Source organism: Streptomyces sp. NPDC006476, assembly GCF_040612015.1.
GTDB lineage: Bacteria > Actinomycetota > Actinomycetes > Streptomycetales > Streptomycetaceae > Streptomyces > Streptomyces griseorubiginosus_B.
This window is the reverse complement of the sequence record NZ_JBEXPK010000010.1, coordinates 1-56,912: the sequence shown is the minus strand read 5'-3', so window position 1 is coordinate 56,912 and position 56,912 is coordinate 1. Positions and strand designations below refer to the sequence as shown.

Below are 56,912 nucleotides of genomic sequence, written 5' to 3'. Positions count from 1 at the left end.
GCCGCTGGTGTTCGCCAGGCTGATCACCGGCGGTCCGCTGCCGCTCGCACTCACGCCCTCCCTGTTCCTGGTGCTGGGCCCCCTCGGGCAGTCCACCACCGCCGCCGGCAGGTTCGCGGACTTCGCACCCGGCGTCGTACCGGACTCGTTGAGCGCGGGGTTCGGGCTCCTCGCCGTGCTGTACGGCGTGCCGGTCATGGGGTTCGCGGTGCTGTGGCTGGTGTTCGCCGGTGCCCAGGTGCTGCGGGCCCGCCGGCAGGGCATGGGGTTCGCGATGACGTGGTGGGCGTTCACCTTCCCGGTCGGCACCTGTGTGACGGGCGCCGAGGCGCTGGCCGGGCGCACCGGGCTGGTCGTGTACGACTGGCTCGCGCTCGGGCTGTACGCCGGGCTCGTGGCCGCCTGGGCGACGGCCGCCGTGCACACCGCGCGCGGTCTGTTCAGCGGCGAGCTGCTCGCAGCGCCTCGCCCAGCGCCCGCGGCGCCTCGCCCAACGACGGCCCGTACCACGTCAGATGCCGTCCGCTGACCAGGGCGCAGGGCACCCCGGCGAAGGCCTCGGGCCCGTCCTCGGCGGTGAAGCGGTAGGGCTCGTCGGGGAGCACTACCACGTCGGGGGCGGCGGCCCGCAGGTCGTCGAGCGGGACGCGGGGGTAGCGGTCGGGGTGGTCCGCGTAGAGGTGGTCGACGCCGAGGCGGGCCAGGACGTCACCGGCGAAGGTGTCCCGGCCCAGCACCATCCAGGGACGGCGCCAGATCGGCACGACGGCCGTCGTACGGGCGTCGGGCGCCGGCAGCGACAACCACGTCTCCTCCGCCTCCTCCAGCCATCGCGGCCGCGATCCGGCGCCGCACGCCTCAAGCACCCTCGCCAGTTCCCGGAAGGCCTGCGGCACGTCCCGCACCTCGGTCACCAGGACCTCGACACCCGCCTCGCGCAGGGCGGCCAGGTCGGGCTCGCGGTTCTCCTCCTCGTTGGCGATCACCAGGTCGGGCGCGAGCGCGAGGATGGGGTCCAGCTTGGGGTTCTTGGTGCCGCCGACGCGGGGGACATCGAGGTGCGCGGGGTGGGTGCACCAGTCCGTGACGCCGACGAGGGCGCCGGGGACGGACACCGCCACCGCCTCGGTCAGCGAGGGCACGAGCGAGACGACACGGGGTGTCACTGGCGCGACCGGTCCCGAACCGCCTCGATGTGCTCGGCCACCGCGACGACGATCACGCGCGTGTCGGACACGGTCGCCCGCCAGCGGTGCCGCACACCGCCCGTCAGGTACAGGGTGTCGCCGCGGCCGAGCCGGTAGGCCCGCCCCTCCGCCTCGATCTCCACGGCGCCGTCGGCGACATACATCAACTGGTCGTTGCGGTACTGGAATTCACGGCCGGCGTCATGGTCGCCGACGAACTCCGAGGCGTGCATCTGGTGGTGACCGCGCACCAGCGAGCGCACCGCGGGTTCGAGCAGGGGCTCGGCGCCCTCGGCGCGGACGACGTCGACGCTGCACGCCGGGTCGGCCGCCGCGAGGAGCTCCACGGCCGTCGTGCGCAGGGCGTCGGCGACCTTCTCCAGGGACGCCCGGCTGGGCCGCGCCCTGTCGTTCTCGATCTGGCTCAGGAAGGGGACGGACAGGCCGCTGCGCTCGGCCACGACGGCGAGGGTCAGCTCGAGCGTGCGACGGCGGCGCCGCACGGCCGCGCCTACGCGCAGGGGCTGCTCTTTGTGGTCGCCCATCGCTCCGGCTCCCTCCTTCGCTCGTCCGCCGGTGTGCCGTACTCCTGATGAGTTCTCTGCACCTTACGCAGGTTCGGCAAACCGTTTCATGCGCCCGTCACACACTGGTAAACAACGCATGCGGTCAATCCGCCAACTCTCGCCAGTAGACCAGTTCCCCACCTTCACCGGGCGGGGATTCCTTCTTCGGGACGAAGACGCTGGCCGGCGGGGGCGCACGGCCGTCCGGGCCGGGCGCCGGGGCGAAGCGCGCGCCCACAGCTCGCGGGAGCGCCCGCCGCGCGGGTACAACGGACACCGCCGCTCCCCGCCCGGCATCGAGGTCGCTCCTCTTCTTTCAATGCGCGACGGCCCGCCTGTGTTCCCGTTCGTGGCCGGGCGTTCACACCGCGATCAAGGCTGTGATCAGGCCTTGCGAGTGAAAGAGCGAACTCCCTTGAAAGGGCGCGCAGTTGGCGATTCAACGGGTGTCTGACGGCTGCTTCCCCGTCGCTGCCGCGCCCTGCGTGCGCACGTTGGCGGGACCTGCTGTGCCGCCTGTGGCACCGACGCCGCGTCCATGCTTGGGTGAGGGCGTAGCGCTATGTGGTTGGCCGGATTCTTTTCGTACCGGAGGGCCGCCGCGGCACTTCACATGGATCATGGGGGAACTGTGGAACGACCGGACGACACCGTCCCGTCCGCGGTGCGCTTCGCGACGGAGCTGGTGGCCTGGGTGGCGACACCCTGGGCGCTGTGGCCGTATTCCTGGGCGCTGTCGGCGCTCTCCCTGGTGGTGCTGATCGGCCTGCCGGCCGTCTTCTCCACGCCGGGTGACAAGGAGAAGGTGGTCGTCGCCGTGCCGGGATGGGTCACGGTCCTGTTCGTGCTGCTGGAGCTGGGTGCCGCCGTGGCGTCGGCGTGGTGGATCTGGCCGGTGTGGGCGGCCGTCCCGGTGACGCTGCTGGCCGCGGCCGCGCTGGTCACCGAGCGGCCCCGCTGGCACTGGCTGCTCGTCGGCGGGTGACTGTCGGTCCCGTGCGGCATGATGCGAGCGTGACCGGACGACTGATGCTTCTCGACACCGCCTCGCTCTACTTCCGCGCCTACTTCGGCGTCCCGGAGTCCGTGAAGGCTCCGGACGGCACGCCGGTGAACGCCGTGCGCGGCCTGCTGGAGTTCATCGACCGCCTGGTCAAGGACCACCGTCCCGACCATCTGGTGGCCTGCATGGACGCCGACTGGCGCCCGCAGTGGCGGGTCGACCTCATTCCCTCCTACAAGGCGCACCGCGTGGCCGAGGAGCACGAGGCGGGCCCGGACGAGGAGGAGGTGCCGGACACGCTGTCGCCGCAGGTGCCCGTCATCGAGGCGGTCCTGGACGCGCTCGGCATCGCGCGCGTGGGCGTGGAGCCGTACGAGGCCGACGACGTCATCGGCACGTTCACCGCGCGGGCGAAGGGCCCGGTCGACATCGTCACCGGCGACCGCGACCTGTACCAGCTCGTCTCCGACGCGCGCGGGGTGCGGGTGCTCTACCCGCTCAAGGGCGTGGGCACGCTGCAACTGACGGACGAGGCGTGGCTGCGCGAGAAGTATGGGGTGGACGGGCCGGGGTACGCGGATCTGGCGCTGCTGCGCGGCGACCCGAGCGACGGCCTGCCGGGCGTGCCCGGCATCGGCGAGAAGACGGCCGCGAAGCTGCTCGCCGAGTTCGGGGACCTGGCCGGGATCATGGCCGCGGTCGACGATCCCAGGGCCAGGCTCACGCCGTCGCAGCGCAAGCGGCTCGACGAGGCACGGCCCTACGTCGCTGTCGCGCCGAAGGTCGTCAAGGTCGCCGACGACGTTCCGCTGCCGGACGTCGACACGGCCCTGCCGCACGCTCCGCGCGACGCGGCGGCACTGCGGGAGCTGGCGGCCCGCTGGGGGCTGGGCGGCTCGTTGCAGCGGCTGCTGACGACCCTGGGCGCGTGAGCGACCTTCTTGTTTTGGTAATGCTCGCCCTCATCGAGGTGTTGCCCAGGGGAGAGGTGCTAACTTAGGTAAGCCTAAGCAAGAAGCATGGGAGGCCGTCATGGCAGAACGTCCGGCCCGCAGGCCGCGCAAGCCGCACTCCGCGCAGGTCGTCCGTACGGAACGGCTGACCCCGCACATGCAGCGCGTGGTCCTCGGCGGCGAGGGTCTCGCCGGTTTCGCGGCCGACACCTGCACCGACCACTATGTGAAGCTGCTGTTCCCGCCGGCCGAGGGCATCACCTATCCCGAGCCCTTCGACATGGAGCGCATCCGCGAGGAACTGCCGCGCGAGCAGTGGCCGGTGACCCGGACGTACACCGTGCGCGCCTTCGACCCGGAGTCCCTCGAGCTGACCCTGGACTTCGTCATCCACGGCGACGAGGGACTGGCCGGTCCCTGGGCGATGCGGGTCCAGCCGGGCGAGACTGTGCGCTTCATGGGCCCCGGCGGCGCCTACGCCCCCGACATGAGCGCCGACTGGCATCTGCTGGTGGGGGACGAGAGCGCCCTGCCGGCGATCGCCCGTGCCCTGGAGTCGCTGCCCGGTGGCGTCACCGCCCACGCCTTCGTCGAGGTCTCCGGTCCCGAGGAGGAGCAGAAGATCGACTCCGACGTGGACGTCGTCTGGCTGCACCGCGGTGACCGGCCGGTCGGCGAGCTGTTGTGCGAGACCGTACGGGCGCTGGAGTTCCCCGAGGGCCGGCCGCACGCGTTCGTGCACGGCGAGGCGCACTTCGTGAAGGAGCTGCGTCAACTGCTGCGGGTCGAGCTGCAGATCCCGCGCGAGGACCTGTCGATCTCCGGTTACTGGCGTCTCGGCCACAACGAGGACGGCTGGCAGGCCTCCAAGCGGGAGTGGAACGCGCGCATAGAGGCGGAGCAGGAGGGCGCGGCGCCGGCCGCGTGAGACGTCCGAAGGGGCGGCACCCGTGCCGGGTGCCGCCCCTTCGCCGTGCTCACACCGATCGCTGGTAGGACCGGAACGTCCGGATCGACAGCCATACGGCCACCACGGCGAGCGCCAGCAGTCCCCCGCCGCGACTGAGCACGTCACCCCAGTCGGGGTGCTTCGACAGGGCGGAACGGCCCGCGACCATGGCCCAGTTGAGCGGGTTGAAGTCGGCGATGTGCCGCATCCAGGCGGGCATCTGCGAGGGCGCCATGAAGGCGCTCGACAGGAACGTCAGCGGCAGCAGCAGGAAGGTGTTGATACCGATGATCGACTCCCGCTCCCGCACCAGCATGCCGAGCGCGTTGGACAGCGCCCCGAAGATCGTGCCGAGCAGCACGGAAGCGAGGACCAGGATCGCCACCCCGCCCACGCCGCCGGGGTAGTCGGCGCCGCCGGCCAGGGCGAGCAGCACGATGACGACCGACTGGAATGCGGTGACCAGGCCGTTGTTGACGACGTTGCCGTTCATCAGCGCGGCCCGGCTGACCGGCGTGGTCAGGAACCGGTTGAGCGTGCCGCGCTGGATCTCCTCCAACGTGCCCATGCCCGCCCACATGTTGGAGCTGAGGGCACTCATCACGACCACACCCGGGACCAGGTAGTCGAGGTAGGTGGTGGTGCCGAAGCCGCCCAGCCCGACGACCTTCTTGAAGAGGCTGCCGAACAGGAACAGCCAGATCACCGGCTGGATCAGCGTGATGATCGCGTAGGCGGGCTGCCTGGTGAACACCATGAGCTGACGCTGCGTCATGTACCAGGTCTGGGACAGGGCCGTGCTCATCGGGCACCTCCGGCGAGGACGAGGCGGTCGGTGGCTTCGGCGTCGGCATCGGAGTAACGGCGGCCGGCGTAACGGAGATAGACGTCGTCGAGGGAGGGCCGGGCGACGGTGGCGGCGGCGACTCCCACACCGGCCCGTTCCAGGGCGGCGAGCAGGGCGGGTACGGCGGCTGCCCCGTCGTCGGCGCGGACGCTGATGCGGCGGCCGTCGACGAGGACCTCGTGCATGCCGGGCAGTCCGCCCAGGGCGCCGTCGAGGAGCGTGCGGCCGGCTTCTCCGACCGTCTCGCGCAGCTCCAGGTGGACGGCGTCGCCGCGCAGTTCGCCCTTCAGGGAGTCCGGGGTGCCCTCGACCACGACCCGTCCGCGGTCGACGATCGCGACCCGCTCGGCGAGCCGGTCGGCCTCGTCGAGGTAGTGCGTGGTGAGCAGGATCGTCAGACCCTCCTCCCCCGCCAGCCGGTCGATCTCGTCCCACATCGCGGTGCGGGCCTCGGGGTCGAGGCCGGTGGTGGGCTCGTCCAGGAAGAGCACCTCGGGCCGGTGCACCAGACCGAGGGCGACGTCCAGGCGGCGCCGCATACCTCCGGAGTAGCCCTTGACCGGGCGCCGCGCGGCGTCGGTCAGGCTGAAGCGCTCCAGCAGCTCGTCCACCCGCTCGTTGAGCGCGGCGCCCCTCAACCCGTAGAGCCTGCCCTGCAGTTGGAGGTTCTCCCGGCCGGTGGCGACCGGGTCGGAGCCGGAGCCCTGGGCGACCACGCCGATCGCGCGGCGCACCCGGTCGGGGTGGCGCAGCACATCGTGCCCGGCGACGGTGGCGGAGCCGGAGTCGGGCCTGGCCAGGGTGGTGAGGATCTTGACGGTGGTGGACTTGCCGGCGCCGTTCGGGCCGAGGAGCCCGAAGACGGTGCCGGGTTCGACGGTGATCTCCATGCCGTTGAGGGCGGTGACCTCGCCGGGGTAGGTCTTGATCAGCTGACGCGCCGCTACCGCGGGCGCACGGGTACTGCTCATGACGACTGCTCTCCTGAGTGAGCGGATGACAACTGATCCGCGTGAGCAGCGCCGGGCTATCCTGGGTGTGCCGCACCTCGATCGCCTGGCCTGCCGCACGGCGGAGTCAGTTCGGGGTTCGCGACCCCGGCGGAGCTGCTGCAACAGCCCTGCCGGGGTCCTTCATCTCTCCTTGCGGTTGGCTATGTGAACTCCGGTGGCAGCTCCCCCGTCTCATGGAAGCGGCGCCACCCGTCGACGCCCGGCAGCGAGCCCTTCTCGATCTCCTCCAGGAAACCGCGGACCCATTCCGTCTGCGCCTCGACCATGTGCACCTGGTACTCGACCTCGACGAGGAAGAGCCTGGGGAGCGTCTCGTACAGCTTCGCCAGCGCCGCCCGCCCGCTCACCGCCTCCACCTCGAGGTTCTTGAGCCGCTCCTTGAGAAGCCGCGCCACCTCGTCGGGAGGCAGCACCGCGAGGAAGGACAGCGCGGTCTCGAAGATCGGGAACTCCTTGGCCGGGACGGCCAGCAGGTCCGACAGCCACTCCGACGCCTCCTGCCGGCCCGCGTCGGTCAGTCCGTAGACCGTGCGCTCCGGCCGGTTGCCCGCCCGCTCGACGTCGGCGACCTCGACGAAGCCGTGCTTCTCCAGGTTCTGCACGACCGTGTACAGCGAGCCGTACTTGATCTTCGTGGTGGCGTCCTTGCCCTGACTGCGCAGGGTCTGGGCGATCTCGTACGGGTGCATCGGCTTCTGCCAGAGGGTGACCAGCACGGCGAGTGCCAGCGGGTTGCTGAGCTTTCGGCGCGGCATCGCCATGACCATCACCTCGTCTCTTCGTCGCCGAATATCCGTGGACGAACATATCGCGACGTCCACCGACCGTCAATACACACGATGTATCGCGTTCGGCGGTGCATAGCAAGGACGTGAGGACTTGGGCCCGCACCGGACACGACGGCGTGACGTGGGCGAAACAGGCCGTCCCTAATTTCTGTCGCCTGACAGGAATCAGCTCGCAGGAACCGCGCCGAAGGCAGGTGCCGCCGTGCCGTCAACCGACCATTCCCTAGCCGAGTTCGGCTACCGCCAGGAACTGCACCGCAGCCTGGGCCGGTACGCCTCCTTCGCGGCCGGGTTCTCCTTCATCTCCGTCCTGACGACGGTCTTCCAGTTCTTCGCCTTCGGGTACGCCTTCGGCGGCCCCGTCTTCTTCTGGGCCTGGCCGGCGGTGCTGGTCGGCCAGTTCCTGGTGGCCGCGTGCTTCGCCGAACTCGCGGCGCGCTACCCCATCTCGGGTGCGATCTACCAGTGGTCCTCACGGCTGTCGAACGTCACCTTCGGCTGGTTCGCCGGCTGGATCATGGTGATCGGGCAGATCGTGGTGGTCGCGGCGGCGGCTCTGGCGCTGCAGCTGGTGCTCCCGGCGATCTGGTCCGGCTTCCAACTCGTCGGCACCGACGCGGCGGTGACGTCGACGGACGGCGCGGCGAACGCGGCGGTGCTGGGCGTGATCCTGCTGGTGCTCACCACGCTGGTGAACATCGTGGACAACCGCGTGATGTCCGTGATCAACCGGGTCGGCGTGACCGCCGAGATCATCGGCGCGGTCCTGATCGTCGTCCTGCTGCTCACCCACTCCAAGCGCTCCCCCGGCATCACCTTCCACACCGGGAACGCGGCGAGCTCCGGCCTGCTGGGCGCGCTGCTGGTCGGCTCGTTCACGGCGGCGTACGTGATGATCGGCTTCGACAGCGCGGGCGAGATGAGCGAGGAGACGCGCAACCCCCGCCGCACCGCGCCCCGTACGATCCTCACCGCGCTCGGCGCCGCGGGGCTGCTGGGCGGTCTGGTCATCCTCGGCGGACTGCTCGCCGCGCCCAGCCTGACCGACGGGCACCTGGGCGTCGACGGCCTCAGCTACGTCCTGACCAGCCGCCTCGGCGACGGTGTCGGCAAGGTGCTGCTCGCCGACGTGGTCGTGGCCATCGCGGTGGCGACCCTGGCCATCCAGACGGCGGCCTGCCGCATGCTCTTCTCCATGGCCCGCGACGGACAGCTCCCCTTCTCGCGCCGCCTGGCGCACGTCAACCCGCGCACCGGGATGCCCAGCGCCCCCGCGGTGGTGGTCGGCGTCCTCTCTGCGGCCCTGCTCCTGCTCAACTTCGCCTCCCCGGACGCCTTCCTGGCCATCGGCACCACCTGCATCGTGATGCTCTATCTGGCGTACGCGATGGTCACCGGCCCGCTGCTGATCCGCCGCCTGCGCGGTGAGTTCAGCTCGCCGGGCACCGACGAGACGGGCGCGAAGCTCTTCTCACTCGGCCGCTGGGGCATCCCGGTCAACGCCCTGGCCCTGCTCTACGGCCTCGCCATGACCGTCAACCTGGCCTGGCCGCGGGCCGCGGTGTACGACCCGGCGGGCGGCCACTGGTACTTCCAGTGGTTCACGGTCCTGTTCCTCGCCGCCACACTGCTGGCGGGCGCCGCCTACCGGGCGTACCGCAGGACGTCGGAGGCGGGAACTCCCGTACCGGAGCCGGCGGTTCAGGAAGCGGCCGCATAGCGGAGCGGAGCGGGGCGGCGCTGGGGGGGCGCTGGGGGGCGTCCCGCACTCGCCCAGCTCGTCTCCGCGAGGCCCGCGCATGTCCTCGCGCAGGCCTCGCACCCGCCTCGCGAGGCAGTGCCGCGCACCGGGAACCGCCGGTCGGTCAGGCGCTGTCCTCGCGCAGGCGGGCGTGCAGGTGCATGTCGTGCCAGCCGTCCTGATGGTAGGCGGCACGGCGCTTGGTGCCCTCCAGGGTGAAGCCGGTCTTGGCGGCGACGCGGCAGGAGGCCCGGTTGGCGGTGGCGTGCAGGAGCTCGAGGCGGTGGAAGCCGATCTCCTCGAAGGCCCAACGGGTCAGGGTGTTGGTCGCGCGGACGGCGACGCCCTGGCCGCGCGCCGCCGCGGTGGTCCAGTACGCGACCTTGCCCAGTCCCTCGACGAGCCGGATGTCCCGCAGCGCTACCCGCCCCGTCAGCCGGTCGGTCTCCGCGTCGACCACGGCCCACTGGGCGTTGCGCTCGCCCTCCCACTCCTTCTGCCACTCGCGGATCCACCCGGCGGCCTCCTCCTCGGAGTCACTGCGCCGGATGTGCCACTGATGCATGAGCGGATCCTGGAACGCCTCATGCACGGCCCCCGCGTCCTCCCCCCGCCAGGGCCGCAGCACCAGCCCGTCACCGGTGGAAAGCACAGGCTGCGCCCCCCGAGCGAGGGCCCCCTCGGGCAACACGACATCGGCAGTGAACGGCATGCACGACATCCTGCCAAGCGGGGGGTGCGGGGGCCCAACGGTTTTTCTACGGAGACACCGATGTGAGGTTCGCGGGATGGAGCTGGCCGGTCACACCCGAGCCCAAGGAGCTGGCCGTGTACGGGGAATACCGGCCGTTGATTCGGCTCCAGTCATAACTGCCGCGTATCCATGTGATCATGGCGCTCGCATAACGCCGGACCTTTTCGGTCTCATCGCTCGTGAGCCCGAGACGGGCGCAGAACAGGGGAATCCGTTTCGCTAGCGCGAAAAGCCTGGCGACCGCCGACTGAACGAGGGCGACGGCCATTTCTATGGCTTCAGGACGGGAGCAGTCGCGTTCTTGTACAAGGCAGTGCACCAGATTCGGATCGCCCCGCGCGTCGTCGTTCTCCAGGGACATCACTTCGTTGATGAGTTTGACCGCGTCGACGGCCGCTCGTCGCATGGATTCCAGATGGCTGCTGTGCCAGATGAGCTGTGGGATCTCGAAGTGTCCCACCCTTTCGGCCAGATCCAGCGACGGCACCAGTCCGAGAGTGCGGTGGCCGATCCTCATCCGGGTGGCGAAGTCCTGCGGGACCCAGGTGCGGCGGTCGATTTCCTCGGTGAGATTTCCCGTGACGTAGTCCACCCAGTTGTGTGCGGCCCGCTGCCGCCATTCCTCGGACATGCCGATCCCGGCTCGGCACCAGATGTCCGCGAAAGCCCTCACGAGTGGTGCGTCGTGCCTGCCCGCCTGCGGCACGGGGTCGCGGAGGAGGGCGATGAGCCGGCGGCCCACGTCGACGGCTTCCTCGGCCCTGTGTCCCGCAGGAACGTCGAAGAGGTCGTCGAACAGGAAGAACCAGCCCATGGTGTCGAAGGCCAGATCGAGGTCGTCGCCCTCGACGTCCGGGTAGCTGTAGGCGGCCAGGTCCGCCACCGCGGAGAACACATAGCGTTGGGCGGCCTTTTCTCCCAGCACCAGTTCCTGGCGGCGCATCCATTGCAGATTACGTTCCCTTGCGGCCGCCAGACCGGAGTTCAGCCGGAAAGGTATGGGCAACTCGATGGTGACGTTCTGGGGCATGAATCTCTCCCAGTTTCTGCTCAAGGTGCTTTTTCTCCGTGGCCAGATCACAACCCTGAATGCGCGGCCGAGGGATGCGCGTCAACCTCATTCGAGTGGGCGCCAAGACGACGGAGGATCCAAGAAGTCGCCCGAAAGTCGGACAGGATATCCCGTCATGGCCTTCTCCGGTCGCTGTTGCGGGCGCACGGATCGAGGCTGAGGTGAGTATGCGGAGTCGCCGACCACAGCCCCACATCAGAGCGCGCGCCTTGCCGTCGGGTGCGGGGGCGTCGGAAGTGACGCCGACGACCTCGCCCAAGTGCTTGGATGGAGCAGTCTCAGCCTGTTGGCGATTTCGCGGCAGAGTAACAGATGTATCTACCAAGCGGCGAGGGCGAGTTGGTCACCGCGGAGTGCGGGCGCCGGTTCGCGCCCCTGCGGTCGGGCGTCAGGTCGGCGGACGCGTCGACGCCAGACCCGTCCCCCGGGCGGTGCCTGCATACGCCACTGGACCACACCGTGCCGACAGCACACGTCCCACAGTCCGTCTCTGGTCCACATACATCACCCCACGCGCCCAGTCCACAGAAGGAGCGGACCGCTCCAAGTCCGCTTGTACGACGTGGGTGAGCCATACAACTGTGCCAGCCGCATGCCGACGCGGGAAGGCGCACGCGCCTACGTGTGGATGCGTACCCGACCTACGGCGTGCGCCCCCGAACAACACCCCACTCAGTACGTGCTACCAAGGGAAGCGCACGTCACGCACCTCGCACCCCCGGTGCGCCCCCAGGGGTCCGCTTTCACGCAACGGGGCCTCCAGGCGTCGCCGTTGGCTCGAATGCCTTCAACTGTTTCGGTCCGCAACCGTTTCGAGTCGCACACATGTTTTTGTCGCAACAAAATTTCCGCGAATCCCGGTCCCGACGGATCACTGACCCGGTATTCCGAATTCGCCCAGGTGCTCGTCCGGACGGGGCGCAGCTGGTTTCCGTCCTTCTGATCACATCGCCGTCCCGTGCCACCTCGTACGCTTGATCATGATGAGACGCCGTACCCCGCCCCCGCCCTCTCCCCTGCCGCAACGCGACGGGGTGGACCCCGTGCGGGTGCGGTTGCCGGCCGAGGGGGCCTGGGCGACCGTACGGGATCATCTCGTGGCGCGACTGGCGGCTGGGGCCGGTGTGATCGACGAGATGCTGGACGCTGGACGAATCGTCGATGCCGCCGGTCGCCCGGTGTCGCGCGAGACGGCGTATCTGCCGGGGATGAACGTGTGGTTCCACCGCGAGCTGCCCGACGAGGAGCGGGTGCCGTTCGCGATCGATGTCGTTTACCAGGACGAGCACGTGGTGGTTGCCGACAAGCCGCACTTCCTGGCCACCACCCCCCGTGGCAGTCATGTCGCCGAGACGGCCCTGGCGCGGCTGCGGCGGCAGCTGGGTGTGCCGACGCTGGGCGCCGCCCACCGGCTGGACCGGCTGACGGCCGGCTTGGTGCTGTTCACGGTACGGCCCGAGGAGCGCGGCGCGTACCAGTCCCTGTTCCGCGACCGGAGGGTGGGCAAGGAGTACGAGGCGGTGGCTGCGTACGCCCCCGGGCTGGACCTGCCGCGCACCGTGCGCAGCAGGATCGTCAAGGAGCGCGGGGTACTGGCCGCTCGTGAGGTCGAGGGCGAGCCCAACGCCGTCAGCCGGATCGAGTTGCTGGAGCACCGTCACGGACTGGCCCGGTACCGGCTGCTGCCGAGTACCGGGCAGACGCACCAACTGCGGGTCCACATGAGCGCCTTGGGAGTGCCGATCCTGGGCGATCCCCTCTATCCGGTGGTGGCCGGCCCCGTGGCGGCCGGTGACTTCCGGCGCCCGCTCCAACTACTGGCGCGGGTGCTGGAGTTCACCGACCCGATCACGGGGTGCGAGCACCGGTTCGTCAGCCCGCGGGTGCTGCGGGCCTGGTCGTCGTACGACGAGTGGGCTGAGTGACCTCCGTAGTCCGGTCGGTCACTCTCCGCGCCACCAGCGCAGGAACCGCTGGAACAAGCTCGGCCGACGGGCCGGTTCCGGCGTGGAGACCGGCGTGGGCGTGGGCGGCATGACCGGGACGGGAGGCTCCGGGACCGTCACCCGGGGCAGGGGTGTGCCGACCTGCCAGTCGCTGGGGCGCTGTTGCGACGCCAGCGGATGCGCGGGGCGCGCCATGACGTCCTGCTGGGGCTTGGGCGCGAACTTCACCGGCAGTTCCACCAGATGCCGGTTCGAGATGGTCTCCCGCCAACTCAACTCATCCTCCTCGCATGCGAGTTGGACATCCGGCAGACGCGTCAGCAGCGCGTCGACGCCGACGTCGGCGATGGCACGGCCGATGTCCTGGCCCGGGCACTCGTGGGGGCCGCCGCCGAAGGCGAGGTGGGAGCGGTTGCCCTGCATGTTCGCCGTGAGGTCGGGCCGGACCCGCGGGTCGACGTTGCCCGGCGCGATGCCGAGGATGAGGGCGTCGCCCTTGCGAATGCGCTGCCCGCCCAACTCGGTGTCCTGCTTGGCGACGTAGGGAAGAACAGTGCTGAACGGCGGCTCGTCCCACAGCGACTGCTCGACCGCCTGGGGCACCGTCATCTGGCCGCCGCTGAGCCGGGCACGGAACCCGGGGTCGGTGAGCACCACCCGCAGTACGTTGGCGAGCAGGTTGGCGGTGGCCTCGTACGACGCGACCAGGATGATGCGCAGGTGCTGGCCGACCTCGTCGTCGGTGAGCCCCGCCGGGTGGTTGATCAGATGGCTGGTGAAGTCGTCCTGGGGATCGGCCCGGCGACGGGCGGTGAGCCGCATCAGGACGTCCATCAGATACGCGTTGCTGGCGATCGCGGTCTCGGTGCCCTTGGGCATGTCACGCGCCGCCTGCACGATGCGGTCGTTGTACTCCTCGGGCATGCCGAGGATGTCGCACATCACCATCATCGGCAGATGCTCGGCGAACTGGCTGACCAGGTCGGCCCTGCCCGTCTCGCAGAACTGGTTGACGAGGTGCTGGGTCGCGTGGTTGATGTGGCGGCGGATACCGCGGTGGTCGATGGTCGACATGGCGCCGGTCACGGCACCACGCAGCCGCTGATGCTCCTCGCCCTCGGCGTGGACGCAGATGGGCTGCCAGGCGAAGTGCGGCATGAGCGGATGGTCGGGCTTGACCGTGCCGTCCTGCAGGGCGGTCCACAGCCGGGTGTTACGGCAGAACTGCGACGGCGTGCGCACCATGTGCATGTTCTCGGTGTGGCCCAGGACGACCCAGATCGGTACGTCCTCGTGCAGCAGCGTGGGTGCCACCGGGCCGTGCTCACTGCGCAGCTTCTCGTACAGGGCCCCCAGGTCCTCCGCCTCAGGCCCATAAAGCCGCCGCAACCCACCCGGCCCGATGCCGTGCGCCGGGCAGCCGGGAGGTGGGGCGGCCGTGGTGGGGGTGTCCGTGGTCGGGGGGAAGAGGGGGTCTGGGGTCACGATGGTCGCTCCGAGAGGGAAGTGATCCGGGGGTACGCCCGAAGTGAAGTGATCCGGGGTACGTCCGAAAGGGAAGTGATCCGGGGTACAGGAAGGTGAGGGCTCACGCCGGGGCCTTGGCCATCGCCAGGGCGTGCAGGAAGCGCAGCAGGGTCATCAGGACGTCCCGGCTGGAGGCCCGGCGGCGGGCGTCGCACTCGATGATGGGGATCTCGTCCGGCAGGTCGAGTGCCGTACGGAGTTCGCCGATGGGGTAACGGGGCGCATCGGGGAAGGTGTTGACGGCGACCACGAAGGGCACCCCGCGTTCCTCCAGCCGCCCTATGACGTCGAAGCTGACCTCCAGACGGCGGGTGTCGACCAGCACCACCGCGCCCAGCGCGCCGTCGAACAGGCCGTTCCACAGGAACCAGAAGCGTTCCTGGCCGGGGGTGCCGAAGAGGTACAGCACCAATTCGTCGGTGATGCTGATGCGGCCGAAGTCCATGGCGACGGTGGTGGCCGTCTTGGTCTCCGAGCCGAAGTTGTCGTCGACGCCGATGCCTGCCTGCGTCATGGTCTCTTCGGTGGTCAGCGGCCTGATCTCGCTGACGGAGCCGACCATGGTGGTCTTGCCGACGCCGAAGCCGCCCACGATCACGATCTTGACCGCTGCCGCGGCCGTGTGCGGCAGCTGGTCCTCGGTGCGTGGGCCGGGGATGGTGTCAGAGCCTTTGAAGTCCATGCATCACCGCTTCGAGGAGGGAACGGTCGGCGACGGACTGGCGCACGATCGGTGCGCGCGCCGTCACCAGGCCGGCCGCCAGCATGTCGGTGAGCAGGACCGTCATCACGCTGAACGGCAGGTTGAGATACGCCGAGAGCTCGGCCACGGACAGGGGGGTGGTGCAGAGCCGGAGCAGCGCCGACTGCTCGGGCGTGGCGGACGGCGGGGGGTCGGCGCGCGCCACGATTAACGTGACGAGGTCGAGGTCCGCGTCGCGCTCGCCGTCGCCGTCCGGCCCGGCCACCACGAAGAGCCGCTCCGGTTGTCTCGGGGTGCCGGGTGGGGCCGGCGGTGGCGACGGTTGTTCCTTGAAGCGGCGCCGCCGGCGTTGCGGAGGAGTCATACGGTCTGCCCGTTGCGTCGGGGCGGACTGGTCAGATGGGCACCGATACGGGCGACGAGGTCGGACATCCGGTTGCTCATCAGTCCGGGTTCGGCGAACGTGTCGGAGAGCACGGCGAGGTAGGCGTTGGCGCCCGCGGCCATCAGGTAGAAGTAGCCGCCGTTGATCTCGATGAGGACCATCTTCATCTTGCCGTCGCTGTTGGGGATCTCCTGGGCGACGGCGCTCGCCAGGCTCTGCAGGCCGGCACAGGCCGCGGCGACGCGGTCGGCGGTGTCCGGGTCGCCGCCGTAGCGGGCGATGCGCAGTCCGTCGGCGGAGAGCACCACGATCATCTCGATGCCCGGTACGCCGTCGTGCAGGTCCTTGAGCAGCCAGTCGAAGTTGGCGCGCTGCTGGATCACTTGAGGTCTCCCTCGTCATCGGCCTCGGCGCGGGCGTCGGCGCGGGCCGGTCGGGTTCGTGGTTGGAGTGTGAGCGGGTCGGGCTTGTCCTTGAGGCCGTTCCAGAACGCCTCGACCCAGGCACCGGGTGCGGGCTCGTCCTTGACCGGTTCGGGCTCGGGCTCGGGCTTCGGCGTCGACCAGACGGTCGGCCGGCCTTCCCGTTCGGCCCGTTCGATGGCCTCCTGCTCGGCGATCCGCTGGCTGAGCGGGGTCTTGACGCGGCTGCGGCGCTGCGGCAGCCCGCCCGCGGTCCACTCGGTGACCACGGGGACGTCGTCCTCCATGGAGACCGCGGCCGGGTACTTCGGGCTGGTGGGGCGCCGCTTCTTGGGCGGGCGCTGGGGGCCTTCGAGCGCGTCGTCGGCCTTGGGCGCCGCGGCGGCGCCAATGCCGTGGGCGAGTCCGGGCGCGGGGTCCTCGGTCATCATGTCGCGCGGCACGATGAGGACGGCGCGGACGCCGCCGTAGGCGGAGGAGCGCAGCGAGACCTGCATGTTGTACGCCGTGCACAGACGGCCGACCACAGCGAGGCCGAGGCGCGGGGACTCGCCGAGGTCCTGGAGGTCGGTGCCCTGCTTGGCGCGCTCGAGCATGCCTTCGGCCCGGGCACGGGCCTCCTCGCTGAGGCTGACGCCGGCGTCCTCGATCTCGATCGCGACCCCGGTCTGCACCTCGCTGGCGGTGACGTGCACCTTGGTCTGCGGCGGCGAGTAGCGGGTGGCGTTGTCGAGGAGTTCGGCGGCCGCGTGGATGACCGGCTCGACGGAGACGCCGTTGATGTTGACCTTGGCGATGGAGTCCAGGCTGATCCGGCGGTACTCCAGGATGCGGGACATGGCGCCGCGCAGCACGCTGTACAGCGGGACGGGTTCGGGCCACTGACGGCCGGGACGGCCGCCGCCCAGCACGGAGATGGAGTCGGCGAGACGGCCGATCAGCATGGTGCCGTGGTCGATGCGCAGCAGGTCGTCGAAGACCTCGGGGTTGCGGCCGTGGTCCTCCTCCATCTCGCGGAGTTCGCTGGCCTGCTGGTGCACGATGGCCTGGACGCGCCGCGCGACGCTGACGAAGGAGCGGGCGGCCGAGTCGCGCAGGGCTTCCTCGTGGTCGACGATGTCGACCATCCGCTGGACCAGGGCCGCCTGCGCCGGGGTGAGGTCGCGGTACGACGGGTCGACGTCGCCCAGGCTGCGAATCACCTCTCTGGGTGAAACGCCGATGCGCAGTTGCTGGATCGCGGCGGGCGTGATCTCCCGGCCCAGGCGCACCAGCTCGCGGTCGTGTGCGGCCACGCGCTGTTCCAGGTACGCGATGTGACGGGTGCTCTCCTCGCGCAGGGCCCGCAGACCGCGGCCGCGTCGTACCGCTTCGGCCGCCGTCGCGATCACCAGGAGGGTGGCGAGGGCGCCGCACCAGCCGACGGCGGCCCTGGCGGGCTCGGTCACCGCGGCGACGGCGGCGCCGGTCGCCGCGGCCATCGCTATCGCGGGGAGCAACAACACGCGCGCGTAGGGAAGTTCTCGGCGCCCGGGCGGGGACTGAACACTCACCATGTAGGCCCTCTGAAACGAATCGACTGGGAGTCGCACATATGGGGAACAAGCGCACGAATATGGTTCAACTCGGTGCGCTGCGGGCGAGCTTAGTCCGACCGGATCATCGCCGTGTCATATTCAGCAAGCACCTGAAACCGGGCACGGGATCGGAGTACTCTCGGCCCCATTTACACGCTCAGCCCCCGATCGCACACGGTGCGTGACGGCGCACGGACGTACGAGACTCACTCACCGCGACGGGTGAAGATCCCCTTCCGGGGCGGCCGTTCAGACCCCGGCGATGCGCAACGCCGCGTCCGCCGTCGCCTCCGCGAACACCGACACCGGCCGCTCGGGCTCGGAGCGGTGCACCAGGATCACGCCCTCGATCAACCCGAACAACAGGTCCGTACGGAGATCGAGCTCACTCTTGGCGAGCATGCCGCCGGCCGGGGTGGCGGCGAGCAACTGCCGGTAGGCGTCCTTGAGTTCGGCGCGCACGGCGTGGAACCCGGCGAACCGCTCGGCGCGCACCTCGGGCAGCAGATACAGGCCGCCGAGGTTGTGCGGGCCGCCGCACAGCAGCTCGACGTCGGTGCGGCACAGGTCCCACAGCCGCTGCTCGGCGGGCCTGGCGTCATCGGCGAGGAGGCGGCGGGCGTACGTCAGCGAGGGCGTGACCGTGGACTCCAGCAGGTCGGCGAGGAGTTCCTCCTTGCCCGAGACGTAGTGGTACATCGAGGCCTGCCGCATACCCGCGCGCTCGGCCACCGCGCGGGTGGTGGTGGCCGCGTAGCCCTGGGTGGTGAACAACTCGGCGGCCGCCACGAGCAGTTCGTCGCGCGGCGAGAGCCCGCTGTCCGGCCGCGGCGCGGCCCGGGGCCTGCCGACCCGGCGTCCACCCGTCGTTCCCATGCGTTCGATCCTCGCACACCACCTGGTACGACGGCCCGTGGGGCGATCTTGGTGAGGGCTCGGTAACCGACCGGCAACGCGCGGGCAATCCCGGCGACCCGACCGCCACCTAATTTCTGTCGAGCGACAGAAATGACCTGAGCAGCACTACCCGGAAGAGACGATCCCGGAGCCGGAGGTCCCGCGATGGCGACAGCGACCACATACGGAGCCCGCGACCACGCGCGCGCCCAGGAGGGCACCCGTGCCGAGACCATGCCCGTCGTCCCGGCCGCCGACTGGCCGAACCCGCCCTGCGAGGCCGGCCATCTGGTGTGGGCCGAGACGGTGGCGGGCGGCAACTACACGCACCGGGTGCTGGCCCGGGGCACCGAGCTGCGCCTGACCGACCTGCGCGGCGACGCCTGCGCGCATCTGCTGCTGTACGTCGCGGACCGCCCCTGGGAGCGGCTGAACGTGGCCGACACGGTGAAGGTGCAGTGGAACGCCTACCTCGGCGAGGGCCGGCTGCTCCTGTCCGACCAGGGCCGGGTGCTCGCGTCGGTGATCGCCGACACCTCCCACCGCCACGACGCCCTGTGCGGAACCTCCACCCTCGCCCGCAACACCGACCGCTACGGCGACGGGACCCCGCAGTCCGATTCCCCCGCCGGCCGCGAGCTGTTCAAACTGGCGGCCGCGAAGAACGGCCTCGAACCCCGCGATCTCCCCCCGTCCCTCTCCTTCTTCCAGGGCGTGGAGATCCGCGACGACGGCACCCTCGACTTCACCGGCTCGACCGGCCCCGGAGGCAGCGTCACCCTGCGCGCCGAGCAGGACCTCACCGTGCTGATCGCCAACGCGCCGCACCCCGCCGACCCCCGGGAGGAGTACGTCAGCACCCCCCTGGAGGTCCTGGCCTGGCGCGCGGCACCGACCGCGCCGGGCGACCCCCTGTGGGAGGCCACTCCCGAGGGCCGCCGCGCCTTCCTGAACACCGCCGAATTCCTCGCCGCGAGGGGGCTCGCATGAGCGCGAACACGACCACCGGCACCGGCACCGGCACCGGCACGCCGACACCCGTACACACGACCGTCGTTCCGGCCCGGGCGGCCTGGTCGTCCGTGATCCGCGCCGGCCAGACGCTGACCATCACCGATCTGCACGGCAACCAGGCCGTCGACTTCCTGGCGTACGACGCCCACGACACCTCGGTCCGCTACAGCGCCCCCGACACCGTTCAGGCCCAGGGCGGCATCTTCCTGACCACCGGCAGCGTGCTCATGAGCAACGAGTACTCCCCGCTGATGACGGTGGTCGAGGACGAGGTGGGCCGGCACGACACGGTCGGCGGCGCCTGCTCCAAGGAGTCCAACACCCTCCGCTACGGCCACCACACCTGGTCGCAGCACGCGTGCGTGGACAACTTCCTCGCCGAGGGATCCAAGCACGGGCTCGGCAAGCGGGACCTGGTCTCCAACATCAACTGGTACATGAACGTGCCGGTCGAGAAGGACGGCACCCTCGGCATCGTCGACGGCATCTCGGCACCGGGCCTGAAGCTGACCCTGCGCGCCGAACGCGACGTCCTGGTCCTCGTCTCCAACTGCCCCCAGATCAACAACCCCTGCAACGGCTTCGAGCCGACCGCGGTGGAGATGACGATCGCCGGAGCCGTCCGATGACCTTCGACACGCTGCTGGTCGCCAACCGCGGCGAGATCGCGGTCCGGATCATCCGCACCGCCCGCGAACTCGGTCTGCGCACCGTCGCCGTGTACTCCGACCCAGACCGCTCGGCACCCCACGTCCGTCTCGCCGACCAGGCGGTGCGGCTCGGCCCGGCGCCCGCGAAGGAGTCCTACCTCGACGCCGACCTGGTGCTGAAGGCGGCCAAGGACAGCGGCGCGGGCGCGATCCACCCCGGCTACGGCTTCCTCTCCGAGGACGCCCTGTTCGCGCGGCGGTGCGAGGAGGCCGGGATCGTCTTCGTCGGCCCGACGCCGGAGCAGCTGGAGCTGTTCGGCGCCAAGCACACCGCCCGGGCGGCCGCCGAAGCGGCGGGAGTGCCGCTGGCACCGGGAACAGGGCTGCTGGGATCGCTGGAGGAGGCGCGGAGCGAGGCGGCCGCAATCGGCTATCCGGTCATGCTCAAGGCGACCGGCGGCGGTGGCGGAATCGGTATGTCGGCATGTCGGTCAGCGGACGAACTGACCGACGCCTGGGACCGGGTGCAGCGCGTGGCCGCCGCCTCCTTCTCCTCGGCCGGCGTCTTCCTGGAGCGCCTGGTGGAGCACGCCCGCCATGTCGAGGTGCAGGTCTTCGGCGACGGCGACGGCAGAGTGGTCACCTTCGGCGACCGCGACTGCTCACTCCAGCGCCGCAACCAGAAGGTCCTGGAGGAGGCACCGGCCCCCGGCCTGCCCCCGCACGTCCGCGCGCAACTCACGTCCTCCGCCCGGGATCTGTGCGCCTCCGTCGGCTACCGCTCCGCCGGAACCGTCGAGTTCGTGTACGACGCCGCCCGTGAGGAGGCCTACTTCCTCGAGGTCAACACCCGCCTCCAGGTGGAACATCCGGTCACCGAGGAGATCTACGGCGTCGACCTGGTCGCCTGGATGCTGCGCCTGGCCCGCGGCGAACGCGACGTCGTGCGCGAACCCGACCCGCCCCGCGGCCACGCCGTCGAGGCCCGCCTCTACGCCGAGGACCCCTCGCGCGAACACCGGCCCAGCGCGGGCCTATTGACCAGGGTCGAGTTCCCTTCGGGGGTACGCGTCGACGGCTGGGTGGAGACCGGTACCGAGGTGACGACGTCGTACGATCCGATGCTCGCCAAGGTGATCGCGTACGGCCCCGATCGCGCCCACGCCCTGCGCCGCCTGGACGAGGCACTGACCCGCACCCGCGTCGACGGCATCGAGACCAACCTGGGACTGGTCCGCGCGGCCCTGGAGGACGAGGACTTCAAGGCGGCCAGGCACTCCACTGCCACGCTCGCCTCGGTGAGCGACCCGACCCCGCGCATCGAGGTGGTCTCCGCCGGCACCCTCACCACCGTGCAGGACTGGCCGGGCCGCACCGGCTACTGGCGGGTCGGCGTGCCGCCGAGCGGCCCCATGGACGACCGTTCCTTCCGACTCGGCAACCGCGCGCTGGGCAACGAGGAGGGCGCGCCCGGCCTCGAATGCACCTTGCAGGGACCGTCGTTGCGGTTCACGCACCCGACGACCATCTGCGTGACCGGCGCCCCGGCCCCCGTCACGGTCGACGGCACCCCGGTCGCGCAGTGGGAGCCGGTGACGGTGCCCGCCGGCGCCGTACTGGAGGTCGGCGCACCCGAACAACACGGCCTGCGGACCTACGTCCTGTTCGCCGGCGGCCTCGACGTCCCGGCCTTCCTGGGCAGCGCGAGCACCTTCACCCTGGGCCGCTTCGGCGGACACGGCGGCAGGGCGCTCAGGACGGGCGACGTCCTGCACGGAGGGACGGTCACGGAGGGAGCCCCGGTCACCGAACGCCCGGACTTCACGGCTCTCTGGCACATCGGCGCCGTCGAAGGCCCGCACGCGGCACCGGAGTTCTTCACCGAGGACGACATCCGCGACTTCTACGCCGCCGACTGGAAGGTCCACTTCAACTCGGCCCGCACCGGCGTCCGTCTGGTCGGCCCCAAGCCCCGCTGGGCCCGCACCGACGGCGGCGAGGCGGGCCTGCACCCGTCCAACATCCACGACACCCCGTACTCGGTCGGCGCCGTCGACTACACCGGCGACATGCCGGTGCTGCTGGGCCCGGACGGCCCGTCCCTGGGCGGGTTCGTGTGCCCGGCGACCGTGCTGAGCGGCGAGCGCTGGAAGCTCGGCCAACTGCGGCCGGGCGACACGGTGCGCTTCATACCGGTGAACGTGGACGGCTCGGCCCGCCCGGAGATTGTGGACGGCGGCATCCTCGCCCGCGACGCAGACGTGACGTACCGCCGCAGCGGCGACGACAACCTGCTGGTCGAGTTCGGCCCCATGCAGTTGGACCTGGCCCTGCGCATGCGGGTGCACGCCCTGATGGAGGCCGTGGCCTCCGACGGCCCCGAGGGCATCACGGACCTCACCCCCGGCATCCGCTCCCTCCAGATCCAGACGGACCCGACCCGCCTGCCCCAACACCAACTCCTCGCAGCCGTACGGGAGATCACGGACACCCTCCCGCCCACCGACGAACTCGTCGTCCCCTCCCGCACCGTCCACCTCCCCCTCTCCTGGGACGACCCCGCCACCCGCGAGGCGATCGCCCGCTACATGGCCGGCGTCCGCGACGACGCCCCCTGGTGCCCCTGGAACATCGAGTTCATCCGCCGCGTCAACGGCCTGGAGTCGGTGAACGACGTCTACGACACGGTCTTCGCCGCCGAATACCTCGTTCTCGGCCTCGGAGACGTCTACTTGGGCGCCCCCGTGGCCACCCCGCTGGACCCCCGGCACCGCCTGGTGACCACGAAGTACAACCCGGCCCGCACCTGGACCGCCGAGAACTCGGTCGGCATCGGCGGCGCCTACTTGTGCATCTACGGCATGGAGGGCCCCGGCGGCTACCAGTTCGTGGGCCGTACGACCCAGGTGTGGTCGGGATGGCAGCAGCGCGGCGCGTTCGAACCCGGGTCGCCCTGGCTGCTGCGCTTCTTCGACCGGATCAAGTGGTATCCGGTGGACGCGGACGAACTCCTCGACCTGCGTGCCGACATCACCTCCGGCCGTTTCGTGCCGCGCATCGAGCAGGGCACGTTCTCGCTGGCCGAGTACCAGACCTTCCTCGCCGACAACGCCGAGTCCATAAGCGAGTTCAGGGACCGGCAGCAGACGGCCTTCGCAGCGGAGCGGGACGCGTGGGAGGCGGCGGGAGAGTTCGCGCGCGCCGAAGCAGCCTCCGCACCCGCGGCTTCCCCGGCCGAGGTGACGGTCCCGGCCGGAGGACGACTCGTGGAGGCCGAATTCGCCGCATCCGTCTGGCAGTTGAACGTGCAGCCCGGCGACCAGGTGACGGCCGGGCAGCCGCTCCTCGCCCTGGAGGCGATGAAGATGGAGTCCAGGGTGCACGCACCGATGGCCGGTGTGGTGGCGGAGATCCTGGCCAGGCCCGGCGACCAGGTGGAGGCGGGGACGGCACTGCTGGTCCTGGCCCCGGCGACGCACTGAACGCCCCGGCCGACGAACCGAAAGAGGCACACACCATGTCCGCTCTCTCCCGAGTCCGCGCCGCCTACGCCCGCATCGAGGCCGTGGACCGCCCCGAGATCTGGATCGATCTGCGCCCGCAGGACGAGGTCGAGGCGGAAGCGCGAGCCATCGACGCACGCGCCGCCTCCGGCGACCGACTCCCGCTCGCCGGGCGCCTGTTCGCGGCCAAGGGCAACATCGACGTGGCCGGCCTGCCCACCACCGCGGGCTGCCCGGCGTACGCCTACCACCCGGAGACCGACGCCCCGGTCGTCGCCCGGCTCCGGGCGGCCGGCGCGATCGTGCTGGGGACGACGAACCTGGACCAGTTCGCGACCGGCCTGGTGGGCACCCGCTCGCCCTACGGCGCCGTACGCAACGCCCACGACCCGTCCCGCATCAGCGGCGGCTCCAGCTCCGGTTCGGCGGTCGCGGTGGCCCTCGGCATCGTGGATCTGGCCCTCGGCACCGACACGGCGGGCTCGGGCCGGGTCCCGGCCGCCTTCAACGGCATCGTCGGCCTCAAGCCGACCCGCGGCCTGGTCCCCACGGAGGGCGTGGTCCCCGCCTGCGCCTCCATCGACTGCGTGACGGTCTTCGCCCGCACCCTCCAGGAGGCCGAACAGGCCCTGTCCTTCATGACCTCCCCACCCGCCCGCGAACTCCCCGCCCTCCCCCAGCGCACCCCGGGCCCCTGGCGCATCGCGGTCCCGGCACCCGGCCAACTCGGCGAGCTGGACGAGGGCTGGGCGCAGGCGTACGAGGCCGCGGTGGAGCGACTGCGCGCCGCGGGCGCCGACGTACGCACCCTGGACCTGACGCCCTTCACCGAGGCCGCCGCGATGCTGTACGAGGGCGCCTTCGTCGCCGAGCGCTACACGGCGGTGGGGAGTTTTGTCGACAAGGCGTCAGCCGACGGCGTCGAGGGCCTCGACCCCACGGTCGCCGGCATCATCACCCGCGCCCGGGACATCCCGGCCCACCAGCTCTACGCCGACCTCGACCGCCTGGCCGCCCTCCGCTCCCGCGCCCTCGCCGAACTCTCCGACGCGGACGCCCTGCTCCTCCCCACGACCCCGGGCCATCCGACCCTCGCCGAGGTCGCCGCAGATCCCCTCGCCTCCAACGCCCGCCTGGGTCGCTTCACCAACTCGACCAACCTCTTCGACCTGGCCGCGGTCGCCGTCCCCGCAGGCTCGGTCAACGGCCTCCCCTTCGGCGTGATGCTGATCGGCCCGGCCTTCACGGACGAACGCCTGACGAAGATCGCCGCGTCGCTCCAGCCGGAAGCCCGGCTGGCCGTGGTGGGCGCCCACCTCACGGGCCAGCCCCTCAACCCCCAACTCCTGTCCCTGGGCGCCTGCTTGGACCGCACCACCACGACGGCCCCGGTCTACCGCCTGCACGCGCTGACGACGGAACCGCCGAAGCCGGGGCTCGTGCATGTGGGCGAGGGCGGGGCCGAGATCGAGACGGAGGTGTGGCGCCTCCCGGCAGAAGGGCTGGGCCAACTGCTGACGACGCTCCCCCGGCCCATGGCGCTGGGAGAGGTGGAATTGGCAGACGGCACCCGAGTTCCCGGCTTTCTCTGCGAACCGGGGGCACTGGCGAGCGCCGAGAACATCACGTCCTACGGAAGCTGGCGGTCCTATCTGAGCAGGCGGGAACAGTAACGCCCTTAGGGGCGCGGGGCTGTGTTGAATGTGCGGCTACCGCCGCGTGGGCGCGACCAGCCACACCCGCACCCGCACCCGCACCCGCCAACGAAACGTCACCCGACCGACGAGTAGGCCACAACCCCCCGCAGCAACAGATCAACAGCCTTACGCGCAGTCTTGGCCACGGTCGAGCCCTCGGCGGAGACGGGCGCCGCCGCCGAGATCTGCCCCAGCACGTCGATCACCTGCTTGCACCACCGCACGAAGTCCCCCGCCGGCATCTCCGCCTCGCGCAGCACCTCGTCCAGTCCCTTCCCGGAGGCCCACATGTACGCGGCCCAGGCGAAGCCGAGATCCGGCTCCCGCTGCCCGACGCCCTCGGTCTGTGTGATCCGGAAGTTCTCCTCGAGCGCGTCCAGCCGCCCCCAGATCCGCACCATCTCGCCGAGCGCGGCCTTGGCCTTGCCCGACGGCAGCTTCGGCGCCATCGCGTCGTCCCCGACCCGCGCCTCGTACACCAGCGCCGAGACACAGGCGGCGAGTTCCGCGGGACCGAGCCCTTCCCAGACGCCCTCCCGCAGGCACTCACTGGCCAGCAGGTCCAACTCGCCGTACAGCCGCGCCAGCCGCTTGCCGTGTTCGGTGACCTCGTCACCGCGCAGATAGTCCAGCTCGGTCAGCAGGGCCACGATGCGGTCGAAGGTCCGGGCGATCGTGTTCGTCCGGCCTTCGATGCGCCGCTCCAGCTGCGAGGTGTCCCGCAGCAGCCGGTGGTACCGCTCGGCCCACCGCGCGTGGTCCTCGCGCTCGCTGCACCCGTGGCAGGGGTGAGCCCTGATGGCGGTGCGCAGGCGCGCGATCTCCCGGTCGTCGGCCGCCTGCGACCGCTTCTTCCGCGCGCGCTCCGGCGGGATGTGCCCGGCCTTGGTGCGCAGCGCGGAGGCGAGGTCGCGGCGCGACTGGGGCGAGCGCGGGTTGAACGACTTGGGGATGCGCATCCGTTCCAGCGCCTCGACCGGCACCGGGAAGTCCATCGACGCCAGTCGCTTGACCTGCCGCTCGGCGGTCAGCACCAGCGGTCGCGGCCCGTCGTGGTGCTCGAAGCCACGGTGTCCGTTGGACCGTCCGGCCGGCAGTCCGGGGTCCAGCACCAGAGCCAGACCGGCGTACTTGCCCGTCGGCACATGGATGACGTCTCCCGGCTTCAGCTTCTCCAGCGCCACCGCGGCCTCGGCGCGCCGCTCCGCGGCTCCCTGCCGGGCCAACTCGGTCTCGCGGTCCTTCAGTTCGCGCCGCAGGCGGGCGTACTCCTCGAAGTCACCGAGGTGGCAGGTCATGGAGGCCTTGTAGCCCTCCAGGCCCTCCTCGTTGCGCTGCACCTGCCGGGAGATCCCGACGACGGACTTGTCGGCCTGGAACTGCGCGAACGACGTCTCCAGCAGTTCGCGGGAGCGGTGCCGCCCGAACTGCTCCACCAGGTTGACCGCCATGTTGTACGACGGCTTGAAGCTGGAGCGCAGCGGATAGGTGCGCGTGCCCGCGAGGCCCGCCAGGTGCTCGGGGCTCATCCCGCGCTGCCACAGAACGACGGCGTGGCCCTCGACGTCGATGCCCCGCCGGCCGGCCCGGCCCGTCAACTGGGTGTACTCGCCGGGTGTGATGTCGGCGTGCTGCTCGCCGTTCCACTTGACGAGCTTCTCCAGCACCACCGAGCGGGCGGGCATGTTGATGCCGAGCGCGAGCGTCTCCGTGGCGAACACGGCCTTCACCAGGCCGCGGACGAACAGCTCCTCGACGACCTCCTTGAACGTCGGCAGCATGCCCGCGTGATGGGCCGCTATGCCCCGCTCCAGGCCCTCCAGCCACTCGTAGTACCCGAGGACGTGCAGATCCTCGGTCGGGATGGACGCGGTGCGCTCCTCGACCAGGGCGCGCACCTTCTCCCGCGCCTCCTCGTCGTTGAGCCGGAGGCCTGCGTACAGGCACTGCTGTACGGCCGCCTCGCAGGCCGCGCGGCTGAAGATGAAGGTGATGGCGGGCAGCAGGCCCTCGGCGTCGAGCCGCTCGATGACCTCGGGACGCCCCGGCGTCCACACCCGCGAGCGCTGGCGGCGCTCCCGCTCCCGGTCCGCCTCGCGCATGGCACGGCCGCGCCTGCGGTCCTGGTACGACGGCCGGCTCGCCTCCATGCGGGCCAGGCGCGTGAGGTCGGGGTTGACGGCCTTCTTGCTGCCCTCGCCCTCCTCGAAGAGGTCGTACATCCGGCGTCCGGCCAGCACGTGCTGGAACAGCGGCACGGGCCGGTGCTCGGAGACGATCACCTCGGTGTCGCCGCGGACGGTGTCCAGCCAGTCGCCGAACTCCTCGGCGTTGGAGACGGTCGCGGAGAGCGAGACCAGGGTCACCGACTCGGGGAGGTGGATGATCACCTCTTCCCACACGGCTCCGCGGAAGCGGTCGGAGAGGTAGTGCACCTCGTCCATGACCACGTAGCCGAGGCCGAGGAGGGTCTGGGAGCCGGCGTACAGCATGTTCCGGAGGACCTCGGTGGTCATCACGACCACCGGCGCCTCGGAGTTGACGCTGTTGTCGCCGGTGAGCAGACCGACCTTGTCCGCTCCGTAGCGGCGGCACAGGTCGGCGTACTTCTGGTTCGACAGTGCCTTGATGGGTGTCGTGTAGAAGCACTTCTTGCCCTGCTGCAGGGCGAGGTGGACGGCGAACTCGCCCACGATCGTCTTGCCGGAGCCGGTGGGCGCGGCGACCAGCACGCCCTTGCCCGCTTCGAGTGCCTGGCAGGCCTCGATCTGGAAGGGGTCCAGGCCGAAGTCGTACATCTCGCGGAAGGAGGCGAGCGCGGTGGCCTGCTCGGCAGCGCGCCTACGGGCAGCCGCGTACCGCTCGGCCGGTGAGAGGTCCTCTGTCATCGTGCTTTCGAGCGTACCGGGCCCCACTGACAACAGGACGATCATTATCCGGAACCTTGGCCGTCAAACACCGAGAGGTGCCCGCGTCCCGGTGGACGGTGGGCACCTCTCGGACCATGTTCGACGAGCGGGCGCTCAGGTCACGTCGTCGTAGCCGTTGACCCGGTCCGTGGTGGCCTGCTCGGGCAGTGCCCGGCTGGCCGAGACGGTCTCGACCTCCCCGATGTCCTCGGGGGTGAGGTCCAGGTCGGAGGCCTCGTCGTCGGCGGGACCCATCTCCTCACGACGGCGCTTGCGCTTGTCGTTGAAGATCGAGAACACGACCGCGCCGAAGTACAGCACCCAGATCGGTCCGGCCAGCGCCAGCATCGACAGCGGGTCCGTGCTGGGCGTCGCGACCGCCGCGAAGATCGTGATGCCCAGGATCATGGCCCGCCACCAGCCGAGCATCCGCGTGCCGCTGAGCACCCCGGTGAGGTTGAGCATGATCAGCAGCAGGGGGAGCTCGAAGGAGAGCCCGAAGACGATCACCATGCGGGTGACGAGCTGGAGCAGGTCGTCGAGCGGGAGCAGGTTGCTCACGCCGTGCGGGGTGAAGTCGATGAGCACCTTCGCCGTGGTCGGCAGGACCTTGTACGCGAAGAAGGCGCCGCCGAAGAACAGCGGGACGCCGGTGCCGACGAACGCGTAGGCGTACTTCTTCTCGTGCTTGTGCAGACCGGGCGCGACGAAGGCCCACAGCTGGTACAGCCAGATCGGCGAGGCGAACACCACACCGGCCATGAGGGACACCTGCAGGGCCAGCGTGAAGGGCGCCAGCAGACCGTTGATCGTGATCTGGGCGCACGGGTGAGAGCTGGACTTGGACTTGGCCAGCTGCTCGAAGGTCTCCCCGCACCCGACCGAGTCGAGGACCGGCTTGGTGAGGAAGTTGATGATGTCGTTGTAGAAGAAGGCGGCGACGATCGTGATCACGACGATCGCCAGCATCGCCTTCGCGAGCCGGTTGCGGAGCTCACGAAGGTGGTCCGCAAGGGGCATCCGCCCCTCGGGATCCTTCTCCTGTTTGCGGGCAGACTTGGGCAACCCACGTCCTCATCTCGTGCGGCAGGCCGGAGGTGTCCGGCCCTGCATCAGGCCTTGGTGGAGTCCGTCGGCTCGGTGACCGGGCGCGAGCTGGTCACGTCGCCGGGGGCGGCCTGGATGGTGCGCGGAGCGGGGGGCTGCTCGCCGTTGTTCGGCGGGCCGGCCGGGGTGGCCGTGCTGTTGCCCTCCTCCTTCATCGCCTTCGCCTCGCTCTTGAGGATGCGGGCGGACTTGCCGAGCGAGCGCGCCATGTCGGGAAGCTTCTTCGCGCCGAACAGCAGGACGATGACGACGAGGATGAGAATGATCTCGGGGGCGCCGAGCCTTCCGAACATAAGTCTTTACCTTCTCACCGAGGCGGCTGGGGTGGGGTGCTGTCCGGCCGGTCGGACACCTGTCCGATCGACCATGTTGCCAGCGATCGTAACGCTCAGGGGTAAACGTGAGGCAATCCCCGTGCGTACTCCCGGTCCGCGGTCCGGGCCTCGTTCTCCGGGCCGCGACCAGCAGCGTACCCGTCACGGTGGCTCCGGTGACAGGTCGAAGTGACCCAAACCGCCTGCGGCGCAGGACTCACGGGGCTCGCACAGCGGCACTCACAGGGAGTCCACGGCCCGCGCGGTGCTCACCGCGGCCCGCTCCAGGTCCTCGGCGGCCCGGTTGATCCGCCGCGCCGAGTCGCTGACCTGCCTGCCCAGACGCTGTGCCTCCACAAAGACCCGGACGGCGAACACCCCCAGGACGGCAAGACCCAGAAAACCCATGGCTACCGCGAACATCGGCCAGAACATGACGCCGAGACTAGACCTTTCTACGGCGTGTGCAGCCGCAGGGTCCTGACCCCGCCGCCGGTGAGCAGTTCCACGATCCGCTCCCCGGCCGGCTTGCGGACCGCGGCTCCGCAGTCCGGGCAGGTGAAGGAGTAGAACGTGGAGCGGCTGCTGGCGCCGATGGCCAGTCTGAGGGCGTTGGCGGTGAGCTCGAAGCTGCCCCGGCAGTCCGGGCAGCCCGCCTTGAACACCACCGGGGCCACACTTCTCATCCCGGCGAAGGCGGCCGCCACCGACATGCCCCGCACACCCGACACCGACGACTCGCTCACAGCCCTTGCTCCCTTGTCCCTGGTCGTTCGCGTCCGGAGCGCCTCGGCCGAAGCCGAGGGGCGACCGTGCCCCGCCCTTCGGGCGCTCGCACCCGGGCACCGGCGCCCCTTCGGCTCACTCCCGCCGGTCGTGAACCGAGTGCTCCTGATCCGTGCTCTGCGCCTCGACCCCGTCGTACGCCGCCAGTGCCTCACGGGCCGCGCGGCGGGCGCTGGCGGCGAGGTCGGGCGGGGAGACGATCCGGCCGTCACGGCCCAGCCGCAGGGCCAGCCGCCGCAGCGACGCGGGGTCGGGGGTGCGCAGGGTAATACGCAGCCCGCCGTCCGGAAGCTCATCAGCGCTGTCGTGCGGGTAGTACTCGGCGACCCAGCGGCCGCCCGGGCCGACCTCGACGACGACCTCCGGGTCCTCGGCGGCCGGCTGGACCAGCCCCTCGGACAGGTCCCTGAGTTCTATCTCGGGCGGCGCGGACGGCTCGTCCAGGATCTTGATCTCGGCGACGCGGTCGAGGCGGAAGGTGCGGCGCGCCTCGGAGCGGCGGCACCAGGCCTCCACGTAGGTGTGCCCTACGCTGACCAGCCGGATGGGGTCGATCTCCCGCTCGGTGACCTCGTCGCGGGCCGGCGAGTAGTAGCGGATCCACAGCCGCCGGCGCTCGGAGATGGCCCGGTCGACGTCCGCGAAGACCCCGCCCTCGGACTCGAAGGTCACCGACAGTCGGGCGCTGGCGCCGGCCGCCTCGCCGGCCGCGGTCTCCACCTTGGCGGTGGCCCGCAGCAGCGCCTGCCGGTCGCTCTCGCGCAGGCCCGGCAGCGTGGACACCGCGCGGGCGGCCACGAGCAAAGCGGTCGCCTCGTCGGCGGCGAGACGCAGCGGCTCCGCGGTCTCCTCGCCGAGGGCGGCCGGGTTGTGCCACCAGATGCGCTCGCCGTCGGTGTCGATGTCGAGGAGATCGCCGCCCCGGAAGCTGGTGCCGCACATGGGCAGCACGTCGAGGTCGGAGACCAGCTCGTCCTCGGTGATGCCGAAGGCGCGCGCCACGTCCTCGACCCTGGCCCCGGGGCGCTCCTTCAGGTAGGTCACCAGGGAGAGCATCCGCCGGGTCTGGTCGATGGCGTTGACGGGCCTGACCGGTTTGCCTGCCACTGTCCTGCTCCGCTCCCCCTCAGCCCTTGGCCACGGCCCGCAGCCGGTCCACGACGTCCGCCCGCAGCTCGGCCGGCTCGAGGACCACCACGTCCGGACCGAACTCCACCAGCCAGGCGTCCAGCCCGTGCCCGTACGGAATCTCCAACTCGTCCCACCCGTCGCCGAGTTCCCGCACCGAGGTGGCCTTCGCCCGAAGGGGGTACCCGGCGTCCGCGCGCAGCCGGATCAGCGCGGAGCGGTCGGCGGTCTCCCCCGCCCAGCTCGCGACGGTCTCGCGGACGGTGACGACATCGGGGATCTCGGCGGTGAACCGCCCGCTGCGGCTGCGGACCTTGCCGGTGATCCGCGACAGCCGGAAGACCCGCTCGGCGCCCCGGTCACGGTCGAAGCCGGCCAGATACCAGTGGCCGCGCCAGCACTCCAGCGCCCAGGGCTCGACGTGCCGGGGTTCGGGATGGGCGGCGTTGGCCTTGCGGTAGTCGAAGACGACCGGCCGGCGGTCGCGGCAGGCCAGCATCAGCGGCTCGAAGGCGGCCTCGTGGACGGGGATGCGCGGCTCCAGGGCGCCGTGGGCCTCGTACGGGTCGACGTCCTCGGGCAGTCCCGCCGCGCGCAGCTTCTGCAGGGCACCGCTGGCCGCGCCGGCGAGCCGGGCCTGCTGCCACACCTTGGCGGCAAGCCCCAGGGCGGCCGCCTCCTCGGCGTCGAGCGTGATGGGCGGCAGACGGTTGCTGTCGCGGCGGGCGAGGTAGCCGGTCTCGCCGTCGAGGTTCTCCACCGTCTCGATGACCAGGCCGAGTTCACGCAGGTCGTCCTTGTCCCGCTCGAACATGCGGCTGAAGGCGTCCTCCGAATTGGCCTCCAGATAGGCCTCGATGGACTCGCGCAGCTCACGCTTGCTCAGCGGCCGCCGCGTCCCGAGCAGGCACAGCGCCAGGTTCATCAGCCGCTCGGCCTTGGCAATGGCCATCGACGCCCTTCGCCTCCCTATGGTCCTTTACGACGATGACCGTACCGCCCCGAAGTGGCGTGGCAAAAGCCGAGGGCCCATGCCCGAGCAGGCATGGGCCCCAGGTGATCGGGTCCGGTCGGATTCCGACGGTCAGACGGCGACCAGGTCGACCACGAAGATCAGGGTCTCGCCGGGCTTGATCGCCGGGGTCGGGCTCTGGTTGCCGTAGGCGAGGTGCGCCGGGATGGTCAGCTGACGGCGGCCGCCGACCTTCATGCCCTGCACGCCCAGGTCCCAGCCCTTGATGACCCGGCCGCCGCCCAGCGGGAAGCGGAAGGGGGTGCCGCGGTTCCAGCTCGCGTCGAACTCCTCGCCGGTGCTGAAGGCGACGCCCACGTAGTGGACGGTGACGGTCTGGCCCGCCTGCGCCACCGCGCCGTCGCCCTCCCAGATGTCCTTGATCTCGAGGTCCGCCGGGGGCTCGCCGCCCGGGAAGTCGATCTCGGGCTTCTCGATGCTCACGTCTCTAGCTCCTGCTTGTCTGCGGAAAGGCAACACGCACAGTCTTACATCACCGGCGGGTCACATCTTGGCCAGGATGTCGACCGAGAAGACCAGCACCGAGTCCTTCTTCAGGCCACTGCCCGCCGGCGGGTTGTCGCCGTAGCCCAGCTTGGGCGGGATGACGATGAGGACGCGGCTGCCGACCTTCTTGCCGGTCAGGCCCTGCGCCCAGCCCTTGACGACCTGCTGCAGCGAGAACGACGTGAGCGCCTTGCGGCTGTACGTCGAGTCGAACTCCTTGCCGCTGTCCCACACCACGCCCTTGTACTGCACCAGCACGGTGTCCTTCGCGCCGACCACGTCGCCGTCGCCCTCGATGACGTACTTCGCCACCAGCCCGGTCGGCGCGGTCGCCTTGGGGATGTCGATCGAGGGAGCCTTGCCGTCGGTGTTGGTACCGATCTTCGGCAGCTTGGGGTCGCTCTGCGGGACGTCGGCGCCCTTGGCGGAGCTGGTCGCGTTGAACGCTCCCTGGATGTCGGCGACGAAGACCAGCGTGTCGGTCCCCTTGATACCGGCCTGCGCGTTCCCCGTCGTGCCGTAACCCCAGGTGGGGGGCACCGAGAACAGGACGCGGCTGCCGACCTTCTTGCCGGTCAGGGCGTAGCGCCAGCCGTCGATGATGCTGCCCTGGGCGAGCTGGATGAGCAGCGGGGTCTTGCGGTCGTAGGAGTTGTCGAAGACCTTCGCGGTGTCCCAGACCTGGCCGAGGTAGTGGGCCTGGATGTAGTCGTTCTCCGCGACGGTCTTGCCGCTGCCCGCGATGACCGTCTTCACCGCGAGCTGCTTCGAGGGGTCGCCGCTGCCCTTGGCGACGGTCGGCTTCGTACCGAACGCCGTACCCGCCGTGATGGCCGGCAGCGGACCGTCGACGATCTTCGGCGGTGGCGCGGCGGAGGTGGCCTGCGCGGAGGGCGACGCGCTGTCGCTCGCCTTGCTCGAGTCGGACTTCTTGTCGTCGCCGCATCCGGCGAGCGTGACCAGTCCTGCGGGTACGGCGATGAGTAGGGTGCGTCGGCGCACGGTGGGGGCCTCGTATCGATCGATCTTGGTTGATTGGCGTGCGCGCAACTCTACGGCGTGAGAAGGGCGCCGCACGGAAAACGTGCGGCGCCCGTGTTGCGTTCCGGTGTTCACCGGAACGTGTTGCTCACATCCCGGCGATCAGCTTCTCCACCCGGTCGTCCACCGACCGGAACGGGTCCTTGCACAACACCGTGCGCTGGGCCTGGTCGTTGAGCTTGAGGTGGACCCAGTCGACGGTGAAGTCCCGACGCTGTTCCTGGGCCCTGCGGATGAAGTCGCCGCGCAGCCGGGCCCGAGTGGTCTGCGGCGGAACGGACTTGCCCTCGAAGATCTTCAAGTCGTTGCAGATACGGGCCGCTTGGCCCTTCTTCTCGAGCAGGTAGTACAGGCCACGACGGCGGTGGATGTCGTGGTAGGCGAGGTCTATCTGCGCGACCCGCGGGTGCGACATGGTCATGTTGTGCTTGGCCCGGTACCGCTCGATGAGCTTGTACTTCATGACCCAGTCGATCTCGGTGCCGATCCGGTCGAGGTCCTCGGCCTCGATCGCGTCCAGCGTGCGGCCCCACAGCTCCAGGACCTGCTCCACGGTGCCGGTGCGGATGCCGCGGCGCTCGCAGAAGTCCACGGCCTTCTCGTAGTACTCCCGCTGCACCTCCAGGGCGGAGGCCTCGCGGCCGCTGGCCAGGCGCACCTTGCGCCGGCCGGTGATGTCGTGGCTGACCTCGCGGATCGCCCGGATCGGGTTCTCCAGGGTCAGGTCGCGCATCACGGTGCCCGCCTCGATCATGCGCAGCACCAGGTCGGTGGCGCCGACCTTGAGCAGCATGGTCGTCTCGGACATGTTCGAGTCGCCCACGATGACGTGCAGCCGGCGGTAGCGCTCGGCGTCCGCGTGCGGTTCGTCGCGGGTGTTGATGATCGGCCTCGAGCGGGTCGTCGCCGAGGAGACGCCCTCCCAGATGTGCTCCGCGCGCTGGCTGACGCAGTAGACGGCCCCGCGCGGGGTCTGCAGCACCTTGCCCGCTCCGCACAGCAGCTGCCGTGTGACCAGGAACGGGATGAGGATGTCCGCCAGCCGGGAGAACTCCCCGTGCCGGGCGACGAGATAGTTCTCGTGGCAGCCGTAGGAGTTGCCGGCCGAGTCGGTGTTGTTCTTGAAGAGGTAGACGTCGCCCGCGATTCCTTCCTCGTGCAGGCGTCGTTCGGCGTCTACCAGGAGTCCTTCCAGAATGCGTTCGCCGGCCTTGTCGTGGGTGACCAGTTCGGTCACGTTGTCACATTCGGGTGTCGCGTATTCCGGATGTGAGCCCACGTCGAGATAGAGGCGGGCGCCGTTTCGCAGAAAGACATTGCTGCTGCGGCCCCATGACACGACACGGCGGAAGAGGTACCGCGCCACCTCGTCGGGAGACAGGCGGCGCTGTCCCCTGAACGTACATGTGACGCCGTACTCGTTCTCCAGCCCGAAAATGCGGCGGTCCATGAGTGAACATTACGCCCGATCCCCTGAACTGAAACGGGGTTCGGCCGCACGGTTTGGATCATTTTCCGATGAAGCCGCAACGACCGCCCGCCCGGCGGGAGCTGCGAGGACCCGCCCGGTGGCCAGCAGAACCAGCAGCGACACACCCCCCGCGACACCGGGCAGGGCGAAGCCCCACAGGGCTCCTCCGGCCTCGACGACCGGCCCCGCGAGGCCCGTTCCGACCGAGGCGCCGACGGTGAACGTCGTCACCAGCCAGGAGAACGCCTCCGTGACCGTCCCACTCGGCGCGTGCCGGTCGACCAGGACGAACGCGCAGGCTATGCAGGGCGCCAGGAAGACCCCCGCCAGCACGGTGAGCAGCACCATGGCGACCGCGCCCGGCATGAGCGTCAGCGGCAGGTAACACACCGCCAGAAGGGCCACCAGCGCCTGCAGTCGCCGGGCCGGCTCACCGGTCCACCGCCGCGCCCCGTACGCGGTGCCGCCGATCAGCGCGCCCAGCCCCAGGGCGGCCATCAGCCAGCCGTACACGGCGTCACCACCGTGGTCGTCCGCGTACGGCACCGAGGCCACCGTGATGGAGCCCAGCGCCATGCCCACGAACAGCAGCGCGCCCAGCAGGGCCAGCAGTCCCGGCGAGCGCAGGGCGCCGAGCCAGTGCGCCTCGCGCGGTGCCGAGCGCCACGCGCGCGAGGGCGGCGACACGACCACGGAAAGGGCTCCCAGCACACCGACGGCGTTCAGGATCAACAGCGCCGCCTCGGCCGACCACAGAGAGACGCAGAGCGTCACCAGCAACGGGCCCACGGTGAACATCACTTCCTGCGCCACCGCGTCCATGGCGTACGCCGTGTGCACCTGCTCCTCCCGGCCCAGCACAGAGGGCCACAGGGCCCGCAGACCGCCCTCCAGGGGCGGTGTCAGCAGCCCGGCGGCCGCCACGCACGCGTAGGCGAGCGGAAGGGGGTGGGTGCCCGTGAAGGCGAACCCGGCCATGGCGAGGGCCGAGGCGAGCGCGGCGGGCAACTGGACGCGCGGCTGACCGTGCAGGTCCACGAGCCGCCCCAGGACCGGCTGACCGGCCGCGTTGGCGACGCCGTACACGGCCGCGAGCCCGCCCGCGAGGCCGTACGTGCCGCCCTCCGCGCGTACGAACAGCACGATCGCGATGGCGGCCGTGGCATTGGGCAGCCGGCCCACCAGTGTGCCCACGAGAAGGCGCGCCGCGTGCCTCGCCCTGAGGATCTCCAGGTATCCCGCGGCCATACTCGCCTCCAAGTGTTACGTATAACCCCGTCTCTCATACGTACCATGTGCGCTGTTCATGCGTCCAGGCAGAACATCGGGACAGAACGTCCGGACAGAAGGAGCGACCCACGGTGGCACGCAGCGGCATGCGCCCGACCAGCCGTGACGTCGCACAAGCGGCCGGAGTGTCCCAGGCGGCCGTCTCACTCGTCCTCGGCGACAAATGGCGCGGGCGCGTGTCCGAGGCCACCGCCGAACGAGTACGGGAAGCCGCCCGCGAGCTCGGGTACCGGCCGAACCTCGCCGCCCGCAACCTGCGCCTCGGCCACACCCGCACTGTCCTCCTCGTCGTCCCCGCCCTCACGACCGAGTTCTTCGCCGGCGTCTACACGGGCGCCGCGCGCGTGGCCGCCGACCACGGCTTCGGCGTCGTCCTCTACCCCTCCCCCGAAGGCATCGGCCCGGCCAGGGACCCCTTCGCCTCCGCCCAGGCAGCCCTCGACGGCGTCATCGCCTCCTCCATGGCCGCCGACGCCCTCAGCGCCATCCGCGGCGACCAGCTGCCCCTGGTCATGCTTGACAGCGACCCCGAGGGCAGCCTGGGCGCGGCCACCGTCAACCTCGACATCACCGACGGCGTACGCCAGGTCGCCGAACACCTGCTGGACCTCGGCCACCGACGCTTCCTGCACCTGGCGGCGGACGTGCCCTCCTGGACCTTCGACGTACGCGCGCGTGAACTCGCCACCCGCGTCGCCGCCGTACCCGGCACCTCCCTCCGCACGGCCCGCGCACCGATCACCATCGACGACGCCCGCACAGCCGCCGAAACGGCCCTCTCCGCCCCCGGACCCCGGCCCACCGCCCTGGTCTGCGACGACGACAAACTCGCCGCCGGCGCCTACAAGGCGGCCCGACGCCTCGGTCTGCGCGTCCCCGACGACCTCTCGGTCACCGGCCTCGACGACCTCGCCCTCGCCACCGCCCTCGACCCCGAACTCACCACCGTGCGCCTCGACGCCGAGCTGTTCGGCGAACACGGCATGCGGGCCCTGCTGGCCGTCCTGGACGGCCGCCAGCCCGAGGGCGGGGACATCCCCGTCGAACTGGTCGTACGAGGCTCCACAGCGCCTCCCAGCGGCCCCTGAACGCCCTGTGCCCCGGCCGTGTCGACGGCCGGGGCACACAAGGGTGGCAGACGGAGCGGAACGGACTACTCCTCGTCGGAGCCCTCCGTGCTGCTCTCCGCCTCGGTGGACGCCCCGTCCGCCTCCAGCAGCCGGGACAGCTGACGGCCGACGATGCGCTTGAACTTACGGGCCTGCGGACGCGTACGGTCCAGCACCGCCACCTCGAGCCGCTCCGCGGGGATCTCCCGCTGCGTGCCGTTCGACTCACGGGACAGGGCCTTCACGGCCAGCTTCAGTCCCTCCGCGAGGGACATGCCCTCCCGGTGCTCCTGGTCCAGGTAGTTGCTGATCAGCTCCGCGTTGCCGCCGACCGCGACCGAGCCGTGCTCGTCCACGATCGAGCCGTCGTGCGGCAGCCGGTAGATCTGATCGCCGTCCGGGGTCTCACCGACCTCGGCCACCACCAGCTCCACCTCGTACGGCTTCTCGCCCGCCGAGGAGAAGATCGTGCCCAGCGTCTGGGCATAGACGTTGGCCAGACCACGAGCGGTCACATCGTCACGGTCATAGGTGTAACCACGAAGATCGGCATACCGCACACCACCGATCCGCAGATTCTCGTACTCGTTGTACTTGCCGGCGGCCGCGAAGCCGATCCGGTCGTAGATCTCGCTGAACTTGTGCAGCGCGCGGGACGGGTTCTCGCCGACGAAGACGATGCCGTCGGCATACTGCAGCACGACCAGGCTGCGACCGCGGGCGATGCCCTTGCGGGCGTACTCCGCCCGGTCGGCCATGGCCTGCTGGGGTGAGACATAGAACGGCGTCGACACCGGTTATCCGTCCCTTTCTGTCGAGGTCAACTGGATCACCTTCACAAGAAACCGGCCGCCGCTACAGCAGCGCGGCCCGCGGTCCGTCGGGCTGCTCGAGGCGCCGCTCCAGGATCGCGCGGGCGATCTCGGAGGACTCGTCCTCGGTGAGCCGGCGGAAACCGTCCTCGGTGATCACGGTGACGATCGGGTAGATCCGGCGGGCGACATCGGGACCACCGGTCGCCGAGTCGTCGTCTGCCGCGTCGTACAGAGCCTGGACCACCAGGGTGGTGGCCTGCTCCTCGGTCAGGTCCTCACGGAAGAGCTTCTTCATGGCACCGCGCGCGAAGATCGAGCCGGAGCCCGTGGCCGCGTAGCCGTGCTCCTCGCTGCGGCCGCCCGTCACGTCGTAGGAGAAGATGCGGCCCTTCTCGCGGTCCACGTCGTAACCGGCGAAGAGGGGGACCACGGCCAGGCCCTGCATGGCCATGGCGAGGTTGGAACGGATCATGGTCGACAGCCGGTTCGCCTTGCCCTCCAGGGACAGCTGCGCGCCCTCGACCTTCTCGAAGTGCTCCAGCTCCAGCTGGAACAGCTTGACCATCTCCACGGCGAGACCGGCGGTGCCGGCGATGCCGACGGCCGAGTACTCGTCAGCGGGGAAAACCTTCTCGATGTCGCGCTGGGCGATCACATTGCCCATGGTGGCCCGGCGGTCACCGGCGAGCACGACCCCGCCCGGGAACGTGACGGCGACGATGGTCGTCCCGTGCGGCGCCTCGATCACACCCTGCGTCGGGGGCAGTTGCCGGTTGCCCGGCAGCATCTCCGGCTGGTGCTCGGACAGGAAGTCCATGAAGGACGAGGACCCAGGCGTCAGGAAGGCAGCTGGTAGACGCCCGGTGCTACGAGTGTTGGCTTCCACGCGATTCCTTCCAAATAAGCGGCGGCCCGGCGTACGGCGTCGGGATCGTCACCCAACTTGCCGATGGCCGAATTGCAGTTGAAGCACAGTACGCCTCGGACCCTACCCGTCTCGTGGCAGTGATCCACATGCACGGCTGGAGCCTTCAGACAGATCACACAGAGTCCCATCTGAGAGGCAACCATCTCGTCACGCTCGGCTTCGGTCAGGCCATACCAGCGCCTGAGATGCCCCTGCTTCCCCCGTGCGGCTTTGCAAGCCTTGCAGCAAGTGGCGAGACCGTCTGACGCCGTCGCGTTGCGATGCCACTCACTATGCGGCTTGTTTTCTCCACACCCCTGGCAGTGCTTGTATCCAGGCGGCACTGAAGGCTGCCCGCGGCTTGTGTTCCTTGCACCGCGAGCAGCGCTTCGCATCCTCTTCGCTTCCCAAGCCCAGAACCCCCGTCACCTTCGATTCGAAGGCTACTGGCCGCCCTTCTGAACGAAACTTCGAACGAAGTCCTCGGCGTTCTCCTCCAAGACGTCATCGATCTCGTCCAGGACGGAGTCCACGTCGTCGCTCAGCTTCTCGTGGCGCTCCTTCAGGTCCTCGGAGCCCTGCGCCTCTGTCGCCTGCTCCTCGACCTCCTCCGTGGAGCGCGTCGCCTTCTGCTGGCCGCCGCCGGTGTCCTTGGTCGCCATAACCCTCACCCCGCTCGGTTCGACGTTCTTGATCAGACCCTACAAGCAGGGTCCGACATCGGCCCCGCATTCCCCCAACGTACGGGGACCACCTCGATGATTCCCCTACGCAGACTTTTCCACCCTGCCGGGCGGAGACGGCCCGGGTACCCGCTCAGCCGCCCGACAGCACCCTGACCAGGTCTTCCGCCGTGCGGCAGCGGTCCAGGAGCTCCTTGACGTGATTTCGCGTTCCGCGAAGCGGTTCGAGGGTTGGGACGCGCTGGAGCGAGTCCCGTCCCGGGAGGTCGAAGATCACGGAGTCCCAGGAGGCGGCCGCGACGTCGTCCGCGTACTGCTCGAGGCAGCGTCCGCGGAAGTAGGCACGGGTGTCCTCCGGAGGCTTCGTACGGGCCTGCTCGACCTCGTCCTCGGTGAGCAGCCGCTTGATGCGTCCGCGGGTCGCCAGCCGGTTGTAGAGGCCCTTCTCGGCCCGTACGTCGGCGTACTGCAGGTCGAGGAGGTGCAGCTTGGCGGCGTCCCAGTCGAGGCTGTCGCGGCGCCGGTAGCCCTCCATGAGCTCCCGCTTGGCGACCCAGTCCAGCTCGCCGGCCAGGCTCATCGGGTCGTTCTCCAGGCGGTTGAGGGTGTCCTCCCAGCGGGCCAGGACGTCCTTGGTCTGTTCGTCCGCGTCGGCCCCGAAGCGCTCCTCGACGTACTTGCGGGACAGCTCGTAGTACTCCATCTGGAGCTGCACCGCGGTGAGTGTGCGGCCGCTGCGGAGGGTGACCAGGCGTTGGAGCGTCGGGTCGTGGGAGACCTGGTGGAGGGTGCGGACGGGCTGGTCCACGGCCAGGTCGACGGCGATGAAGCCGTCCTCGATCATCGACAGGACGAGCGCTGTCGTGCCGAGTTTCAGGTAGGTGGAGATCTCGGAGAGGTTGGCGTCGCCGATGATCACGTGCAGGCGGCGGTACTTCTCCGCGTCCGCGTGGGGCTCGTCACGCGTGTTGATGATGGGGCGCTTGAGCGTGGTCTCCAGGCCGACCTCGACCTCGAAGTAGTCGGCGCGCTGGCTGAGCTGGAAGCCGTGTTCGTGGCCGTCCTGGCCGATGCCGACGCGGCCGGCGCCGGTGACGACCTGGCGGGAGACGAAGAAGGGGGTGAGGTGGCGCACGATGTCCGAGAAGGGGGTTTCCCGCTTCATCAGGTAGTTCTCGTGCGTGCCGTAGGAGGCGCCCTTGTTGTCGGTGTTGTTCTTGTAGAGGTGGATCGGCTGGGCGCCGGGGAGCTGGGCCGCGCGTTCGGCGGCCTCGGCCATGATCCGTTCGCCGGCCTTGTCCCAGAGGACGGCGTCGCGGGGGTTGGTGACCTCGGGCGCGCTGTACTCGGGGTGTGCGTGGTCGACGTAGAGTCGTGCGCCGTTGGTGAGGATCACGTTGGCGAGGCCGATGTCCTCGTCGGTGAGCTGGCTGGCGTCGGCGGCCTCGCGTGCGAGGTCGAAGCCCCGTGCGTCGCGCAGCGGGTTCTCCTCCTCGAAGTCCCAGCGGGCCCGGCGGGCCCGGTGCATCGCCGCCGCGTAGGCGTTGACGATCTGGGACGAGGTGAGCATGGCATTGGCGTTCGGGTGGCCGGGGACGGAGATGCCGTACTCCGTCTCGATGCCCATTACTCGCCGTACGGTCATGCGGCCCTCCTTGCCCGGCGGCGCCCTCGGTCGGGGACGCCGCTCAAGTACCGCTGGCGCTCCGGTGCGTGTGCGGTGCCCGTCCCCGCACTGCGCGACTCGGCGGTACCGAAGAGCCTAGAACGGCTTTGCGCTGGTGGGGAGATCATTTGCGTCATTGCCTTGCTCGCCTTTGTTCCGGTTAGTTGCCTGAAAAACAGTCGGCTGCGGGTACCCCGTGGAGGGCACCCGCAGCCGCCCTGTGTTTACAGGTACTGACCGGTGTTCGCCACCGTGTCGATGGAGCGTCCGGTGTCCGCGCCCTGCTTTCCGGTGATGAGGGTACGGATGTAGACGATCCGTTCGCCCTTCTTTCCGGAGATCCTGGCCCAGTCGTCCGGGTTGGTGGTGTTGGGCAGGTCCTCGTTCTCCTTGAACTCGTCCACGCATGCCTGGAGGAGGTGGGAGACGCGGAGGCCCTTCTGCTTGTGGTCGAGGAAGTCCTTGATCGCCATCTTCTTGGCGCGACCGACGATGTTCTCGATCATGGCGCCGGAGTTGAAGTCCTTGAAGTAGAGGACTTCCTTGTCACCGTTGGCGTAGGTGACCTCCAGGAAGCGGTTTTCCTCGGATTCCGCGTACATGTGCTCGACGGCCGTCTGGATCATGCTTTCGACGGTGGTCGTCTTGCTGCCGCCGTGTTCGCCGAGGTCGTCGGCGTGCAGGGGGAGGCGTTCTGTGAGGTACTTGCCGAAGATGTCCTTGGCGGCCTCGGCGTCGGGGCGTTCGATCTTGATCTTCACGTCGAGGCGGCCGGGGCGCAGGATGGCGGGGTCGATCATGTCCTCGCGGTTGGAGGCGCCGATGACGACCACGTTCTGCAGGCCTTCGACACCGTCGATCTCGGCGAGCAGCTGGGGGACGATGGTGTTCTCCACGTCCGAGCTGACGCCGGAGCCGCGGGTGCGGAAGAGGGATTCCATCTCGTCGAAGAAGACGATGACGGGGGTGCCCTCGCTGGCCTTCTCCCGGGCGCGCTGGAACACGAGGCGGATCTGCCGCTCGGTCTCGCCGACGTACTTGTTCAGCAGCTCGGGGCCCTTGATGTTGAGGAAGAAGCTCTTGCCCTGGGCCTGGCCGGTGACCTCGGCGACCTTCTTGGCCAGCGAGTTGGCGACGGCCTTGGCGATGAGCGTCTTGCCGCATCCGGGCGGTCCGTACAGCAGCACGCCCTTGGGCGGCCGCAGTTCGTGCTCCTTGAACAGGTCGGGGTAGAGGTACGGCAGCTCGACCGCGTCGCGGATGGCCTCGATCTGGCCGCCGAGGCCGCCGATCTGCTCGTAGCCGATGTCGGGTACTTCTTCGAGGACGAGTTCCTCGACCTCGCTCTTCGGAACGATCTCGTAGACATAGCCGGAGCGGGGTTCGAGCAGCAGGGCGTCGCCGGGGCGGATGGTGACGTCCAGCAGCGGCTCGGCGAGCCGTACCACCCGTTCCTCGTCGGTGTGCCCGAGCACCAGGGCGCGCTCGCCGTCCTCGAGGATCTCCTTGAGGGTGACGATGTCCCCGACGCGCTCGAACTCCATGGCCTCGACCACGTTGAGCGCTTCGTTGAGCATCACTTCCTGGCCGCGCCGGAGCTCTTCGAGGTCGACGCTGGGGCTGACGTTCACCCGGAGCTTGCGGCCCCCGGTGAAGATGTCGGCCGTGCCGTCCTCGTTCGCTGCGAGGAAGACACCGAAGCCGGCCGGCGGCTGTGCGAGCCGGTCGACCTCCTCCTTGAGGGCCACGATCTGGTCGCGGGCCTCACGGAGCGTGTTGGCGAGTCGCTCGTTCTGCGCGGACACGCCGGCCAGGTTGGTCTGCAGCTCGACGATCCGCTCTTCGAGAATCCTCGTGTGTCGCGGAGAGTCGGCGAGCTTGCGTCGCAGGACGGCGATCTCCTGCTCAAGGTAGGCAATCTGCCCGGCCGGGTCGTCGGACCCGCGTCCCGGGCGGATGCCGCGGTTCATGTCGTCGTCGTGGGCTGCCACGGTCCTCACCTCCTCCAAGGGGAGCTGGACGCTTCCAGACCCTACCTGGGTGGGTGTCGATTGAAACCCCTAGATCACAAAGACGGTAGGGGTGTGTCCGATCTTCACCCTTGCGCTCTCCCTCACGCCAGGGGAATACCCACCGAACATGATTGGAAAGCTGCCGGAGGTAGGGTCACAGTGTTCAACACCCGTCAGAGCTCGCCGGATTCCCGTCGGCTCGACTTGTAAACGGCAGGAGAGATGAGCGTGCAGCAGGAGGCCGTGGCCGACGGCGGGGAACTGGAGGTCTGGATCGACCAGGACCTGTGTACCGGCGACGGCATCTGTGCGCAGTACGCGCCCGAGGTGTTCGAGCTGGACATCGACGGTCTGGCCTATGTGAAGGGCGCGGGGGACGAGCTGTTGCAGGCGCCCGGAGCCACAACGCCCGTGCCGTTGCCGCTTCTCACGGATGTCGTGGATTCGGCGAAGGAATGTCCGGGTGAGTGCATTCATGTCCGCCGTGTTTCGGACCGGGTCGAGGTCTACGGTCCGGACGCTGAGTGATGTAACGGGTACGAGCCGTTACGACTGTCTGATTTCTCACACACGCGCGAAGCGGGTCTCAGACGCTGTGGGTACCGGCGGGTGTCGAGCGCACGAACGCGCCGTTCTTCCACTGCCACTTCACGTGGTCGGTGATGTCGGGGCAGCAGCGGGGCACGTCGTCGGAGGAGTAGCCGAAGACGGTCGCGGTGACGGCTCCGTCGCGTACGGCGAAGTCACTCACGGTGTCGCCGGTCTTGGGGGCGAGGAGGGTGGCGACGACACGGGGCTTGCCGTCGGAGGCGCGTGTGATGACGTAGACGCCGTCGGGCGGGGTGCCCATGGGGGCGTCGCAGTGCACGACCGCGACGGTCTCGGGGTTGCCGTCGCCGTCCAGGTCCCCGCTGGCCTTCTTCCGTACGACCGCCTTCACCGGACCGCAGGTGATCGGGAAGTCCAGGCCTGCCGTGCCGGGCGCGGTGGCCGTGTGCGCGGCCTTGGTCCGTGGGCCGGCCGGCTGGGCCGCCGTGGCCGGGTTGGACTGCAGGAGCGAGGAGAGCGCCATCACTCCGGCGACGGCCGCGGCGGTGGCGACCCAGTGGATCGGGCGGGTCTGGGTGTGCGCGAGTTCCGGAACGGCGGATTGCTGCACTAGGAGCGTCTCCTGGGAGGGCTGTGCCGGTGGGAGTGGCCTGCATCGTGCCACACGTCACAGTGCGGTGGAACGCCGGGGTCCGGGGTGACGAACACCGGGGGTGCCCGGATCGTACGGTTTGTGGCGAGGTGTCAAGGAAAAGGCGCTGCGGCGGAGTTCCGTACGGTTTCCGGGAACTTCGCCGCAGCGCCGAGACGTTGACTGCGGTACGCGGTCGCGTCAGCGGCCGCCGCCTTCGGCGTTGGGTCCGGCGTAGTCCTCGCCGTAGGCGCCCTTGGCGGGCCGGCGGCGGCGCATGGGCGGCTCGACGCCGTCGGCGAGGCGGCGGGCGGTGAGCAGGAAGCCGGTGTGGCCGATCATCCGGTGGTCGGGGCGGACGGCCAGGCCCTCGATGTGCCAGTTGCGGATCATCGTCTCCCAGGCGGTCGGCTCGTTGAAGCAGCCGATCTCACGGATGGACTCGACGGTCCGGGCGAGCTGGGTGGTGGTGGCGACGTAGCAGCACAGGATGCCGCCGGGGACCAGGGCCTTGGAGACGGCCTCCAGGCACTCCCAGGGGGCGAGCATGTCGAGGATGACGCGGTCGACGTCGGTGTCGGAGAGGTTGTCCTGGAGGTCGCCGACGGTGAGCTGCCAGGCGGGGTGCGGGCCGCCGAAGTAGCGCTCGACGTTCTGCTGGGCGATCTCGGCGAAGTCCTCGCGCCGCTCGTAGCTGTGCAGCATGCCCTGGTCGCCGATGGCGCGCAGCAGGAAGCTGCTGAGCGAACCGGAGCCGACGCCGGCCTCCACGACACGGGCGCCGGGGAAGATGTCCGCGAAGGCGAGGATCTGCCCGGCGTCCTTGGGGTAGACGACGGCGGCCCCGCGGGGCATGGACAGGACGTAGTCGGGGAGCAGGGGGCGCAGCGCGAGGTAGGCGACGTTACCGGTGGTGCGGACAACGCTGCCCTCGGGAGCGCCGATCAGTTCGTCGTGCGGGAAGGAACCCTTGTGGGTGTGGAAGTTCTTCCCGTCCTCGAGCGTGAACGTGTAGTGGCGGCCCTTGGGGTCGGTCAGCTGTACCTGGTCCCCGACCTTGAAGGGCCCGCGTCTGCGGGCGGCACCGGTCGGTTCGGACATGTGAACAGCCTACCGGGGTTTGGGGAGGCAGCCGACCACTAGGACGGTCTGGCCATCGCCTTCACGAAGGCGCGCTCCACGTCCGCCGCCGAGAGCACGCCGTAGATCTCGCCGGTCTCCTCCACGACCAGGTACTCGGTGGCAGGGGTCGCGCGCAGGGCGTCCAGCAGGTCCTCGCCCGCCAGTTCCGCCGAGACGCGCATGCCGTCGGTGAGTTCCTGGGCGAGGCCGCTGACCGCGACCCAGGGGCGGCGGTGTTCCGGTACGCCGACGATGGCGGCCTCGCGGACCAGGGAGAGCGGGGCGCCGTCGGAGTCGACGACGACCAGGGCGCGGGCGCCGGCGGCGTTGGCGCGGCGCAGGGCCTCGGAGAGGGGGGTGTCGGTCTCCACCGGGACGGCGCGCCGGGTGAGGTTGCGGGCGCGCAGCTCCGGGAGGTGCTCCCGCAGGCGGGCCATACGGAGGCTGTTGCCGGCGCCGGTCCAGATGATCGCGGCGAGGATCGCGGCGAGCAGGGCGTCGGTGACGGTGTCCATGCCGACGTTGTCCTCGGCGGTGGAGCCGAGCGCGCCGGACTGGGTGAGCAGCGGGAGGCCGATCAGTACGGAGACGGCGAGCGCGCGGCCGACCCAGGCGGCGGCGATGGTGCCGCTCATGGGTTTGCCGGTGATCTTCCAAACGACGGCGCGGAGCATACGGCCGCCGTCCAGGGGGAGGCCGGGCAGGAGGTTGAAGACGGCCACGATGAGGTTGGAGATCATCAGGCCGGCCAGCAGGACGCCGGGGACGGTGCCGGGCTCGACGGGCTGCAGGGCGACGTAGAAGATCCCGGCGAGGACCAGGGAGAGCAGGGGCCCCACGAAGGCCAGCACGAACTCCCTGCCGGGGGTCTCCGCCTCCTTCTCGATCTCGGAGACGCCGCCGAAGAACTGGAGCTGGATGCGGCGGACGGGGAGCTTGAAGCGGAGCGCGGCGACCGTGTGGGCGAGCTCGTGGACGAGGACGGAGGCGTAGAAGGCGACGGCGAAGAAGAGGGAGACGAGGTAGCGGGCGGCACCGAGTTCGGGCAGCACCCGGTCGAGCTGTCCACCGAACACCCAGGTGATCAGCGCGGCCACGAGGAACCAGCTGGGGGCGACGTAGACGGGCACACCGAACGGACGGCCCATGAGGAGCCCGCCCCGGGGGGACTCGGGTCGCTGGGGCGGAGGGTTCTTGACACCGCCGTGGGCGACGGCGCGGTCGGGGTGGGTGTCCGGGCCGTGGTCGGAGCGCACGCCGGGGCCGTGGCCTGCGTGGTCGGTCCGCGCGGCCGGCCGGTCCGGGTGGGCGTCGTGAGCGGCGTGGGGGCCGCGGTCGGGGTTGTCGGCGTGCTGACCAGGTGCGTGGTCCTGGTCGCCGGGCGCCTCGGGGTCGCGCTGGTCGCCGGTGCCGTGGTCGCCGTCGCCGTCCGGCGCCTGGGACTTCGCGTCGCCGGCCTCGGGCTCGCTCCCCGAGGACCCGCTGCCCTCTTCCGCGGTGTGCGCACGCGGATCCACACCGCCGTCGTTGCCGTCGGCGGCGCGGCTCTCCGCGTGGGTCCCGTCCTGTTCCTCGGTCGCCGGTGTCTCCGTGCTGTTGCCCATCCGCGGGTCCCCCTCGGCCGGATTCCTCGTCGTGGTGGACCGGGGCGGGTCCGTGGCGGGTCGGTCGGTCGGGGTGGAGGAGGGGGTGGCCGGGGCCGCAGGCCCTGCGTGGTGCTCGGCCGGCTCGTCGGTGCCGGGCCGCGGCCCGCTCCCGCCGCTCTGGTCCACGATGTCCCCTCGTTCGAAGCGTCTTCCGCGCCTGCACGGCGGAAGGGTCTCGGGTCGATGGTATGCGGCCGTCGCGGCACGTTCCGCCCCGGCACCCCCCGTGTTTCCCCGCCGGTCGCCGCCGTCCCCGCGGCGGCTGGGTCACTGTCAGTGGCGGGCCGTATGGTCTGGGGTCATGGAGACGAGTACGGAGGGCGCGGCGGAGTCCAGGGGCGAAGCCGCCGCACAACCGGATCCGCAGGTGGCGGCCGGGGAGACGGCGTCCGTCGCGCGGGAGGCCGAGGCGGGGGCGGGGACGCTGCTGGAGCCGACCGCTTCCTCGGGGGTCGGCGCGACAGCGGCACCAGCCAAGGAGCCCGAAACGACGAGGACGGATGCGACAGCCGCAGGCGAACTGGAAACGACGGCGATAGAGCCGGACGAGGCAGCGGTGACCGGTGCCCCCGTCGCCGTACCCCCCGCCAGCCTCTCTCCCTCCCGTGCCAGTGACTTCATGCAGTGCCCCCTGCTCTACCGGTTCCGGGTGATCGACCGGCTGCCCGAGAAGCCGAGTGAGGCGGCGACGCGCGGAACGCTCGTTCACGCGGTGCTGGAGCGACTGTTCGACGCTCCCGCCGGGGAGCGGACCGCGCCTCGGGCCAAGGCGCTGATCCCGGGCCAGTGGGACCGGCTGAGGGAGAACCGGCCCGAGGTGGTGGAGCTGTTCGAGGACGATCCCGACGGGGAGCGCCTCGCACGCTGGCTGGGCGAGGCCGAGCAGCTGGTGGAGCGCTGGTTCACGCTGGAGGACCCGACCCGGCTGGAGCCCGCCGAGCGGGAGTTGTTCGTCGAGGCGGAGCTGGACTCGGGGCTGCGGCTGCGCGGGATCATCGACCGCGTGGACGTGGCCCCCACCGGCGAGGTGCGGATCGTCGACTACAAGACGGGCAAGGCACCCCGCCCCGAGTACGCCGAAGGCGCCCTGTTCCAGATGAAGTTCTACGCCCTGGTGGTATGGCGCCTGAAGCGGGTCGTCCCGCGTCGGCTGCAACTGGTGTACCTGGGCAGCGGCGACGTCCTGACGTACGACCCCGTCCTCGCCGACCTGGAGCGCGTCGAGCGCAAGCTGCTCGCGCTGTGGGAGGCGATCCGGCAGGCGACGGAGTCCGGCGACTGGCGGCCGCGTCCCACCAAGCTGTGCGGCTGGTGCGACCACCAGACCCACTGCCCGGAGTTCGGCGGCACTCCCCCGCCGTATCCGCTGCCGGTGAGGCCGGTCGGGTCCGTCGACCTCGCGCAGGGCAGAATGGGGCCGGACTAGCGAAGGAGAGTTACGTGGCCATCCGCGTCCTACTGGTCGACGACCAGCCGCTGCTGCGTACCGGCTTCCGGATGATCCTGGAGGCGGAGCAGGACCTCGCGGTCGTCGGCGAGGCCGGAGACGGCCTCCAGGCCCTCGACCAGGTGCGGGCCCTGCAGCCCGACGTGGTCCTGATGGACATCCGGATGCCCCGGATGGACGGGGTGGAGGCGACCCGGCAGATCACCGGCCCCGGACGGGACGGTCCGGCGAAGGTACTGGTGCTGACCACCTTCGATCTCGACGAGTACGTGGTGGAGGCCCTGCGCGCGGGGGCCAGCGGCTTCCTGCTGAAGGACGCGCCGGCCAACGAGCTCGTCCAGGCGATCCGGGTGGTGGCCGCGGGCGAGGCCATGCTGGCGCCGAGCATCACCCGGCGGCTGCTCGACAAGTACGCGACGCACCTGCCCTCCGGCGACGAGCCCGTTCCGGACACGCTGCACACGCTCACCGAGCGCGAGGTGGAGGTGCTGAAGCTGGTGGCGCGCGGGCTGTCCAACGCGGAGATCGCGGCGGACCTGTTCGTCAGCGAGACGACCGTGAAGACGCACGTCGGCCACGTCCTGACGAAGCTGGGGCTGCGCGACCGGGTGCAGGCCGCGGTGTACGCGTACGAGAGCGGTCTGGTGCGCCCCGGCGCGCAGTAGAAGCGCGCGGTGGAAGGCCGTACGACGAAGGGGGCCGCTCGCCGTCGCGAGGGGCCCCCTTCGTGTGTCCGGCTGTCAGCCCTTGCTGAGTTCCCAGAAGCGGAACACCGTGGACGCGTCGAGGCAGTACTCCAGGCCGTAGACGTTCTCCCGGGTGACGGCGTACTGCTTGGCCTGCCAGACCGGGAGGACCGGGAGCTGGTCGGCGACGATGTCCTGCAGCTTGCCGTAGTCGGCGTCGGTGGCGGCGCGGTCGCTCTCGGCGGCGGTGTGCGGGATGAGGGTGCTGGTGATGGTGGTGTTGCTGTAGTTGTTGCCCAACACGTTGCCCTTGCCGAAGAAGGGCGCGGTGAAGTTGTCGGCGTCGGGGTAGTCGGGGACCCAGCCCTTCACGTACACGCCGTACTTGCCGGCCGCGATGTCCTTCTCGTACTGGTCGAAGGCGACGGATTTCACGGTGGCGGCGAACAGCCCGCTGGCGTTGAGCTGCCGGGCGATCTCCTTGAGCTCCTGGTCGGTGGCCGGGCCGTAGCGCGACGGGGTGGACCAGAGGGTCAGGGCGACCTTGCCGCTGATGTTGTCGGCCGCGAGCGCGGCGGCGGCCTTGGCGCGTGAGGGGCCGGCGCCGTAGGTGTCGAAGAAGGCCGTGTTGTGGCCCGCGATGCCCGCCGGGATGATCGAGTACAGCGGGGTCGCGGTGCCCTGGTAGACGTCCTTGATGAGGGCGTCGCGGTCGAGCAGGTGGGCGATGGCCTTGCGGACGCCGAGCTTTCCGGCGACCGGGTCGTTCATGTTGAAGACCAGGTGCTGGACCTCGGCGCTGCTGCCCTCGACGACCTCGGCCTTGGAGCCGTTGCCGGCGTTCTGGAGGTCGGCGATGTCTTTCGCGGTCAGACCCCGGTAGGCGATGTCGATGCCGTCGTCCTGGAGGGCCTTCTTCAGGGCGGACTGGTCGCCGTGGAAGAACTTCAGGGTCACTCCGGAGTTCTTGGCCTTCGCGGTGCCCTTGTAGTTCTCGTTGACCGAGAAGACGGCCTTGTCGTCGCCGAAGGAGTCCAGCTTGTAGGGGCCGGAGCCGACCGCCTTGTCGTCCTTGCGCAGCTTGTCGCCGTCGTACTGCCGGTGGTCGACGATGGAGCCCGCGCCGGATGCGATCTTGCTCGGGAAGGTGGCGTCGGGGACCTTCAGCCGGAAGACGACGGTCTTGGCGTCAGGTGCCTCGACCTTGTCCAGCATGGGGAACATGATCGCGGGACCGGCCGCGTCGTTGATCTTCAGCGTTCGGTCGAAGGAGAACTTGACGTCCTGCGAGGTGAGTTCGTCACCGTTGCTGAACTTCAGGCCGTCCCTGAGCGTGCACTGGTACACCTTGGTCGACGTGTCGGTGAACGAGCAGGACCTGGCGGCCTCCGGCTGGGGTTCGGTGCCGCCGTTGGGGAAGCTGAGCAGCGACTGAAAGACGTTGTTGAACAGCAGCCAGGAGCCGGGATCGTAGCCGGAGGCGGGGTCGGTGGCCAGGACGTCGTCGGACATCCCCATCACCACCGAGGAGCCGGTTCCCCCGGAGTCGCCGTCCTCGGTGCCGCAGCCGGTCAAAAGGCCGGAGGCCAGCCCCGCCACTACGGGCAGGACCGGCCACTGGTTGCGCATCTTCACAGCGGGTGCCTCGTCGTCGGTTGTCGGAAGCCCGGGGCCGCCGTCCCCGAGCCCCGGGCACAGGAAGGTCAGTTGCTGGTGCCCCGGCCGAGCTCCCAGAGCTGAAGGGTGGAGGAGGAGTTGAGCGCGTAGGCGGTTCCCGTGACGTCGTCGCGGGCGGCGACGTACTGCTTGCCCTGCCACAGCGGAAGGATCGGCACGTCGTCGGCGACGATGTCCTGGATCGTCGTGAGGTCACCGCCGGCGGCGATGCGGTCGGCCTCGCGGCGGGAGTCCGGGATCAGGGTGTTGATGATCCTGCTGTTCTTGTACGGCAGCTTCAGGAAGTTGTCCGTGTCGAGGAACGGCGCCAGGTAGTTGTCGGGGTCCGGGAAGTCCGGGAACCAGCCCATGCCCCAGACGTCGTACTGGCCCTTGCGCTCGGCCGGGACGAAGTCGTCCCACTTGGCGCCCTGGATGCTGACGTCGAACAGACCGCTGTCGTTGAGCTGCTTCTGCAGGATCTGGAATTCCTTCGCGGTGGCCGAGCCGTAGTGGTCGGTCGTGTAGTGCAGCGTCAGCTTGACCGGTGTGGTGATGCCGGCCTTGATCAGCAGGGACTTGGCCTTGGGGACGCTCGGCTCGCCGTACTTGTTGAAGAACGAGTTGGAGTGGCCGGTGACGCCGGCCGCGACCAGCGAGTACAGGGGGTCGGCCTGGGTGCCGTAGACCTTGGAGACGAGCTCGCCGCGGTTGATCAGCTGGGCCATCGCCTGGCGGACGGCCTTGTCCTTCACCGAGGGCGCGTTCGTGTTGAAGGCGAGGTAGCGGATCTCCAGGCCGGACATCTCGACCAGGTCCTCGCTGCTGTTGGTGCCGGCCGACAGCTTCTGGATCAGGTCGGGAGACATCGTGCGGGTCATGACGTCGATGTCATCCTTGTCCAGGGCGGTGCCCATGGCGGAGGCGTCGTCGTAGGAGACCATCTCGACCTTGGAGTTGTTCACCTTGAGCGTCCCCTTGTAGTTGGGGTTCTTGGTGAACGTGGCCTTGACGATCGCGTTGTCCTTGACGTCGGCCGACAGGGTGTACGGGCCGGAGCCGTCGACGTCGAAGCCGTCGCGCAGCTTGTTCTTCTCGTAGTCGTCCGGGTTGACGATGCCGGCGACCGGGGTCGACAGCTTGTACGGGAAGGTGGCGTCGGCGGTCTTGAGGTGGAAGATGACCTCGTTGTCACCCTGCGTCTCGACGGTGTCGATGGTGTTCAGCAGGGCGGAGACGCCGGAGTCGGCCTTGATGGCGCGGGCGCGGTCGATGGAGTACTTCACGTCGGCCGCGGTGATCTTGTCACCGTTGGCGAACTTGAGGCCGTCGCGCAGGGTGCACGCGTAGCGCTCGTTGCCGCTGTCGGTGAAGCCGCACTTCTGGGCGGCCTCGGGCACCGGGTCACCCTCGCCCTTGGGCTGGATCATCAGCGTCTGCACGGTCTGGCGCAGGATGTTCCAGGTGCCGACGTCGTACGCGTACGCCGGATCCAGCGGCGCCGGCGCGGCCTTGGTCACGGTGAACCGGTCTGTGGTGCCGACGACGATGGCGTCACCGCCGCCACTGCCGCTGCCGGACCCTCCGCAGGCGGCGAGCACGGGCGCCAGCAGGCCGACGACGGCAGGCAGCACCATTGTCTTGCGGTTCATGCTCGTGATTCTCCAGAGCTGTTCAGGTCCGTGTATCCGGCATGCAGGGGTGTCGCGGCGGAACACGGGGGGTAGGGGCGAGGTTCTCGCGACGAGATTAGTCCGCACCTGCACGGGGACCCGCAGTCACCGGAGTTGAGGCGTCATCACGCAGTGAAACCGGGCGTGGACAGACCGAAAACCCTTCGGGGGAAGGATTAGTGCAGCCTTCCATCAATCAGGACACAAAGGCACGCCTGATCATGGAAAACGGGGGCAACCTGCACAACCGACCGTGACTGTCGACCCCCGTGCAAGTGGGGAACCTCACATATCCAACGGGCGGCAACAGTACTGGAATTCGGTCATCCGTCGGAAGGCGAATTCCTTTTCCGTCATCAGTCGGTGATCAGACCCCGAAGAAATGCCAAGTCGACCTCTTCCAGGGAGCCCACGACGGTTCTGCGGACGGCGGGGGCGATCGGTGCCACGGAGGGCACCACCACGACATGGCAGCCCGCGGCCTCGGCCGCGGCGACGCCGGTCGCGGTGTCCTCGACGACCGCGCATCTGGCCGGATCCACGCCGAGCCCGGCCGCTGCGGTCAGATACGGGTCGGGGTGCGGCTTGGTCTGGGGCACCTCATCGCCGGCCACCGACAGCGCGAAGTGCTGCGGCCCGAGCGAGGTGAGCACCCGGTCGATGATGCGCCGGTGGGAGGCGGAGACCAGGGCGGTCGGGATCTCGTACTCGGAGAGTTCGGCGAGGAGTCTCGCGGCGCCCGGCATCAGCGGCAGGGCGCGGTCGATGCGGTCCTCGAAGCCCTGGTTGAGCAGGACCGTGAGCTCGGCGAGCTCGATGTCCGCACCGGTGGCCTCGATCAGGAACCCCGCGCTGCGGGTCATGGGACCGCCGACCACGACATGGCGCCAGGAGTCGTCGAGGACGTGGCCGAGGCGCGCGAAGATCTCCACCTCCACGTCCCACCAGAAACCCTCGGTGTCCACCAGGGTGCCGTCCATGTCGAGGAGCACAGCCTGCAGGGCTGAGCCTTCGGCCGTACGGGTTCCGAGCGCGGGGACCGTACTGGTCATCCGGGCGCACCTCCTTGAGGGACGATCAGGCCGGTTCCCGCGCGGGGAACCGGCCTGCAGTGGACCGACCAGTGTACGTCTCTCGCGGCGGAAGCGCCTCGTTTACTGACTTCGGCTCGTTAAGGTGAGGCTGGATTGTCGAGGGTCAGGCCGGTGCCGGCTATGAAGCCGTCGAGGGTGTGGGGCCGGTACTGGAGACGCTTGAGCCGGTTGCGGACCATGGCTTCGAGCCGGTCGAGGGCGACCACAGCGAGGTTGGCCAGGCTGCGTTTGACGTGCGCCCAGACCCACTCGACGGGGTTCAGGTCGGGCGAGTACGCGGGCAGCAGGAACACCGTCAGCCACTCACGCTCGGCGATCAGCACACGCATGGCATGAGAGACATGAGTGTTGAGCCGGTCCCAGACCAGCACGATCGGCGACTTGACGAGGTGATGGGTCCCGTCGATCAACGCGATGAAGTCGCGCTCGCCCATGCTGCGGCGCTTGCCCTTGCCCGCGGGGTGGGTGCGCAGGCGGTGGCACAACCGAGTCCGGAAACCGGGCCGCATCGCGATCAGCCCGGCCACCGACAGCCGTCCCGAGCGGCGTCCGCTGACGGTCACGACCGGGGTGCGGCCGCGCCGTCCCCAGGTGCGCCCTTTGGGCGGCCGGCGGGTGAACCCGGCTTCGTCCTCGAAGCAGATGTAGCCTCCGCAGGCCGCCCGTGCCCTTTTACCTCCGCCCAGGTCGCCTCCTTCCACACGGCCACGGCCTGCTCGTCGCGCTCGGCGACCCGCCGCGCGGGGACCTGCGGGCTGAAGCCGAGCCGGTGCATCAGCCGGGTGGCGCCCGAGACGCTGTAGGAGACGTGGAACTTCCTGCCGATCAGCGTGGCCACCCGCGCCGCGGTCCACACCTGGTCCTCCACCCAGCCATGCGCGGCCGGCCCTTCATCGAGGTAGGCGGCCAGCTTTTCCAGGCAGCGCGGGGACAGGCGGCATCGCGATCCGCTCGGGCCGCGGGAGGCCAGAGCCTGCACGCCGCCGTCCCGCCACAGCTGGTGCCACCGGTAGGCCGACTTCAGACTCACCCGCAGGCGCCGTGCCACGTCCGGCGGCTTGATGTTCTGCTCGAACAGCTCGGCCGCCTGTATCCGAACCGTCTCCCGACGCCGACGTCCCGCAGGGGTCAGCCCGCCCCCATCCGCATACCTCATACACCAGGAGATACAGACAACACTCCGGACTCATCAGGGACTTCTAGAAAGATCACCCTAACGAGCCGAAGTCAGTAACCGTCGTGGTCCGGGGCACACCGTCACTACCACCGGGGGCCGCCCTGATGTGCGCCGATGTGCCCTCAGACGGCCCCTTTCGGGTGCCTGCCCCGCGTCGCCCCTCAGCGGGCGTTGAAGTACTTCGCCTCGGGGTGGTGGATCACGATGGCGTCCGTGGACTGCTCCGGGTGCAGCTGGAACTCCTCGGACAGGCGGACGCCGATGCGCTCCGGTTCGAGCAGGTCGGCGATCTTGGCGCGGTCCTCCAGGTTCGGGCACGCTCCGTAGCCGAGCGAGAACCGGGCGCCACGGTACTTCAGGGCGAACATGTCCTCGATGTCGTTCGGGTCCTCACCGGAGAAGCCCAGCTCCGACCGCACGCGCGCGTGCCAGTACTCGGCCAGCGCCTCGGCCAACTGCACGGACAGACCGTGCAGTTCGAGGTAGTCGCGGTAGGAGTTGGCCTCGAAGAGCTTCGCGGTCTCCTCGCCGATCCTGGATCCGACGGTGACGACCTGCAGTCCGACGACGTCCGTCTCCCCTGCCTCCTGCGGACGGAAGAAGTCCGCGAGACAGAGGCGGCGGCCACGGCGCTGGCGCGGGAAGGTGAAGCGGGTGCGCTCGTTGCCGTGCTCGTCCAGGATGATCAGGTCGTCGTCCTTGGAGACGCAGGGGAAGTAGCCGTAGACCACGGCGGCTTCGAGGAGGTTCTCGGTCTGCAGCCGGTCCAGCAGCCCGCGCAGCCGCGGCCGGCCGTCGGTCTCGACGAGTTCCTCGTACGAGGGCCCCTCGCCGGTGCGGGCCTGCTTGAGACCCCACTGGCCCTTGAACAGCGCGCCCTCGTCGAGCCAGCTGGCGTACTCCTTGAGCTGGATGCCCTTGACGACTCGGGTGCCGAAGAAGGGAGGTTCCGGGATGGGGTTGTCGACTGCCACGTCGGAGCGGACGTTGCCCTCCACCGGCTGCTCGTCGACCTCGCCGGGTGCGCTCGCCCGTACCCGGCGCTGCTTCAGCTCCGGCAGCTGCGCTCCCGGCACGCCCCGCTTGACGCCGATGAGGGCGTCCATCAGCCGCAGGCCCTCGAAGGCGTCCCGGGCGTAGCGCACCTCGCCCTCGTAGATCTCGTGCAGGTCCTGCTCCACATACGCCCGGGTCAGGGCGGCGCCGCCCAGGATGACGGGGTAGTCGGCGGCCAGGCCCCGCTGGTTGAGCTCCTCCAGGTTCTCCTTCATGATCACCGT

The 56,912-nt window shown here is 69.9% G+C and carries 52 protein-coding genes and 1 pseudogene (1 of these 53 running past the window's edge); 14 read left to right on the top strand and 39 right to left on the bottom strand.

The genetic code is table 11. The annotated features are described in order from the left end of the window. On the top strand, positions 1-529 hold the final stretch of the coding sequence (locus ABZZ74_RS13405; RefSeq protein WP_356764257.1) for a TDT family transporter. The gene continues 635 nt to the left of window position 1, outside the view; the window shows 529 of its 1,164 coding nt (coding positions 636-1,164); its start codon lies beyond the left edge, outside the window; it ends in the stop codon at positions 527-529. Here the strand turns inward: ABZZ74_RS13405 and ABZZ74_RS13400 are convergent. Together ABZZ74_RS13400 and ABZZ74_RS13395 are read right to left on the bottom strand one after the other, a co-directional pair. Then, positions 441-1,142 (bottom strand): helical backbone metal receptor, encoded by a 702-nt coding sequence (locus ABZZ74_RS13400; protein WP_356764255.1) that lies wholly within the window; start codon positions 1,140-1,142, stop codon positions 441-443. The genes ABZZ74_RS13405 and ABZZ74_RS13400 overlap by 89 nt on opposite strands. A 20-nt stretch (positions 1,143-1,162) precedes the next feature. Further along, positions 1,163-1,732: an XRE family transcriptional regulator gene (locus ABZZ74_RS13395; RefSeq protein ID WP_356764253.1), complete on the bottom strand. Its 570-nt coding sequence runs from the start codon at positions 1,730-1,732 to the stop codon at positions 1,163-1,165. A 652-nt stretch (positions 1,733-2,384) separates the two neighbouring features. On the opposite strand from ABZZ74_RS13395, the gene ABZZ74_RS13390 reads away from it, so the two are divergent. From ABZZ74_RS13390 to ABZZ74_RS13380, 3 genes are all read left to right on the top strand, one after another. Next, on the top strand, positions 2,385-2,738 hold the full coding sequence (locus ABZZ74_RS13390; protein WP_356764251.1) for a hypothetical protein: 354 nt from the start codon (positions 2,385-2,387) through the stop codon (positions 2,736-2,738). 44 nt (positions 2,739-2,782) lie between these two features. Then, positions 2,783-3,688, top strand: a complete 906-nt coding sequence (locus tag ABZZ74_RS13385) for a 5'-3' exonuclease (protein ID WP_133045046.1) — start codon at positions 2,783-2,785, stop codon at positions 3,686-3,688. Between the two features lie 100 nt (positions 3,689-3,788). Continuing rightward, positions 3,789-4,637: a siderophore-interacting protein gene (locus ABZZ74_RS13380; RefSeq protein WP_356764249.1), complete on the top strand. Its 849-nt coding sequence runs from the start codon at positions 3,789-3,791 to the stop codon at positions 4,635-4,637. Between the two features lie 49 nt (positions 4,638-4,686). Here ABZZ74_RS13380 and ABZZ74_RS13375 read toward each other — a convergent pair whose 3' ends face one another. From ABZZ74_RS13375 to ABZZ74_RS13365, 3 genes are all read right to left on the bottom strand, one after another. Then, entirely contained in the window at positions 4,687-5,463 is a 777-nt protein-coding gene (locus tag ABZZ74_RS13375) for an ABC transporter permease (RefSeq protein WP_356764247.1), read from the bottom strand. Then, a complete protein-coding gene (locus ABZZ74_RS13370) occupies positions 5,460-6,476 on the bottom strand; it encodes an ATP-binding cassette domain-containing protein (protein ID WP_356764245.1) in 1,017 nt (338 codons plus the stop codon). Before ABZZ74_RS13370 ends, ABZZ74_RS13375 begins: the two co-directional genes overlap by 4 nt. A 182-nt stretch (positions 6,477-6,658) precedes the next feature. Then, positions 6,659-7,279 (bottom strand): PadR family transcriptional regulator, encoded by a 621-nt coding sequence (locus ABZZ74_RS13365; RefSeq protein WP_356764243.1) that lies wholly within the window; start codon positions 7,277-7,279, stop codon positions 6,659-6,661. 229 nt (positions 7,280-7,508) lie between these two features. Between ABZZ74_RS13365 and ABZZ74_RS13360 the strand changes: the two genes are divergently transcribed. Further along, positions 7,509-9,026 (top strand): amino acid permease, encoded by a 1,518-nt coding sequence (locus ABZZ74_RS13360; RefSeq protein ID WP_356764241.1) that lies wholly within the window; start codon positions 7,509-7,511, stop codon positions 9,024-9,026. Between the two features lie 145 nt (positions 9,027-9,171). On the opposite strand, the gene ABZZ74_RS13355 is transcribed toward ABZZ74_RS13360, so the two are convergent. Next, positions 9,172-9,759 (bottom strand): GNAT family N-acetyltransferase, encoded by a 588-nt coding sequence (locus ABZZ74_RS13355; RefSeq protein ID WP_356764239.1) that lies wholly within the window; start codon positions 9,757-9,759, stop codon positions 9,172-9,174. Positions 9,760-9,805: 46 nt separating this feature from the next. Next, positions 9,806-10,831: a pentalenene synthase gene (locus tag ABZZ74_RS13350; protein ID WP_356764237.1), complete on the bottom strand. Its 1,026-nt coding sequence runs from the start codon at positions 10,829-10,831 to the stop codon at positions 9,806-9,808. Positions 10,832-11,856: 1,025 nt separating this feature from the next. On the opposite strand from ABZZ74_RS13350, the gene ABZZ74_RS13345 reads away from it, so the two are divergent. Further along, the gene (locus ABZZ74_RS13345) at positions 11,857-12,798 is read left to right on the top strand and encodes an RluA family pseudouridine synthase (protein WP_356764505.1); all 942 of its coding nucleotides are present in this window, start codon (positions 11,857-11,859) and stop codon (positions 12,796-12,798) included. Positions 12,799-12,816: 18 nt separating this feature from the next. Here ABZZ74_RS13345 and ABZZ74_RS13340 read toward each other — a convergent pair whose 3' ends face one another. The 6 genes from ABZZ74_RS13340 to ABZZ74_RS13315 all read right to left on the bottom strand — a co-directional run bounded on the left by ABZZ74_RS13340 (position 12,817) and on the right by ABZZ74_RS13315 (position 18,309). Continuing rightward, a complete protein-coding gene (locus ABZZ74_RS13340) occupies positions 12,817-14,304 on the bottom strand; it encodes a cytochrome P450 (protein WP_356764235.1) in 1,488 nt (495 codons plus the stop codon). 103 nt (positions 14,305-14,407) lie between these two features. Next, entirely contained in the window at positions 14,408-15,028 is a 621-nt protein-coding gene (locus ABZZ74_RS13335; protein ID WP_356764233.1) for an ATP/GTP-binding protein, read from the bottom strand. Beyond that, complete coding sequence (locus ABZZ74_RS13330; protein ID WP_133045005.1) at positions 15,009-15,413, bottom strand: DUF742 domain-containing protein; 405 nt, start codon at positions 15,411-15,413, stop codon at positions 15,009-15,011. Before ABZZ74_RS13330 ends, ABZZ74_RS13335 begins: the two co-directional genes overlap by 20 nt. Next, positions 15,410-15,817 carry a roadblock/LC7 domain-containing protein gene (locus tag ABZZ74_RS13325; protein WP_133045006.1) on the bottom strand — a complete coding sequence of 136 codons (408 nt, stop codon included), beginning with the start codon at positions 15,815-15,817 and terminating at the stop codon, positions 15,410-15,412. The genes ABZZ74_RS13330 and ABZZ74_RS13325 overlap by 4 nt, the downstream gene beginning before the upstream one ends. Further along, positions 15,814-17,412 carry an ATP-binding protein gene (locus tag ABZZ74_RS13320; RefSeq protein WP_356764229.1) on the bottom strand — a complete coding sequence of 533 codons (1,599 nt, stop codon included), beginning with the start codon at positions 17,410-17,412 and terminating at the stop codon, positions 15,814-15,816. Before ABZZ74_RS13320 ends, ABZZ74_RS13325 begins: the two co-directional genes overlap by 4 nt. A 270-nt stretch (positions 17,413-17,682) precedes the next feature. Then, positions 17,683-18,309 (bottom strand): TetR/AcrR family transcriptional regulator, encoded by a 627-nt coding sequence (locus tag ABZZ74_RS13315; RefSeq protein ID WP_356764227.1) that lies wholly within the window; start codon positions 18,307-18,309, stop codon positions 17,683-17,685. 186 nt (positions 18,310-18,495) lie between these two features. Between ABZZ74_RS13315 and ABZZ74_RS13310 the strand changes: the two genes are divergently transcribed. The 4 genes from ABZZ74_RS13310 to atzF are packed head-to-tail and all read left to right on the top strand — an operon-like array spanning position 18,496 to position 25,170. Beyond that, positions 18,496-19,320, top strand: a complete 825-nt coding sequence (locus tag ABZZ74_RS13310; protein ID WP_133045009.1) for an urea amidolyase associated protein UAAP1 — start codon at positions 18,496-18,498, stop codon at positions 19,318-19,320. Further along, positions 19,317-19,973, top strand: a complete 657-nt coding sequence (locus tag ABZZ74_RS13305) for an urea amidolyase associated protein UAAP2 (protein WP_356764224.1) — start codon at positions 19,317-19,319, stop codon at positions 19,971-19,973. Before ABZZ74_RS13310 ends, ABZZ74_RS13305 begins: the two co-directional genes overlap by 4 nt. Continuing rightward, positions 19,970-23,476 (top strand): 5-oxoprolinase/urea amidolyase family protein, encoded by a 3,507-nt coding sequence (locus tag ABZZ74_RS13300; protein ID WP_356764222.1) that lies wholly within the window; start codon positions 19,970-19,972, stop codon positions 23,474-23,476. Before ABZZ74_RS13305 ends, ABZZ74_RS13300 begins: the two co-directional genes overlap by 4 nt. A gap of 35 nt (positions 23,477-23,511) precedes the next feature. Beyond that, entirely contained in the window at positions 23,512-25,170 is a 1,659-nt protein-coding gene (atzF, locus tag ABZZ74_RS13295) for an allophanate hydrolase (RefSeq protein ID WP_356764220.1), read from the top strand. A gap of 98 nt (positions 25,171-25,268) precedes the next feature. Here atzF and ABZZ74_RS13290 read toward each other — a convergent pair whose 3' ends face one another. The 11 genes from ABZZ74_RS13290 to ABZZ74_RS13240 all read right to left on the bottom strand — a co-directional run bounded on the left by ABZZ74_RS13290 (position 25,269) and on the right by ABZZ74_RS13240 (position 36,717). Beyond that, entirely contained in the window at positions 25,269-28,127 is a 2,859-nt protein-coding gene (locus ABZZ74_RS13290) for a DEAD/DEAH box helicase (RefSeq protein ID WP_356764218.1), read from the bottom strand. Positions 28,128-28,217: 90 nt separating this feature from the next. Continuing rightward, a complete protein-coding gene (tatC, locus tag ABZZ74_RS13285) occupies positions 28,218-29,168 on the bottom strand; it encodes a twin-arginine translocase subunit TatC (RefSeq protein WP_356764216.1) in 951 nt (316 codons plus the stop codon). A 47-nt stretch (positions 29,169-29,215) separates the two neighbouring features. After that, positions 29,216-29,503, bottom strand: a complete 288-nt coding sequence (gene tatA, locus ABZZ74_RS13280; RefSeq protein ID WP_356764214.1) for a Sec-independent protein translocase subunit TatA — start codon at positions 29,501-29,503, stop codon at positions 29,216-29,218. Positions 29,504-29,764: 261 nt separating this feature from the next. Continuing rightward, the gene (locus ABZZ74_RS13275; RefSeq protein ID WP_208781302.1) at positions 29,765-29,959 is read right to left on the bottom strand and encodes a hypothetical protein; all 195 of its coding nucleotides are present in this window, start codon (positions 29,957-29,959) and stop codon (positions 29,765-29,767) included. A 20-nt stretch (positions 29,960-29,979) separates the two neighbouring features. Further along, complete coding sequence (locus ABZZ74_RS13270; protein WP_356764212.1) at positions 29,980-30,270, bottom strand: hypothetical protein; 291 nt, start codon at positions 30,268-30,270, stop codon at positions 29,980-29,982. A 115-nt stretch (positions 30,271-30,385) separates the two neighbouring features. Further along, complete coding sequence (locus ABZZ74_RS13265; protein WP_356764210.1) at positions 30,386-31,417, bottom strand: WYL domain-containing protein; 1,032 nt, start codon at positions 31,415-31,417, stop codon at positions 30,386-30,388. Between the two features lie 19 nt (positions 31,418-31,436). Beyond that, positions 31,437-32,390, bottom strand: a complete 954-nt coding sequence (locus ABZZ74_RS13260) for a WYL domain-containing protein (RefSeq protein ID WP_208781305.1) — start codon at positions 32,388-32,390, stop codon at positions 31,437-31,439. A 132-nt stretch (positions 32,391-32,522) separates the two neighbouring features. Next, complete coding sequence (locus tag ABZZ74_RS13255; protein WP_030945962.1) at positions 32,523-32,894, bottom strand: FKBP-type peptidyl-prolyl cis-trans isomerase; 372 nt, start codon at positions 32,892-32,894, stop codon at positions 32,523-32,525. A gap of 60 nt (positions 32,895-32,954) precedes the next feature. Continuing rightward, positions 32,955-33,959, bottom strand: coding sequence for an FKBP-type peptidyl-prolyl cis-trans isomerase (locus tag ABZZ74_RS13250; protein ID WP_356764207.1), 1,005 nt, complete (start codon positions 33,957-33,959; stop codon positions 32,955-32,957). 127 nt (positions 33,960-34,086) lie between these two features. After that, positions 34,087-35,448, bottom strand: coding sequence for a Pup--protein ligase (gene pafA, locus ABZZ74_RS13245; RefSeq protein WP_028801611.1), 1,362 nt, complete (start codon positions 35,446-35,448; stop codon positions 34,087-34,089). A 9-nt stretch (positions 35,449-35,457) separates the two neighbouring features. Beyond that, the gene (locus ABZZ74_RS13240) at positions 35,458-36,717 is read right to left on the bottom strand and encodes an MFS transporter (RefSeq protein WP_356764205.1); all 1,260 of its coding nucleotides are present in this window, start codon (positions 36,715-36,717) and stop codon (positions 35,458-35,460) included. A 113-nt stretch (positions 36,718-36,830) separates the two neighbouring features. On the opposite strand from ABZZ74_RS13240, the gene ABZZ74_RS13235 reads away from it, so the two are divergent. Then, entirely contained in the window at positions 36,831-37,847 is a 1,017-nt protein-coding gene (locus ABZZ74_RS13235) for a LacI family DNA-binding transcriptional regulator (RefSeq protein WP_356764203.1), read from the top strand. 65 nt (positions 37,848-37,912) lie between these two features. Here ABZZ74_RS13235 and prcA read toward each other — a convergent pair whose 3' ends face one another. The 6 genes and pseudogenes from prcA to arc all read right to left on the bottom strand — a co-directional run bounded on the left by prcA (position 37,913) and on the right by arc (position 43,930). Further along, positions 37,913-38,662: a proteasome subunit alpha gene (gene prcA, locus ABZZ74_RS13230; protein ID WP_208781309.1), complete on the bottom strand. Its 750-nt coding sequence runs from the start codon at positions 38,660-38,662 to the stop codon at positions 37,913-37,915. A gap of 61 nt (positions 38,663-38,723) precedes the next feature. Beyond that, positions 38,724-39,569 (bottom strand): proteasome subunit beta, encoded by an 846-nt coding sequence (gene prcB / locus ABZZ74_RS13225; protein WP_356764200.1) that lies wholly within the window; start codon positions 39,567-39,569, stop codon positions 38,724-38,726. After that, positions 39,521-40,001: pseudogene (locus ABZZ74_RS13220) on the bottom strand (endonuclease VII domain-containing protein). Before ABZZ74_RS13220 ends, prcB begins: the two are co-directional and overlap by 49 nt. A gap of 32 nt (positions 40,002-40,033) precedes the next feature. Next, complete coding sequence (locus tag ABZZ74_RS13215) at positions 40,034-40,252, bottom strand: ubiquitin-like protein Pup (RefSeq protein WP_133045026.1); 219 nt, start codon at positions 40,250-40,252, stop codon at positions 40,034-40,036. A gap of 154 nt (positions 40,253-40,406) precedes the next feature. Continuing rightward, positions 40,407-41,918 (bottom strand): depupylase/deamidase Dop, encoded by a 1,512-nt coding sequence (dop, locus tag ABZZ74_RS13210; RefSeq protein ID WP_356764197.1) that lies wholly within the window; start codon positions 41,916-41,918, stop codon positions 40,407-40,409. Between the two features lie 245 nt (positions 41,919-42,163). Next, positions 42,164-43,930 carry a proteasome ATPase gene (arc, locus tag ABZZ74_RS13205; RefSeq protein WP_356764195.1) on the bottom strand — a complete coding sequence of 589 codons (1,767 nt, stop codon included), beginning with the start codon at positions 43,928-43,930 and terminating at the stop codon, positions 42,164-42,166. A gap of 243 nt (positions 43,931-44,173) precedes the next feature. Between arc and ABZZ74_RS13200 the strand changes: the two genes are divergently transcribed. Further along, entirely contained in the window at positions 44,174-44,479 is a 306-nt protein-coding gene (locus ABZZ74_RS13200) for a ferredoxin (RefSeq protein ID WP_133045029.1), read from the top strand. Positions 44,480-44,537: 58 nt separating this feature from the next. On the opposite strand, the gene ABZZ74_RS13195 is transcribed toward ABZZ74_RS13200, so the two are convergent. The 3 genes from ABZZ74_RS13195 to ABZZ74_RS13185 all read right to left on the bottom strand — a co-directional run bounded on the left by ABZZ74_RS13195 (position 44,538) and on the right by ABZZ74_RS13185 (position 48,025). Then, on the bottom strand, positions 44,538-45,110 hold the full coding sequence (locus ABZZ74_RS13195) for a hypothetical protein (protein ID WP_356764192.1): 573 nt from the start codon (positions 45,108-45,110) through the stop codon (positions 44,538-44,540). Between the two features lie 222 nt (positions 45,111-45,332). Beyond that, complete coding sequence (locus tag ABZZ74_RS13190; protein WP_208781314.1) at positions 45,333-46,232, bottom strand: tRNA (adenine-N1)-methyltransferase; 900 nt, start codon at positions 46,230-46,232, stop codon at positions 45,333-45,335. Positions 46,233-46,270: 38 nt separating this feature from the next. After that, on the bottom strand, positions 46,271-48,025 hold the full coding sequence (locus ABZZ74_RS13185; protein WP_356764190.1) for a site-2 protease family protein: 1,755 nt from the start codon (positions 48,023-48,025) through the stop codon (positions 46,271-46,273). A 175-nt stretch (positions 48,026-48,200) separates the two neighbouring features. Between ABZZ74_RS13185 and ABZZ74_RS13180 the strand changes: the two genes are divergently transcribed. Both ABZZ74_RS13180 and ABZZ74_RS13175 read left to right on the top strand, forming a co-directional pair. Next, complete coding sequence (locus ABZZ74_RS13180; RefSeq protein WP_356764188.1) at positions 48,201-49,325, top strand: PD-(D/E)XK nuclease family protein; 1,125 nt, start codon at positions 48,201-48,203, stop codon at positions 49,323-49,325. Positions 49,326-49,339: 14 nt separating this feature from the next. Beyond that, positions 49,340-50,011 carry a response regulator transcription factor gene (locus tag ABZZ74_RS13175; protein WP_058926326.1) on the top strand — a complete coding sequence of 224 codons (672 nt, stop codon included), beginning with the start codon at positions 49,340-49,342 and terminating at the stop codon, positions 50,009-50,011. A 75-nt stretch (positions 50,012-50,086) separates the two neighbouring features. Here the strand turns inward: ABZZ74_RS13175 and ABZZ74_RS13170 are convergent, their stop codons facing one another. The 6 genes from ABZZ74_RS13170 to ABZZ74_RS13145 all read right to left on the bottom strand — a co-directional run. Then, a complete protein-coding gene (locus ABZZ74_RS13170; RefSeq protein ID WP_356764185.1) occupies positions 50,087-51,667 on the bottom strand; it encodes an ABC transporter substrate-binding protein in 1,581 nt (526 codons plus the stop codon). A gap of 68 nt (positions 51,668-51,735) precedes the next feature. After that, positions 51,736-53,340 (bottom strand): ABC transporter substrate-binding protein, encoded by a 1,605-nt coding sequence (locus tag ABZZ74_RS13165; RefSeq protein ID WP_356764183.1) that lies wholly within the window; start codon positions 53,338-53,340, stop codon positions 51,736-51,738. A 377-nt stretch (positions 53,341-53,717) separates the two neighbouring features. Beyond that, complete coding sequence (locus ABZZ74_RS13160; RefSeq protein WP_356764181.1) at positions 53,718-54,413, bottom strand: HAD family phosphatase; 696 nt, start codon at positions 54,411-54,413, stop codon at positions 53,718-53,720. 119 nt (positions 54,414-54,532) lie between these two features. Beyond that, entirely contained in the window at positions 54,533-55,099 is a 567-nt protein-coding gene (locus ABZZ74_RS13155; protein ID WP_356764503.1) for a transposase, read from the bottom strand. Further along, positions 55,015-55,611, bottom strand: a complete 597-nt coding sequence (locus tag ABZZ74_RS13150; RefSeq protein ID WP_356764179.1) for a winged helix-turn-helix domain-containing protein — start codon at positions 55,609-55,611, stop codon at positions 55,015-55,017. The genes ABZZ74_RS13155 and ABZZ74_RS13150 overlap by 85 nt, the downstream gene beginning before the upstream one ends. A gap of 182 nt (positions 55,612-55,793) precedes the next feature. Further along, on the bottom strand, positions 55,794-56,912 hold a 1,119-nt coding region (locus tag ABZZ74_RS13145), incomplete at its 5' end, for a vitamin B12 dependent-methionine synthase activation domain-containing protein (protein WP_356764177.1).

Excerpts from the sequence above, each read along its gene's own strand:
- ABZZ74_RS13395 (WP_356764253.1), bottom strand. The coding sequence starts at position 1,732 with ATGGGCGACCACAAAGAGCAGCCCCTGCGCGTAGGCGCGGCCGTGCGG.
- ABZZ74_RS13385 (WP_133045046.1), top strand. The coding sequence starts at position 2,783 with ATGCTTCTCGACACCGCCTCGCTCTACTTCCGCGCCTACTTCGGCGTC.
- ABZZ74_RS13380 (WP_356764249.1), top strand. The coding sequence starts at position 3,789 with ATGGCAGAACGTCCGGCCCGCAGGCCGCGCAAGCCGCACTCCGCGCAG.
- ABZZ74_RS13375 (WP_356764247.1), bottom strand. The coding sequence starts at position 5,463 with ATGAGCACGGCCCTGTCCCAGACCTGGTACATGACGCAGCGTCAGCTC.
- ABZZ74_RS13370 (WP_356764245.1), bottom strand. The coding sequence starts at position 6,476 with ATGAGCAGTACCCGTGCGCCCGCGGTAGCGGCGCGTCAGCTGATCAAG.
- ABZZ74_RS13365 (WP_356764243.1), bottom strand. The coding sequence starts at position 7,279 with ATGGCGATGCCGCGCCGAAAGCTCAGCAACCCGCTGGCACTCGCCGTG.
- ABZZ74_RS13355 (WP_356764239.1), bottom strand. The coding sequence starts at position 9,759 with ATGCCGTTCACTGCCGATGTCGTGTTGCCCGAGGGGGCCCTCGCTCGG.
- ABZZ74_RS13350 (WP_356764237.1), bottom strand. The coding sequence starts at position 10,831 with ATGCCCCAGAACGTCACCATCGAGTTGCCCATACCTTTCCGGCTGAAC.
- ABZZ74_RS13345 (WP_356764505.1), top strand. The coding sequence starts at position 11,857 with ATGAGACGCCGTACCCCGCCCCCGCCCTCTCCCCTGCCGCAACGCGAC.
- ABZZ74_RS13335 (WP_356764233.1), bottom strand. The coding sequence starts at position 15,028 with ATGGACTTCAAAGGCTCTGACACCATCCCCGGCCCACGCACCGAGGAC.
- ABZZ74_RS13330 (WP_133045005.1), bottom strand. The coding sequence starts at position 15,413 with ATGACTCCTCCGCAACGCCGGCGGCGCCGCTTCAAGGAACAACCGTCG.
- ABZZ74_RS13320 (WP_356764229.1), bottom strand. The coding sequence starts at position 17,412 with ATGGTGAGTGTTCAGTCCCCGCCCGGGCGCCGAGAACTTCCCTACGCG.
- ABZZ74_RS13315 (WP_356764227.1), bottom strand. The coding sequence starts at position 18,309 with ATGGGAACGACGGGTGGACGCCGGGTCGGCAGGCCCCGGGCCGCGCCG.
- ABZZ74_RS13310 (WP_133045009.1), top strand. The coding sequence starts at position 18,496 with ATGGCGACAGCGACCACATACGGAGCCCGCGACCACGCGCGCGCCCAG.
- ABZZ74_RS13305 (WP_356764224.1), top strand. The coding sequence starts at position 19,317 with ATGAGCGCGAACACGACCACCGGCACCGGCACCGGCACCGGCACGCCG.
- ABZZ74_RS13300 (WP_356764222.1), top strand. The coding sequence starts at position 19,970 with ATGACCTTCGACACGCTGCTGGTCGCCAACCGCGGCGAGATCGCGGTC.
- atzF (WP_356764220.1), top strand. The coding sequence starts at position 23,512 with ATGTCCGCTCTCTCCCGAGTCCGCGCCGCCTACGCCCGCATCGAGGCC.
- ABZZ74_RS13290 (WP_356764218.1), bottom strand. The coding sequence starts at position 28,127 with ATGATCGTCCTGTTGTCAGTGGGGCCCGGTACGCTCGAAAGCACGATG.
- tatA (WP_356764214.1), bottom strand. The coding sequence starts at position 29,503 with ATGTTCGGAAGGCTCGGCGCCCCCGAGATCATTCTCATCCTCGTCGTC.
- ABZZ74_RS13275 (WP_208781302.1), bottom strand. The coding sequence starts at position 29,959 with ATGTTCTGGCCGATGTTCGCGGTAGCCATGGGTTTTCTGGGTCTTGCC.
- ABZZ74_RS13260 (WP_208781305.1), bottom strand. The coding sequence starts at position 32,390 with ATGGCCATTGCCAAGGCCGAGCGGCTGATGAACCTGGCGCTGTGCCTG.
- pafA (WP_028801611.1), bottom strand. The coding sequence starts at position 35,448 with ATGGACCGCCGCATTTTCGGGCTGGAGAACGAGTACGGCGTCACATGT.
- ABZZ74_RS13240 (WP_356764205.1), bottom strand. The coding sequence starts at position 36,717 with ATGGCCGCGGGATACCTGGAGATCCTCAGGGCGAGGCACGCGGCGCGC.
- ABZZ74_RS13215 (WP_133045026.1), bottom strand. The coding sequence starts at position 40,252 with ATGGCGACCAAGGACACCGGCGGCGGCCAGCAGAAGGCGACGCGCTCC.
- dop (WP_356764197.1), bottom strand. The coding sequence starts at position 41,918 with ATGACCGTACGGCGAGTAATGGGCATCGAGACGGAGTACGGCATCTCC.
- ABZZ74_RS13200 (WP_133045029.1), top strand. The coding sequence starts at position 44,174 with ATGAGCGTGCAGCAGGAGGCCGTGGCCGACGGCGGGGAACTGGAGGTC.
- ABZZ74_RS13190 (WP_208781314.1), bottom strand. The coding sequence starts at position 46,232 with ATGTCCGAACCGACCGGTGCCGCCCGCAGACGCGGGCCCTTCAAGGTC.
- ABZZ74_RS13180 (WP_356764188.1), top strand. The coding sequence starts at position 48,201 with ATGGAGACGAGTACGGAGGGCGCGGCGGAGTCCAGGGGCGAAGCCGCC.
- ABZZ74_RS13165 (WP_356764183.1), bottom strand. The coding sequence starts at position 53,340 with ATGAACCGCAAGACAATGGTGCTGCCTGCCGTCGTCGGCCTGCTGGCG.
- ABZZ74_RS13160 (WP_356764181.1), bottom strand. The coding sequence starts at position 54,413 with ATGACCAGTACGGTCCCCGCGCTCGGAACCCGTACGGCCGAAGGCTCA.
- ABZZ74_RS13150 (WP_356764179.1), bottom strand. The coding sequence starts at position 55,611 with ATGAGGTATGCGGATGGGGGCGGGCTGACCCCTGCGGGACGTCGGCGT.